The 57,671-nt window shown below is 43.5% G+C and carries 43 protein-coding genes and 1 pseudogene (2 of these 44 running past the window's edge); 38 read left to right on the top strand and 6 right to left on the bottom strand.

Annotated features, from left to right (window positions below; all coding sequences use genetic code 11):
- A protein-coding gene (locus PPO43_RS00700) for a PKD domain-containing protein (RefSeq protein WP_272619867.1) crosses the window boundary here: on the bottom strand, positions 1-2,047 show its 5' portion. Its footprint begins 3,572 nt before the window's first position; only the first 2,047 of its 5,619 coding nucleotides appear in the window; it begins with the start codon at positions 2,045-2,047; the stop codon falls past the left edge of the window.
- A gap of 1,331 nt (positions 2,048-3,378) precedes the next feature.
- Here PPO43_RS00700 and PPO43_RS00695 point away from each other — a divergent pair.
- The 10 genes from PPO43_RS00695 to PPO43_RS00650 all read left to right on the top strand — a co-directional run bounded on the left by PPO43_RS00695 (position 3,379) and on the right by PPO43_RS00650 (position 15,830).
- Complete coding sequence (locus PPO43_RS00695; RefSeq protein ID WP_272619866.1) at positions 3,379-4,662, top strand: ATP-dependent DNA helicase; 1,284 nt, start codon at positions 3,379-3,381, stop codon at positions 4,660-4,662.
- A gap of 315 nt (positions 4,663-4,977) precedes the next feature.
- Entirely contained in the window at positions 4,978-5,478 is a 501-nt protein-coding gene (locus PPO43_RS00690; protein WP_272619865.1) for a hypothetical protein, read from the top strand.
- A 152-nt stretch (positions 5,479-5,630) separates the two neighbouring features.
- Positions 5,631-6,692 (top strand): sensor histidine kinase, encoded by a 1,062-nt coding sequence (locus PPO43_RS00685; RefSeq protein WP_272619864.1) that lies wholly within the window; start codon positions 5,631-5,633, stop codon positions 6,690-6,692.
- A gap of 4 nt (positions 6,693-6,696) precedes the next feature.
- A complete protein-coding gene (locus tag PPO43_RS00680; protein ID WP_272619863.1) occupies positions 6,697-7,404 on the top strand; it encodes a LytR/AlgR family response regulator transcription factor in 708 nt (235 codons plus the stop codon).
- A gap of 114 nt (positions 7,405-7,518) precedes the next feature.
- Positions 7,519-10,380, top strand: coding sequence for a TonB-dependent receptor (locus PPO43_RS00675; RefSeq protein WP_272619862.1), 2,862 nt, complete (start codon positions 7,519-7,521; stop codon positions 10,378-10,380).
- Positions 10,381-10,718: 338 nt separating this feature from the next.
- Complete coding sequence (locus PPO43_RS00670) at positions 10,719-11,519, top strand: hypothetical protein (RefSeq protein ID WP_272619861.1); 801 nt, start codon at positions 10,719-10,721, stop codon at positions 11,517-11,519.
- 12 nt (positions 11,520-11,531) lie between these two features.
- Complete coding sequence (locus PPO43_RS00665; RefSeq protein ID WP_272619860.1) at positions 11,532-12,167, top strand: hypothetical protein; 636 nt, start codon at positions 11,532-11,534, stop codon at positions 12,165-12,167.
- Positions 12,167-12,442 carry a hypothetical protein gene (locus PPO43_RS00660; protein WP_272619859.1) on the top strand — a complete coding sequence of 92 codons (276 nt, stop codon included), beginning with the start codon at positions 12,167-12,169 and terminating at the stop codon, positions 12,440-12,442. The genes PPO43_RS00665 and PPO43_RS00660 overlap by 1 nt, the downstream gene beginning before the upstream one ends.
- A gap of 187 nt (positions 12,443-12,629) precedes the next feature.
- Positions 12,630-15,161, top strand: a complete 2,532-nt coding sequence (locus PPO43_RS00655) for a DUF4268 domain-containing protein (RefSeq protein ID WP_272619858.1) — start codon at positions 12,630-12,632, stop codon at positions 15,159-15,161.
- 120 nt (positions 15,162-15,281) lie between these two features.
- A complete protein-coding gene (locus tag PPO43_RS00650) occupies positions 15,282-15,830 on the top strand; it encodes a DUF1573 domain-containing protein (protein WP_272619857.1) in 549 nt (182 codons plus the stop codon).
- 88 nt (positions 15,831-15,918) lie between these two features.
- Here the strand turns inward: PPO43_RS00650 and PPO43_RS00645 are convergent, their stop codons facing one another.
- Positions 15,919-17,532 carry a CTP synthase gene (locus PPO43_RS00645; protein WP_442985466.1) on the bottom strand — a complete coding sequence of 538 codons (1,614 nt, stop codon included), beginning with the start codon at positions 17,530-17,532 and terminating at the stop codon, positions 15,919-15,921.
- A 193-nt stretch (positions 17,533-17,725) separates the two neighbouring features.
- Between PPO43_RS00645 and PPO43_RS00640 the strand changes: the two genes are divergently transcribed.
- The 4 genes from PPO43_RS00640 to accC all read left to right on the top strand — a co-directional run bounded on the left by PPO43_RS00640 (position 17,726) and on the right by accC (position 22,644).
- On the top strand, positions 17,726-18,394 hold the full coding sequence (locus tag PPO43_RS00640) for a class I SAM-dependent methyltransferase (protein ID WP_272619855.1): 669 nt from the start codon (positions 17,726-17,728) through the stop codon (positions 18,392-18,394).
- A 518-nt stretch (positions 18,395-18,912) separates the two neighbouring features.
- Positions 18,913-19,677, top strand: a complete 765-nt coding sequence (mazG, locus tag PPO43_RS00635) for a nucleoside triphosphate pyrophosphohydrolase (RefSeq protein WP_272619854.1) — start codon at positions 18,913-18,915, stop codon at positions 19,675-19,677.
- Between the two features lie 254 nt (positions 19,678-19,931).
- The gene (locus tag PPO43_RS00630; RefSeq protein ID WP_272619853.1) at positions 19,932-21,131 is read left to right on the top strand and encodes a pyridoxal phosphate-dependent aminotransferase; all 1,200 of its coding nucleotides are present in this window, start codon (positions 19,932-19,934) and stop codon (positions 21,129-21,131) included.
- Positions 21,132-21,150: 19 nt separating this feature from the next.
- The gene (accC, locus tag PPO43_RS00625) at positions 21,151-22,644 is read left to right on the top strand and encodes an acetyl-CoA carboxylase biotin carboxylase subunit (protein WP_272619852.1); all 1,494 of its coding nucleotides are present in this window, start codon (positions 21,151-21,153) and stop codon (positions 22,642-22,644) included.
- 248 nt (positions 22,645-22,892) lie between these two features.
- Here accC and PPO43_RS00620 read toward each other — a convergent pair whose 3' ends face one another.
- The gene (locus PPO43_RS00620) at positions 22,893-24,587 is read right to left on the bottom strand and encodes a tetratricopeptide repeat protein (protein ID WP_272619851.1); all 1,695 of its coding nucleotides are present in this window, start codon (positions 24,585-24,587) and stop codon (positions 22,893-22,895) included.
- Between the two features lie 588 nt (positions 24,588-25,175).
- On the opposite strand from PPO43_RS00620, the gene PPO43_RS00615 reads away from it, so the two are divergent.
- From PPO43_RS00615 to PPO43_RS00580, 8 genes are all read left to right on the top strand, one after another.
- Positions 25,176-25,535: a hypothetical protein gene (locus PPO43_RS00615; protein WP_272619850.1), complete on the top strand. Its 360-nt coding sequence runs from the start codon at positions 25,176-25,178 to the stop codon at positions 25,533-25,535.
- 101 nt (positions 25,536-25,636) lie between these two features.
- Positions 25,637-26,170: a hypothetical protein gene (locus tag PPO43_RS00610; RefSeq protein WP_272619849.1), complete on the top strand. Its 534-nt coding sequence runs from the start codon at positions 25,637-25,639 to the stop codon at positions 26,168-26,170.
- Positions 26,171-26,854: 684 nt separating this feature from the next.
- Positions 26,855-29,155, top strand: coding sequence for a DUF5682 family protein (locus PPO43_RS00605; protein WP_272619848.1), 2,301 nt, complete (start codon positions 26,855-26,857; stop codon positions 29,153-29,155).
- A gap of 232 nt (positions 29,156-29,387) precedes the next feature.
- Entirely contained in the window at positions 29,388-30,716 is a 1,329-nt protein-coding gene (locus PPO43_RS00600) for a tetratricopeptide repeat protein (RefSeq protein WP_272619847.1), read from the top strand.
- Between the two features lie 94 nt (positions 30,717-30,810).
- Positions 30,811-31,674 carry a hypothetical protein gene (locus tag PPO43_RS00595; protein WP_272619846.1) on the top strand — a complete coding sequence of 288 codons (864 nt, stop codon included), beginning with the start codon at positions 30,811-30,813 and terminating at the stop codon, positions 31,672-31,674.
- 42 nt (positions 31,675-31,716) lie between these two features.
- The gene (locus PPO43_RS00590; RefSeq protein WP_272619845.1) at positions 31,717-32,583 is read left to right on the top strand and encodes a hypothetical protein; all 867 of its coding nucleotides are present in this window, start codon (positions 31,717-31,719) and stop codon (positions 32,581-32,583) included.
- 8 nt (positions 32,584-32,591) lie between these two features.
- The gene (gene kdsB, locus PPO43_RS00585) at positions 32,592-33,308 is read left to right on the top strand and encodes a 3-deoxy-manno-octulosonate cytidylyltransferase (RefSeq protein WP_272619844.1); all 717 of its coding nucleotides are present in this window, start codon (positions 32,592-32,594) and stop codon (positions 33,306-33,308) included.
- Positions 33,305-33,991, top strand: coding sequence for a lysoplasmalogenase (locus tag PPO43_RS00580; RefSeq protein ID WP_272619843.1), 687 nt, complete (start codon positions 33,305-33,307; stop codon positions 33,989-33,991). Before kdsB ends, PPO43_RS00580 begins: the two co-directional genes overlap by 4 nt.
- A 207-nt stretch (positions 33,992-34,198) precedes the next feature.
- Here the strand turns inward: PPO43_RS00580 and PPO43_RS00575 are convergent, their stop codons facing one another.
- Both PPO43_RS00575 and PPO43_RS00570 read right to left on the bottom strand, forming a co-directional pair.
- A complete protein-coding gene (locus PPO43_RS00575; protein WP_272619842.1) occupies positions 34,199-34,654 on the bottom strand; it encodes a hypothetical protein in 456 nt (151 codons plus the stop codon).
- Between the two features lie 625 nt (positions 34,655-35,279).
- Complete coding sequence (locus PPO43_RS00570) at positions 35,280-36,998, bottom strand: NlpC/P60 family protein (protein WP_272619841.1); 1,719 nt, start codon at positions 36,996-36,998, stop codon at positions 35,280-35,282.
- A 236-nt stretch (positions 36,999-37,234) separates the two neighbouring features.
- Here PPO43_RS00570 and PPO43_RS00565 point away from each other — a divergent pair, with 236 nt between their 5' ends.
- The 4 genes from PPO43_RS00565 to PPO43_RS00550 all read left to right on the top strand — a co-directional run bounded on the left by PPO43_RS00565 (position 37,235) and on the right by PPO43_RS00550 (position 42,236).
- Positions 37,235-37,759, top strand: coding sequence for a hypothetical protein (locus PPO43_RS00565; RefSeq protein WP_272619840.1), 525 nt, complete (start codon positions 37,235-37,237; stop codon positions 37,757-37,759).
- Between the two features lie 1,288 nt (positions 37,760-39,047).
- On the top strand, positions 39,048-40,166 hold the full coding sequence (locus PPO43_RS00560; RefSeq protein ID WP_272619839.1) for an RHS repeat domain-containing protein: 1,119 nt from the start codon (positions 39,048-39,050) through the stop codon (positions 40,164-40,166).
- Between the two features lie 7 nt (positions 40,167-40,173).
- A complete protein-coding gene (locus tag PPO43_RS00555) occupies positions 40,174-40,581 on the top strand; it encodes a hypothetical protein (RefSeq protein WP_272619838.1) in 408 nt (135 codons plus the stop codon).
- A gap of 620 nt (positions 40,582-41,201) precedes the next feature.
- Complete coding sequence (locus PPO43_RS00550) at positions 41,202-42,236, top strand: RHS repeat domain-containing protein (protein ID WP_272619837.1); 1,035 nt, start codon at positions 41,202-41,204, stop codon at positions 42,234-42,236.
- A gap of 8 nt (positions 42,237-42,244) precedes the next feature.
- On the opposite strand, the gene PPO43_RS00545 is transcribed toward PPO43_RS00550, so the two are convergent.
- Positions 42,245-43,159 carry an IS5 family transposase gene (locus tag PPO43_RS00545; RefSeq protein ID WP_272621337.1) on the bottom strand — a complete coding sequence of 305 codons (915 nt, stop codon included), beginning with the start codon at positions 43,157-43,159 and terminating at the stop codon, positions 42,245-42,247.
- Positions 43,160-43,837: 678 nt separating this feature from the next.
- Here PPO43_RS00545 and PPO43_RS00540 point away from each other — a divergent pair.
- The 12 genes and pseudogenes from PPO43_RS00540 to PPO43_RS00485 form a co-directional block, all read left to right on the top strand.
- The gene (locus tag PPO43_RS00540; protein ID WP_272619835.1) at positions 43,838-45,505 is read left to right on the top strand and encodes an RHS repeat domain-containing protein; all 1,668 of its coding nucleotides are present in this window, start codon (positions 43,838-43,840) and stop codon (positions 45,503-45,505) included.
- 1 nt (position 45,506) lies between these two features.
- A complete protein-coding gene (locus PPO43_RS00535) occupies positions 45,507-45,761 on the top strand; it encodes a hypothetical protein (RefSeq protein WP_272619833.1) in 255 nt (84 codons plus the stop codon).
- 717 nt (positions 45,762-46,478) lie between these two features.
- Positions 46,479-48,341, top strand: a pseudogene (locus PPO43_RS00530) (polymorphic toxin-type HINT domain-containing protein).
- A gap of 21 nt (positions 48,342-48,362) precedes the next feature.
- Positions 48,363-48,761: a hypothetical protein gene (locus PPO43_RS00525; RefSeq protein WP_272619831.1), complete on the top strand. Its 399-nt coding sequence runs from the start codon at positions 48,363-48,365 to the stop codon at positions 48,759-48,761.
- 245 nt (positions 48,762-49,006) lie between these two features.
- On the top strand, positions 49,007-50,560 hold the full coding sequence (locus tag PPO43_RS00520; protein ID WP_272619829.1) for an RHS repeat domain-containing protein: 1,554 nt from the start codon (positions 49,007-49,009) through the stop codon (positions 50,558-50,560).
- A gap of 9 nt (positions 50,561-50,569) precedes the next feature.
- Positions 50,570-51,136 (top strand): hypothetical protein, encoded by a 567-nt coding sequence (locus PPO43_RS00515; RefSeq protein ID WP_272619827.1) that lies wholly within the window; start codon positions 50,570-50,572, stop codon positions 51,134-51,136.
- Between the two features lie 476 nt (positions 51,137-51,612).
- Positions 51,613-52,683, top strand: a complete 1,071-nt coding sequence (locus PPO43_RS00510; protein WP_272619825.1) for an RHS repeat-associated core domain-containing protein — start codon at positions 51,613-51,615, stop codon at positions 52,681-52,683.
- Positions 52,667-53,050, top strand: a complete 384-nt coding sequence (locus PPO43_RS00505) for a hypothetical protein (protein ID WP_272619045.1) — start codon at positions 52,667-52,669, stop codon at positions 53,048-53,050. The genes PPO43_RS00510 and PPO43_RS00505 overlap by 17 nt, the downstream gene beginning before the upstream one ends.
- A gap of 688 nt (positions 53,051-53,738) precedes the next feature.
- Entirely contained in the window at positions 53,739-54,863 is a 1,125-nt protein-coding gene (locus tag PPO43_RS00500; RefSeq protein WP_272619823.1) for an RHS repeat-associated core domain-containing protein, read from the top strand.
- Positions 54,864-54,873: 10 nt separating this feature from the next.
- The gene (locus PPO43_RS00495) at positions 54,874-55,974 is read left to right on the top strand and encodes a hypothetical protein (RefSeq protein WP_272619821.1); all 1,101 of its coding nucleotides are present in this window, start codon (positions 54,874-54,876) and stop codon (positions 55,972-55,974) included.
- 473 nt (positions 55,975-56,447) lie between these two features.
- Positions 56,448-57,602, top strand: a complete 1,155-nt coding sequence (locus tag PPO43_RS00490) for an RHS repeat domain-containing protein (protein WP_272619819.1) — start codon at positions 56,448-56,450, stop codon at positions 57,600-57,602.
- Between the two features lie 10 nt (positions 57,603-57,612).
- On the top strand, positions 57,613-57,671 hold the start of the coding sequence (locus PPO43_RS00485; protein ID WP_272619817.1) for a hypothetical protein. The gene runs 415 nt beyond the window's last position; only the first 59 of its 474 coding nucleotides appear in the window; it begins with the start codon at positions 57,613-57,615; the stop codon falls past the right edge of the window.

Below are 57,671 nucleotides of genomic sequence, written 5' to 3'. Positions count from 1 at the left end.
AATAACTGCCCGATTGCCCATAATTGACCAGAGGATGCTGCTGACTAGACTGCTGCCCATTGCCAAAGTCCCAATCCCAAGCCACTATGGCCCCCTGACTGCTATCTACGGTCTCATCGCTAAACTGTATTTGCATAGGCGGCCCACAATTCGTCATATTATAACTAAAGGCAGCCTGTAAAGGGATATCTTGGCCCTGCAAGATGATGCTGTCCACTACAACACAGCCCCAAGCGTCCTTGGCCTGAATGTAAACGGGAAAAGCAGGCCCAGGGGGCGGCATAATGATCTGAGCAGGATTACTGCTGGACTGTAAAGGTGAAAATGTAGGGGAGTAGGACCAACTAATGTCCGCAGGCACCGAAGTTTGTACCCCCAAGCTGAGCGTATCGGCACAACTGGCCGTATCGCTGACCGCCAGCAACTGTATGGGGGGCGGAATAATCACCCAAACCGTCTTAATTAACTGACAACTATCGCCAGTGCTGTTATTGGCCGTTACCGTTACCTGATAACTGCTGCTGACCGTTGGCCGTACCCAGGGACTAGCCGCCTGAGGATCGGAAAATGCTGCGGCTGGTCCCCACTCATACTGCAAATTGGGGTCTCCACCCTGATTTAATTGTATGCTGTCTTGCCCAGGACAAAGCGGAATGCTATCCGCCATATTGAGCTGGGCCAATCGGATGTCTATGGTATCATATAAGCTGCGCTCGCAACCATTGAGCGCCCTTAAGCTCAACTGAATGGGGTAGCGGCCCGATTGCGTATAAACCGTAGCGGCCAAAGGCGTTTGGGCCGTGTCCCCATTGCCAAAATCCCAAAGCCATTGCCCAATCGTCGAAATACTATCTATACTAAGGTCCGTCACTTGCAACTCAATGCTATCACTACAAGGCCCTAAGGCAAAATCCGCATCTAAAGCAATAGATTCATACTGCAAATAAATCTCCTGCTGGGCCGTGTCCGCACAACTACTAGTCGGATCGGCAATCAAGGTTACCGTATAACGGCCCGTATCAGGGTAAATGAAGACAGGATCATCCAAACTGGAGCTAGACTGCAAACTATCGCCAAAATACCACTGGAATCCACTGCCCAAACTCTGGCTATTGTTCTGAAATTGGACCATTAAATCATTGTCGCACTGAATCTCTGGCGCAAAAAAGGCCGAACTGACCAACTCCCCACAAACACCCACTGCATACTGAAAGTCCCGACGCATGGTCGATATTAACTGCCCATTCCGATACTCCTCCACAGAAACCCCCACTACAAAAACACCCAAAATGGTAGGCGTCCCATCCAACAAACCCGTCTGCGGATCAATCCGAAGAGAGTCTTGGCCCCCCAACATGTTGGTCTCAGAAAAAGCCCCCAACCAACGAACTGGCGTATAAGGAGGATTGTAAGGCGGTTGAGGCATCGGATTGAGCGGCGCAGCCCCATCCAAAGGCGTAGACAAACGATAAACTAAAGAGTCCCCATCCGCATCCGTCGCAGAATGGTCAAAATGTAAGGGCTTATTCGCACAGACGTAAACTGGGGGCCAAGCTCTAAACTCTGGACTGCTGTTGCAGCCCTGCAAGGCCGCCTCCGTAATCAAACAATAATAAGTAGCCCCCGTATTCAAGGGCGCTATGATGTTGACGATGTCCTGATTCCGACAACAGCGCTGATAAACCAATTGATAGCCCCCTGCCCGAAAAGGAAGCTGCACCGTATCCCGATAATAGGTCGTATGAATACAAACATTGGGCGGCACCACCAAACAGGGGTCTTCTAGCTCTGGACTGAGGGTATCATTACTAACGGGCCGAGTCCGTAAATCAAAAAGTAGCTGGTCATTGCTGTCAAACACCCCAATCGAAGCAGGATCATCAAACCAAGGGACCCCCGTATCACAATCCCGAAACACCCTCAGATTGATCTCATAAAGGTCGTTGCCCAAACAACGATATCCCAACTCCCCCCCAACAATATGGGTGGCCTGCAAACTGCTAAAGGCCAAGAACAAAAGAACGACTATGCTGTAAAGTTTTTTCATCTGCTGCTGTTTTTGGGGGCTGCCCCTCGCCTGCGGCTCGGGTCGGGCTGTGTCAGGGCTCGCTATTCGCTCGGCCCTTCGCCAGCAAGCTGGCTCGGTCTGGCCTACGGCCACCCTTTTCCATCCCTCAGCCTGCGGCGCTTCGCGCCTGCAAAACCGGATAAAATAAGAGGCCCAATTTTCTCCAACTAGGGGCAAAGCTTAGCGAGCGCGCTAAGCCAATAAGAGCACAAGCCTTACTGGCCCGCCTTTTCCCTAAAATATACTTTCTTCTGGACTTTCCCTAAACTCTTCGCCTTGCCACCTGCCATCCTCTGTCCTTAATTAACTGCTCTAGGCTAGCTCCTATACGAGCTTTAAAGGCGATTCAGTTCTATCCCCTTAGGGCCAAAGAAAAATATATATTGATCTCTGCTCTTTTACTGGTCTCCATTTCTCTAGCTAGCTATTTGCGCCCTTCCATAGGACCAACAAAAGAATGCCCCTCTTTAATGACTAAAGATTTAGGATCAAATTTAATTAGCCTGCTTGCTGTGGCCGCCACAGGCCTGAGTCGTTTTGCGGATTTAGTTTTGTGGCGGCCACAGGCCCGAGTTGTCTTGTGGATTTAGCGTTGTGGCGGCCACAGGCCTGAGTTGTTTTGTGGATTTAGCTTTGTGGCGGCCACAGGCCTGAGTTGTTTTGTGGATTTAGCTTTGTGGCGGCCACAGGCCCGAGTTGTTTTGTGGATTTAGCCCTGTGGCCGCCATAGCCCCAAAACCGTTCGTGGATTTAGCTCTGTGGCGCCGCCAAGAGGTACGACAGCGCTGTCGGATGTCCTAGCAGCTCGACAGCGGGGCTTTTATTGCTGTTTGTACCCCAACTGTCAGCCATTGGCCAATAAGGAAAAGAAGAGACCCTAAAAAGCTGCTTATGTAAGATATAGCGGAGGAAAAAGAGGCTTATAAATAAGTGATAGGGCAAAAACAAGGAAAAGCAGTTTATGTCTAGGCCTCAGTTAAAGCTTGTCTTAAAAAATGGGAAAGGTAGCGCAGGGGATTGGGCTTAAGGCGGCTCTTAGTTAAAGGCAAAAAGGAAAGTTTATTCGTTGGACCAAAGCAGTTTTTGTTTAAAAGGCCAGCAAATAAAGAGGGGGCTGAAGACCAAGCAACTAAATAAGGGAAAAGATCAAATGAGCTGTTCAAGGGCTAGCTTGTAGGGGCAAATTGAATAGGCTGTTCCCTTTTAGGGCTAGGCTTAGGGAGATCAATAATCGGCAGCGGCTATCTGGGCCCAAACTTGAATAGCTCCTTAAAGATACCTATCTTAAGCGCCTAAGATAACTAAAGATTATGGAGACAGAAGAGATTGATTTGAATGCCGACTTTCAGGCTTGTTTAGAGGATATGGAGGCCGGTACCCCAGCTATGTTTATTACTGGAAAGGCGGGTACGGGAAAATCTACCTTATTGCGGGAGTTTGTCCGTAGAACCAAGAAAAAGGTGGTCGTATTGGCGCCTACTGGAATAGCGGCTTTGAATATTGGGGGGCAAACGATTCACTCTTTCTTTGGCTTTCCGCCTCGGCCCCTGCAAAGGAGTGAAATGAAGCCTAGGAAGAATCATCGTTTATACAAGGCCATTGATACGATCATTATAGATGAGATTTCGATGGTCCGTGCGGACATGATGGACCAGATAGATTTCTTTATGCGGGTCAATGGGCGGGACCGTTACCTACCCTTTGGGGGGGCGCAGCTCATTATGTTTGGCGATCTCTTTCAGTTGCCTCCTGTGATTAGCAGTCCAGAGGTTAGGCAGCAACTACAAGAGCGTTATGAGAGTCCCTATTTCTTCTCTGCAGAGGTCTTTTTTCAGATGGAGATCATTATGGCTGAATTAAGGGAGGTCTATCGGCAGTCGGATCGTCGATTTATCGGTTTATTGGATGCGGTTCGGCAGAGTGCTATGGATTATGATGAATTTATGGAGTTGAATGAGCGGCATATTCCCGATTTTCCAGAACAATCGGACTTCTACATCACTTTGGCGGCTAGAAACGCCCGAGTAGATGAAGTCAATCGAGCGAGGTTATTGGCTTTGGAGGGAGAGGAGTATAGTTATATAGCGGAGGTCTCTGGGCAGATGAATGTACAGCCAGCTCCCTCTCCACTGCGTTTAAAATTAGGGGCACAGGTGGTCTTCCTTAAAAATGATCCTAAGCGTCGCTATGCGAATGGGACCATTGGGAAAGTGGTCTACTTAGATTTTGATGAGATACAGGTGCAGGTTTATGGTCCTTTTGGAGATTTACAAACCATCAAGGTTGAAAAGTTTGAGTGGGAGATGATGACTCATCAGTTGAATGAGTCGGGAGAAATAGAGACCAAAGTTAGTGGAAGTTTCACGCAATATCCTTTGCGTTTGGCTTGGGCGATGACCATACACAAGAGTCAGGGAAAAACCTTTGATCGGGTATTGTTAGATATGCCCAAGGGGGCCTTTGAGTTTGGGCAAACTTATGTGGCCTTGAGCCGCTGCCGAACCTTTGAGGGCTTAGTACTCAAACATCCCTTAAAACCGCAAGACATTAGGGTAGATCCACGAGTATTAGAGTTCTATCAGCAGCACTTTTAGGGCAAAATGCTTTTGGCGGGAGCAGGCGCGAAGCGCCGCAGGCTGAGGGATGGAAAAGGGTGGCCGCAGGCCAGACCGAGCCAGCTTGCTGGCGAAGGGCCGAGCGAATAGCGAGCCCTGACACAGCCCGACCCGAGCCGCAGGCGAGGGGCAGCCCAATAGCCCAATAAAGATTCAAATAAAGGCTGTTGTGACAATATAATTTATTATAAAATTACTGTTGCTTGGAATTTTTTTTGCTGTATGTGGGATTGTATAAAAAATAATTCCATCAAATGCTCTTTAGCTCCCCATAAAGGGCCAAAACAATAGCCTATGCGACCGCTTCCCCTGTTTTTACTATTTATGCTCCTACAATTTCCGCTTTGGAGCCAGATGATGATTTCTACATCCCTAAGAGAAGATTTACGTTATAATGAAGAGAGCGAAGAATGGGTCTTGATGTCTTCTGATGAGGAGGAATTGACTTTTTTTGAGTTTAATGAGGAGATGAGTATGTTCAAGCATACGACACCTTCTATTAGTTCGGCTTACTTGATAAAGGAAGCGCGGCAAGATGAGGAGAATGAGATCTTTGAGTTTAGTATCGTCTCTGATGTAGGCAATCATTATGAGATGGTTTTAGACCCCAATGCAGAAGAGGTACGTTTTTACAAAGATTATGAGGGGGTAAAGATCATGGTACGGCATAAGGTAAAGCGGATTTGGTTTGAGGAGGAGGAGTCGGCTAGGGCTCCAGCCGTAGAAGAGAATGTATCGCCTCGACAGAATAAGGCGCCTCAATATGCTGAGCCGAAAGGCACGAAAAGAAGTTAATTAGACTGTTCAGCTTTATCATCCGGTAGTTTCCAAAGGGAGGCTGCCGGTTTTTTTATGGGCTAGAGTCATCTATAAGAAAGGGGGCTTAGTCTAGTTTAGGTGGCTAAAGCATAGAGATTATCGATATTTGTGTATAAACATGAATTATTATGTGCAGAGAAGATCAGCAGTTCAACTTTTCACCGAGTTGGCGCAAATTTATTTTTCACTTTTTGCCTTGGCTTATCTTATTGATCTCCCCTTTGTTATGGATAGATTGGCGGCATACGCATATTCCTTGGCAGAAGTTTTTGTTCAAGCATACATTAAACCTTGGCTTCAATCTACTAGTCTTCTATCTGAACTATTACGTTTGGGTAGGGCAATTACTTATTAAGCGAAAGTACTTGGCTTTTATCGGGCGTAATTTGGCCTTCTTTGTTCCGATGTTGGGGGTATTATATCTTTGTTATAGCCATATTTTGTCAGGACATTTTCTGGTAGATCAAGGACATAGTTATCGGCCTCCTATTTTCCTCATCTTGTTTGGCGACAGCCTAGCCTTTTCATTAAGTGTAGGCATAGCGAGTGTCATTCGGGTAACGCAGCGATTACAAACCGAGAAAGAGCGTTATCAGGAGATGGAGACGGAGCATTTGAAGTCGGAACTGATGTACTTGAAGTATCAGTTGCAGCCTCATTTCTTCTTTAACACCTTAAATAATATTTATGCGTTGATTGATTTGGCGCCCAAGATGGCTCAGGAGAATGTGCTTCGGCTTAGTCGGTTGATGCGGTACATTTTATATCATTCTGATGAGATGGCTGTGCCTTTGGCGGATGAAATACAGTTTCTACAAAACTATGTTGAGTTGATGCGCTTGCGTTATGCGCAGCATGTACAGATCGATATGGAGTTTCCGAAAGAACAGGGTTTGCAAGTACCTCCACTCTTGTTTATACCGCTTTTGGAGAATGCCTTTAAGCATGGAGTAGATGCTCGGCAGCCTTCTTTTATACAGTTGTCTTTACGCTTAGAAGAAGGTTGGCTTTGCTTTGAGGTGAAAAACTCCCTTTTTCCTAAAACGGAAAGTGATAAAAGCGGTTCGGGAATAGGTTTAGAGAATCTTTGCAAGCGTTTAGAGCTCTTTTATCCTGAACAGGACTATCAATTTGAACAAGGGGCCCAATCGGATTATTTCTTGGCCCGTCTTTGCCTTCCAAAATATTAAACTTATGCAAACATATTCTGTCATTGTGGCTGATGATGAGCCTTTGGCCTTATCCTTAGTTGAAAAATACGTCAAGCAAATCCCTTTTTTGCAGTTGATTGGCAGCCACAGTAATGCCCTCTCTGTTTTAGAGCAGTTGGAGGATGAATGGGTGGACTTGCTCATTCTTGATATTCAGATGCCCAATTTGAGTGGGATGCAACTGGCCCAGCAGTTGGCGGGGCAGGGGCATAAGATCATTTTTACCACAGCTTTTGAGCAGTATGCCATTCAGGGCTATAAAGTCAATGCTATAGACTATTTGCTCAAGCCTTTTGCCTTTGAAGAATTGTTATCGGCGGCCCAGAAGGCCAAGCAGCAGTTGCAAGAAAGCAGTGTTTTAGGCACAGAGGATTACCTTATTCTCAAATCAGACTATAAGCTGCAGCAGATTGCCTTAGATGACATTCTTTATATAGAAGGCTTAAAGGATTATGTGCGTATTCATCGCAAATCTACCGATAAAAGCTTGTTGAGTTTGCTCAGTATGAAGAGCTTACAAGCGCGTTTGCCTCGACATCGCTTTATGCGGGTTCATCGATCCTATATTGTCAATTTAGATAAGATATCGACTATAGAGCGGGGGCAGTTGTTATTTGGCAAGCAGCATATTCCCGTTTCGGACAAATACAAAGAGGCTTTTCAAGACTTTATTGATCGTCGATCTGTCTAGTGGTTTTGGGTAGCCACTCCTTGCTTTAGGCTGCCCTTAGCTAGAAAGCGAACGGTCAATCATGCTTGGTTTTTCTCTTCAGTTAGAATTTATCTAGTTCATCAATCCTGTACAATGAAATATTACATATCATTAGCATTCTTTCTGCTCCTTCATTGGAGCGCCTCGGCACAAGAGGGGCAGCTTAATGGGCGCCTTTTTGATGCAGAGAGTCAAGAGCCACTCATTGGGGCCAATGTTATCTTGCAGTCAACCAAAGACAGCACAAAACAATTTGGGAGTAGTTCCAACTTGGATGGCTTCTTCCAGTTACAGGCCCCTCAGGGGCCATACCTGCTCAAAATTTCCTTTTTGGGCTATGAAAAATATGAGCAGCCTTTTCTTTTAGATAAGGAAGAGGTAGACCTCGGACCTATTTTGCTCAAAGTTTCTGCCTTAGAAGAGGGCGTTGTAGATGTAGTAGGGAAAACGCCTCCTGCTGTACTCAAGGGCGATACCGTAGAATTTAATTCTAAGGCCTATAAAACCAACCCCAATGCTACGGCGGCGGATTTGGTAGAGAAAATGCCAGGTATTGAGATTGAGGATGGAACCGTAAAGGCCCAAGGGGAGACCGTTGAGCAGGTGGTGATTGATGGAAAGCCCTTTTTTGGTCAAGATGCTCGAAATACCTTAAAAAATCTACCAGCAGATATGGTCGATAAGGTACAGGTATATGATCAAAAGAGTCGACAGGCCCAGTTTTCGGGCTTTGAAGATGGAGAGGAGAGTAAAACGATCAATATTGTCTCTAAACCAGAGTATCGTTCAGGAACTTTTGGGCGAGTTTATGCCGGTTTGGGACATGATGATGGTCAAGAGCCCGAAGATGATTGGCGCTATCGCTTGGGGGGGGTATACAACCGCTTTAATGGCAATGAACGCATCTCAATTTTGGGCCAATGGAACAATATCAATGAGCAAAACTTTAGTTCAGAAGATTTGGCTGGCGTTGCGGCCTCGGGCGGCAGCGGTCGCCGTCGTTGGCGCGGTGGTAGCCTAGGCAACTTCCTTGTAGATGACAATGGCGGAATCAATGAAACTTATGCAGGAGGAATTAACTACAGCAATGAGTGGAATGAAAAGTGGAAGTTCAACGGAAGTTACTTCTTTAACCAAGTGAATAATACGGGCTTTGATTCTACCTTCCGTAGTTATATTTCTGAAGAGGAAGCAGGACAATACTATCTAGAGTCGCAAAGCCAGAATAGTACAAATATAAATCACCGAGCTACTTTCCGCTTAGAGTACAATATCAACGATCGCAATCAACTAGAGTTTGAGCCCAACTTTAGCATGCAAATCAATGAGGGGCAGCAGTTTGGTCAATCGCAGACTTACAATATTGAGCAGCCCTTGAATGCGAGTGAAAATCTGTTTAATAGTGAGTTGACGGCCTATAATTTGCGCAATCGCTTGCTCTATCGCCATCGCCTCAAGAAGAAGGGGCGGACCTTTTCTATCCGTCTACAACAGGAGATGAGTGGGCAGAGCGGAAACAACAAGCAAGAGTCTGTGAATAGCTATTATAGCCAAAATCAAATTGACTCTATTGATCAGTCCTCGGATTTGGACCAATACAGCCGTAGTTATTCGGCTCGTTTGGAGTATAGTGAGCCCATTAACCAGCAGATGCAGTTGCAATTCCGCTATGATCCTTCTATTAGCTATGGAGAAGCTGATCAGTTTACCTATAATTACGATGGGGGAGTCTATAGCCTCTTGGATACCTTGCTTTCTAATGAAGCAGATAGCCGCTACGACCGTCATCAGGCCTCAGTAGGCTTGCGTTATAACAAAAAAGGCTTGCGTATGTATGCCCGTGCTACGGCACAATGGGCTACCTTATCGGCAACACAGGTTTATCCGCAAGATTTTCAGAATAGCTACAACTTCTTTAATGTGCTCCCCTTCGCTATGATGCGGTACGAGATTTCTAAGACTAAGAATTTTGGACTATTCTACCGCTCGGGTACTGATGAACCCAGCATTGGGCAGTTGCAAGAGGTAGTAGACAATAGCAACCCCCTTCAATTGTCAATGGGTAACTCAAAATTGGTCCAGGCAACTAGCCACCGTATTCGCTTTCATTACGCCAACCCCAATCCTAGCAAAAACAGTATGTTCTTTGTAGGTTTTGGCGCTCAGTACAATAAAGATTACCTAGGACAAAGCACCTTCATTGCTTATCAGGATACTTCTTTCTTGGGGATTGATTTAGCTCAGGGAACGCAGCTAACACAGGATGTCAACTTGGACCGTCAGTATCAGTTGGATCTCTTTGCAGACTACAGTTTCCCTCTCAATTTTATCAAGTCTAACTTTGGGATTAAGCTGGGTGGCTCCTTCTCAGAAACGCCTAGCTTGATTAACAACGAATTGAACTACTCTCGCCAGCCGTCTGGCCGTTTGGGCTTCAAATTGAGCTCAAACATCAGCGAGAAGCTTGATTTTACCTTGAGTACCGATGGTAGCGTCAACTATTCAATCAACAGTTTGAATACAAGTTCTAACAACCGCTATTACAACCAAAACACTCGCTTGCGGGCTTATTGGAACCCTTGGAAAACCCTAGTGCTTCAAACGGATTTGAGCCACCAACACTATGCAGGTTTATCAGATGGCTTCAATACAGACTTCTTGCTTTGGAATGCGAGCATTTCTACGCTCTTATTCAAGAGCCAAAGAGGGGAGTTAGGCATTTATGTCTATGACATTTTGGGCCAAAACACTAGCCTTAGCCGAAGCTTTACGGCCAACTACATCGAGGACCAAATTGGGCAGGTGTTGGAGCGCTATTTCATGTTGCGCTTTAGCTATCGCTTTGTACCTAAAAAGGGTAGCCTAGTCGATGAGAAAAAATCTAAGGAAATGATCGAGCATCATCAGCGTCATCGCAGCGGTCGTGGTCCTGGTGGTCCTCCTCCTCCCCGTTAGGCTAAATTTGATTAGTTGATCAAGGCAATAGATCTTAAATTGCTTTTGAGAAGCTGATTATTTTGGGGCTGCCCCGCCCTTTGGGCGGGTCGCTCCCCTTCGCAGCTCGCTATTCGCTCGGCCCTGCGGCGGCTTTGCCGCCTGGGTCGGCCGCCAAGGGCGGCCCTGCTACGGGCAGCTCAGCCTGCGGGCCTATCGGCCCTGTCCGCCGCAAAAAAGGACCAAAACAAAAGGCCCTAGCTCGTCTCCAAGCTAGGGCCTTTTGCTTTTCTAAGAAAAAAGCTGTTATTTAATAGATATAATAGTATATTCGGACTTGAAACATCCCCATTCTACCTATGGAACCTATACTCAATTTAAATTTCATGCACCCTCAGTACGGCACCTTAATGAATGCCGAGGTGGACCTTAGTTTCTCTGCGGCGGAAATGCTAGAGCAGTTAGAATTAAGTGGCTTCATTCAGCGAGGGGGGCAATATCAACTGGCTTTTGGTGAGCAACTTTTGCAAGCCGAGCAGCAATTGCAGCAATTAAGTGATTTGTATGAGGGCAGTATCTTGCGGATAGAGCAAGAGGGACCAGCACAAAAGCATTTTATCTATATCCAGGACCCTTTGGGCCAAACCTATGCGCCTTTGCCCTTTGCAGAAGAGCAATTGCCCCAAGACGCCTTGTTGCAGCTAGTAGAGCAGGGCTTTTTGAACAGCCTAGCCGAGGATTTAAGCCTTTATTTTAAGGGAGAGGCCTTGGCTTTGGACCAAAGCTTTGGGGAACAGGGTTTAGCGGCTGGGGCCTATTTGCAGTTGCGCTCTGCACAGCAAGCCTCTATAGAGCAAGAGCTAGAAAGTCTGCAAAATCGACTGCAAGAATTGGAGCAGCAACAACAAGAGAAGCTTGATTTAATTATTGAACAATTGCCACCGCCTTCGGCCATCCCCATTGATCCAAACTATGCGGTTAGGCCAACGGCAGATCCCTATCAGAGTATAGATAGCTTATTGTATGCTTTGCGGGCAGAGGAAAACTTGCCCGTTTTGGAAAAAGTGCGCATTTGGAGCCCTATTCCCTTGATTATCTATATCTCTTTGGCTGTTTTGGCCTTAGCCGGGCTCGTTATCCTTATTGTACAACCCTTTTAATCCCCTATAGATATGAACTGGGACGAATTTGTCGAGCAGTTGCCCTTTTATGCCTTGAGCTTTACGGGCTTATTAGCTTTGGTGACGATTAGCTGGTTTTGGGCGCGTAGTCGCTTTATGGGCGAGTTGGCCAAATATCAAACAGAAATAGCCAAATTGCAATTGGGGCGCAACGATCAGTTATTTGCTTTGGAAGACGAGTGCAAGGCTAAGAATGAGCGCATTCGATTGATCTTGAAGGACCTCAAGCAGCAGCTTAGAGAAAAAAATGGAGAGATGGTTCGAGCGCGTCGGAATGAATTGAGTAATGTCTTTGTCTTAGATTATTGTCCAGCTATGCAAGCCTATTGTCGATTGGCCCAAGAAATCTTTGAGTTGGACCGAGATAAGCGCCAACAATTTATAGAAAACCATTTGAATCCCTTTTTGCAGCTGGCAGGAGACCTACTTCAGGTGTTGAATCAAAAGCAATTGATGGATATGGCAGGACCAGGTAGTTTGCCCATCCGTTATCAGTATATGGACTTTGACTTCGCCTTTGACTTTTTGCGGGCGCAGATTCGCTTTCAGGACTTTGATCTTAAACAAGCGCGTAAGGAGCATTTAGAGCGTTTGGGATTTGAGCGGGCCGTGAAAATCCATAACTAATGAAGAACAGTGCATTTTGGTTAGGCTTATTGTTAGGGATGTTATTGAGCTTGTTGGGGGCGGGAGCCTTCTTTTACTTCTACATCTATAGCGAGATAGAAAGTTTAAAGACAGAGACGAGAACAGAGTTCAACAGCTTTAAATCCTTTTGGGAAAGCGAGCTGAAGGAAGATGTATTGGATGCTAAATCAGCCGCTTGGAAGCTAGCAGAGGAGAAGTGGAAGGCCTATAGGGCCGAGCAGTTGGCCAAGGATAGTTTGGCTGCAGAAAACTAGTTTTGGAGGGGACAGGGCGCGGAGCGCCCGCAGGCTGAGGGATGGACAGCAGTGGCCCGCAGGGGCAGCCCGAAGCGCGCAGCGCTGAAGGGCCGAGCGAATAGCGAGCTGCGCAACAGCCCGACCCGCCCGCAGGGCGGGGCAGCCCCAAAAAAAGGAGAATATAAACTAAAAACAAAGACCAAATATGAACGCCAAAGAATTGGAGGTAGTCAGTTTTTTGAAAACTCCAGATACCCAGTTTATTATACCTATTTATCAGCGCAATTATGATTGGGGGCGGAAAGAGTGTTCGGATTTATTTAAGGACATTATAGATGTGGTGGAGCAGGATCGTTCGTCTCATTTTATAGGGAGCATTGTGTTTATTTATGAGGGTTTGGGGAGTAGTAGAGAGGTTCGAGAATTGGTGATTATTGATGGGCAGCAGCGCTTGACCAGTTTAAGTATTTTGTTGGTGGCCTTGTATCGCTTTGCTTTGGAGTCGGGGCAGGGGCGTTTAGCGGATAGAATTTACAAAAGTTATTTGTGCAATGAGTATGTGGAGGAAGAGCGGTATAAATTGAAGTTGAAGCAAACGGATAAGAATGCGCTTGCTTTTGAGGCGATACTTTGGGGAGAGGAGGATAAGCTAGAGGGGTATACTAAGGTCTTAGAGAACTATCGGTATTTTAGGAGTTTGGTCCATGCGGAGAACCTTCAGTTGATTGAGCAGGGGATAAAGCGGTTGATCTTTGTAGAGATTGCTTTGGAGCGAGGGAAAGATGATCCGCAGCGGATCTTTGAGAGTTTGAACTCGACGGGTTTGGATCTTTCGCAGTCTGACTTGATTCGGAATTATATTTTGATGGATTTGGAGCCTAAGGAGCAGGGGCGGGTATATAAGCGAGTTTGGTATCCGATAGAAGAGAATGCGAGGGATTGGGGGACGGAAAAGTCGATGGTATCGGCATTTATACGGGATTATTTAACCTTAAAGAACAAGGCGATACCGAATAAGTCGAAGGTCTACCAGACCTTTAAAGAGAAGTATCAGGATAAGAAGGGAGAGGAATATTGGAATGATTTGGAGCAGATCAAGAGTTTGTCTTATCATTATCATTCGTTTATTAACCCAAGAGCGGAGCGAGACAAGGATATTCGGCAGGAGTTGGAGTACATCAATCAATTGGAGGTCCATGTAGTTTATCCTTTTTTGTTGCAGCTTTTTGAGGACAAGGATAATGGGGTGATTTCTAAGTCGGATTTGATTGCGATTCTTCAGTTTTTGCAGGCTTATGTGTGGCGGCGGTTTATTGTGGGCTTGCCGACTAGTGTATTGAACAAGATCTTCATGGTTTTGTATGCAGAGGTAGATAGTGAGGACTATGTAAACTCTATTTACCTTTCAATTTTGCGTAAGAAAGGGGCGGGGCGTTTTCCCTTGGATGCGGAGTTGCAGCAGGCCTTGAGAGATAGGGATTTGTATAATATAACTGCTAGGAAGAGAGACTATTTGTTTGAGAAGTTAGAAAACTATAACAACAGAGAGTTTGTAGACACTAGTGATGAGCGGATTAGTGTAGAGCATATTTTTCCGCAGAAGCCTAGTGAGGCTTGGAGGGAGGAGTTGTCAGAGGAGGAGATAGATGCCTTTGAGCGTCGTTATTTGCATACGATAGGGAATTTGACCTTATCGGGCAATAATGGGGCTTTGGGGAATAAAACCTTTAGGGCCAAAAAGGAGATGAATATTCAGGGGAAAGAGCAAGGCTATCAGTATAGTCGACTTTGGTTGAATAAATACCTGAGTAGTTTAGCAGCTTGGGATTTGCGGGCTTATCATGAGCGGACGGCTTTGATTACAGCTCGTTTTTTGAAGATTTGGCCTTATCCGGAAGTTGAGCTCAATGAGGAGCTGTTGGAGCCAGAGATGAATATATTCGAGGCGAGTATGCCTAAGAATAAGAAGTTAGCCTATTTTATTTTTGAGGGAGAAAAGCTTGTAGAGCATAAGTTTACGCAGATGTATTTATATGTTTTGCGGCAGCTTTATCAGAAAGATGCGGCTTTGTTGCTGAGTCAGCCTGCTCGGCTTAAAGTCAGTGAGCGGGCTGAGGATTTTCGGGCGCCACAGTTGCTTGTCGGTTCCTATTTTGTAGAGACAAATTTAGATAGCAATAAGAAGTTTGTCATTTTGAAGCGTTTGCTGCCATCATTTGGTTTGGAGGATGCTTTAGCTATAAAATATGGGGAAGAAGAGGCCTTGGAAGAAAAGACAGCGGCTAGAAAGAAGGATCGTTTTTTCATGCGCAAGAAATATTGGACGCAACTATTGCCTCAAATAAAGGATACGACACTTTTTCAGCGGGTATCTCCTTCTAAGGATCATTGGCTAAGTTGTGGAGCAGGAACGACTAGTGTGTATTATAGTTTAATCATGACGAAGGATCATGCGAGGATTGAGCTTTCTATTATAGGGGCAGAGAAGGCGAAGAACAAGAAATTGTTTAAAAAGCTATTTGGGCAGAAGGAGGAGATAGAAGAGGTCTTTGGAGAAGCTTTAGTTTGGCAAGAGTTGCCGGATAATAAAATGAGTCGTATTCGCTTTGATTTGGAGGGGGTAAGTTTGGGCCGAGAAGAAGATTGGCCGAAGGCGAATCGTTTCTTTGTAGAGTATATTCCAAGGATGGAAAAGGCATTTTATCCCTATTTGAAGGGGAGGGGCGGAAAAGGCTAAACTTCTATCCTTTAAGTTTGTTTTAAAGGTCGGCCTTTCTCATTTTGAGAGGAAAGCCTTACTTTTGTTATCCGCAATGAATGCGGATAGATTATAATAACCAAAATTTCTCTTTACAAGATGAAAAGATTTGCAGCCCAATTTCTCAGCTTTGCATTCATTGGTCTTATGGCGTTTACATTTATGCAATGTGGCGGTGGTGTTTCTGCAGCTGAAGCAGAGGCCACAAAAGGCAATGTAGCTGTTCAGAATAACAATGTAGTAGGACCTACTGGAACGCAACCCCCTCAATCAATCCAGTCTCAACAGTCTGGCAACCCACAGGATGCCGTAGATCCAGCTATTGCTACTACAATGACGTTTAGTGAGGATGTTTTTGACTTTGGAACGATTAAAGAAGGCGAAAAAGTAAAACATACTTTTAAGTTTACGAATGAAGGAGAAAAGCCTTTGACAATTACTAATGCTAAAGGTTCTTGTGGTTGTACAGTTCCTAGCTACCCTAAAGAGCCTATCGCTCCAGGTGAATCTGGTGAAATTGAAGTAGAATTTAACTCTGCAAACAAAAAGGGCGCACAAACTAAGTTTGTAACCCTTAGTGCGAACACCATTCCTGCCGAAACTCGCTTGACGATTAAAGCAGATGTTGTTGCTACAGAAACAAAGTAATTGTTCCCCACATTCTTAGGGAATACACAAAAAGGAGTTGCAGCCCTAAGGCTACAACTCCTTTTTCTATTTTAGAAATACTAATGGCTTATTCTTCAGCTTCTTTATAGGCTAGAGCAGCACGGATAAAGTCGACAAAGAGGGGATGGGGGTTTTCTACTCGGCTTTTGTATTCGGGATGGAATTGCACGGCGACGAACCAGGGGTGATCTTGGAGTTCTACGGCTTCGACTAGTCCAGTTTCGGGATTACGGCCAGAGGCGATTAGTCCCGCTTCTTCGAATTCCGTTAGGTAGTTGTTATTAAATTCGTAGCGGTGTCGGTGGCGTTCAGAGATATCTTGGTGGCCATAGATTTTGGCCATTTTGCTGCCTGCTTTTAATTGGCAGGGGTAGGCGCCTAGGCGCATGCTACCGCCTAGGTTTTCGATAGCTTCTTGTTCTTCCATTAAGGAAATAACAGGATCTGGGGTTTGGGCTTGCATTTCGGTAGAGTTAGCTTGTTTGAGGCCGAGTACATTGCGGGCAAACTCGATCACGGCGCATTGCATACCGAGACAGATACCGAGGAAGGGAATTTTTTGTTCGCGTAGGTAGCGGATAGCGGTAATTTTACCTTCTACGCCTCTTTCGCCAAAGCCAGGAGCGACAAGAACGGCTGAAAGTCCTTTCAGTTCTTGAGCAACTGTACTATCATTGATATGGGCAGAATGGATATGGCGGATATTTACCTTGCATTCGTTGCTTACGCCAGCATGAATAAAAGCTTCATGGATAGATTTATAGGCATCTTGTAGCTCAATATACTTTCCGACCAGTCCGATTTCGATTTCATGCATAGGGTTTTTGAGTTGGCCCAAAAAGCCTTTCCAGCGGTCTAGTTTAGGTTCGTGTCGATCGAGTAGGCGAAGTTTGGTAAGGATATTACTATCGAGTTTTTCCTTGAGCATCAGCATAGGCACATCATAAATGCTTTTGGCGTCTCGGGCTTCGATTACAGAGGGGGCGTCTAGGTTGCAGAAGAGGGCCAATTTGCGTTTGATTTCCATGCTGAGGGGATGTTCGGTGCGGCAGACCAGAATGTCGGGTTGGATACCAGAGCCCAATAACTCTTTGACGGAGTGTTGAGTAGGTTTTGTTTTGAGTTCGCCAGCTGCACGCAGGTAAGGGACCAAAGTAAGGTGTACGGTTAGGCAGTTTTCTCGGCCGAGTTCCCAGCGCATTTGGCGCATGGCTTCGACATAGGGGAGAGATTCAATATCGCCGACTGTACCACCGATTTCGACCAAAACAATATCGTAATTCCCTTGATTGGCGAGGGACATAATATTGCGTTTGATTTCATTGGTAATATGAGGGACCACTTGCACGGTTTTACCGAGGTAATCCCCTGCGCGTTCTCTATTGATGACGCTTTGATAGATCCGGCCAGTCGTCACATTATTAGCCTGTGAGCTATTTTGGTTGAGGAAGCGTTCGTAATGGCCTAAGTCTAGATCTGTTTCGGCTCCATCTTCGGTTACATAGCATTCTCCATGTTCGTAGGGATTGAGGGTTCCTGGGTCTACATTGATGTAGGGGTCTAGTTTGAGGATGGTTACAGAGAATCCTCTAGCTTGCAGGAGTTTACCTACAGAAGCGGCGATAATACCTTTACCCAAAGAAGAGCTTACGCCTCCGGTCACAAAGATATATTTGGTCATAATGTTTTTCATAGCGTTCCAGATTTAGACAAGCGATAATGGGCGCAAAAATACGCTTTTTTTGTTCGGCTTAGGGCTTGTTAAATCAAATTACTGTTAAGAGCGAACTAGACTTTAAGTTGTTGTTTGGATTTATTCTAAATAAAAAACTATATCTTGGGGACTCAAATCTGGGAGCAATAAAAAAGGAGTTATGAAATCATCAGATCAGAAAGAGGATTGGAAAGCATTAGAAGAGCAGTTGTATTGTCCTTCTGGGGATATGGGGCTAAAGGTGGGGGAGCAGTTACATCAGAGTAATATAGGGATGACTTTAGCGAGTATAGAGGCTATGAATTTAAATTCGGGAGAGCTTGTTTTAGAGCTAGGACATGCGAATTGCAGTCATTTGGCTGAGCTTTTGGCTCAGGCTGAAGAGTTGCAGTTTTGGGGCTTGGAGATTTCGGCTTTAATGAAAGCGGAGGCGGAGCGGATTAACCAGTTTTATGTAGAGAAGGGAATTGCAAATTTTGCTTTATACGATGGGGTGAAATTGCCTTATGAGGGAAGTCGGTTTCATAAAATATTTACGGTGAATAGTATATATTTTTGGCCGAATCCAGTTGATTTTTTAGATCAGCTTTATGATTTATTGTTGCCTGGGGGCTGCTGTGTAATTTCTTTTGTATGGAAGGAAGTTATGTTGGATCTTCCTTTTGTTGGGGAGCATTTTAGGCTTTATGATAAAGAGGGTGTTTTAGCTTTAATAGAGGCTTCTAAGTTTGAAGAGTTTGAGGTCCTTCATCGTGAAGAACGAGTTTTGAGTAAGGCAAAAAAAGAGATTGATCGTCAATATGGAATTGTTAAGTTGTATAAGCCTTAGTTGTAGGGATGGAAATTAGGTTGTTTCTATAGGAAGCATTACATTGGGGAAGAGGTTAAACCCATTGCAGGCGAAGCAGCATTGAAACCCACAAAAAAGGGCCAGCAACAACTAGTTGCTGGCCCTTTCTGTTTTAAGCCAGCCCAATCGCCAAAAGCGCCGGCTTAGGGATGGAAAGTGGTGCGGCCTAGCCGCAGACCCAAGTTTTTGAGCATAGCGAAAAAACTGCAGGGCCGAGCAGACCTGCGAGCCACGACACAGCCCGACCCGCCCGATGATTCATGAGGGGGAACCCTCATTTTGTATCGCTCGCAAAGCGATATCGCTTTGCACTCGGTTTTAACTCAGCGGAAGGGGAAGCCCCAAAAAATACTTCCCCAAACCAAAAGAAAAGCAAGCAAAATCAAGGATAATTTTCCCGCCCCAGCTTATCAAAGCAAAAATTTAGCTTCTACAAACTTTGTTTTGTACATTTGTTACTCAAAGTAAACTCTCTTTTTGGACCAAAAATATTTGCCTTGCATACTGTATCCGAAAAATTAGCCGCCTTCGAGCGCGTACTCAAAATTATGGACGAGCTCCGAGAACAATGCCCCTGGGACCGCAAACAAACTCTCGAAAGCCTCCGCCACCTGACTATTGAAGAAACTTATGAATTGGCCGACGCCATTCTGGAAAATGACCTGGACGAACTCAAAGGCGAAATCGGCGATATTATGCTGCATATGGTCTTTTATTCCAAAATCGCTAGCGAACAAGGCGCCTTTGATGTGGCCGATGTCCTGAATAATCTCTGCGAAAAACTCATCCGTAGACACCCCCATATTTATGGCGATACCAAGGCCGAAGATGAGGCCACCGTCAAAGCCAATTGGGAGAAAATTAAACTGCAAGAAGGCAAAAAATCAGTCTTGCAAGGGGTGCCAAAATCATTGCCCGCCCTGGTCAAAGCCTACCGTATCCAAGAAAAAGCCAAGCAAGTGGGCTTCGAATGGGAGGAACGCCAAGCCGTTTTTGCTAAGGTCAAAGAAGAATTGGCCGAACTAGAAGCAGAGGTCGAAAATAACGAACAAGATAAAATTGAAGAGGAATTTGGCGACCTGCTTTTTTCTATGATCAATTATGCCCGCTTCCTCAAAGTGGATCCCGAACTGGCCCTAGAACGTTGCAATCGCAAGTTTATCAAACGCTTTCAATACATTGAAGAGCAGGCCGATAAACCACTAGACGAAATGAGTCTGAGCGAAATGGATGCGCTCTGGAATGAAGCAAAAACTAAGTAGGATGTCCTGCTTTTGGGGCCTCCCGCAGCAAGCTGCGGGCGCTACGTTTCGGGGCTCGCTGCTCGCTCGGCCCTTCAGCGCTGCGCGCTTCGGTCTGGCCTTTGGCCACCCCTGCACATCGCTAGGCCATTTTGGCCTTTCAGGCCAAAGGCGGCCAAGCCGCCTCCTATTGCCCAAACCAACAACATAAAGCAAAACAGCTAACAAGACAAAGGAGAACTTCTTCTTAAACAACGTAAAAAACAAGAAACAAGATGATAAAACGCGTCGCTCAACGCTTAGCACAAATGGAAGAATCGGCTACTTTGCGAATGGCCCAATTGGCTAGAGATGTAGCCGCTCAGGGACATCCCGTGATTAGCCTCAGCTTGGGAGAACCCGATTTTGATACGCCTCAACATATTAAGGATGCGGCAATTCGGGCATTACAAACAGGCTGTACCAAATATACCCCCGTAGCTGGTTTGCCCCAATTGCGCCAAGCCGTTTGCCATAAATTTAAGCGCGATAATAACCTAGATTATTCGCCAGATCAAATTGTGGTATCCAATGGCGCCAAGCAAGCTATTGCCAATCTTTCTATGGCCTTGCTAGAAGAAGGAGATGAGGCCATTATTTTGAGCCCTTATTGGGTTTCTTATAAGGAGATTTTAAATTTAAGTGGGGCCAGCGTGAAATTCGTTTCCGCAGGTATCGAACAAGACTTTAAAGTGTCTGCCGAGCAACTTAAAGCCGCTATCTCCGATAAAACACGTCTACTGATCTATTCTTCTCCCTGTAATCCAACAGGCAGTTTGCTGACAAAAGAAGAATTGGCCAGTTGGGTGGAGGTACTCAAAGAATTTCCCAATCTAATCATTGTTTCAGACGAAATTTATGAGTACATTAACTTCAGCGGAGAGGCCCACGCAAGTATGGCCCAATTTGACGAAATCAAAGAACAGGTCGTTATTGTCAACGGCTTTTCTAAAGGTTTTGCCATGACGGGCTGGCGTTTAGGCTATATGGCTGCTCCAAAATGGATTGCCGATGCCTGCATCAAAATTCAAGGACAGTTTACTTCTGGAGCCAACTCTTTTGGCCAAATGGCCGCTGCTTATGCCCTAGAAGCCGAACAAGAGGCAACTTTGGCAATGCGGGCCGCTTTTGAACGTCGCCGCAATTTATTGATTGAGTTACTGCGCCAAATTCCTGGTTTTAAGGTAAATAAACCCCAGGGAGCTTTTTACCTCTTTCCCGATGTTTCGGCCCTTTTTGGCAAAAGCTATGGAAAACATCAGATCCAAACAGATGAAGATTTGGTCCTTTATCTTTTGGAGACGGCTCATGTGGCTTTGGTAGGCGGTTCTGCCTTTGGCAATGCCAACTGCCTGCGCCTGAGCTACGCCCTGGGCGAAGATGATCTCAAAGAAGCTTGTCGCCGCATTGCGGAGGCTTGCGAAAAATTAAAATAATTTAAACGACAGATACGCAATGAAAAAAATATTGGTGGCCAACCGTGGCGAGATTGCCCTGCGCATTATGCGCAGCTGTAAAGAAATGGGAATTGCAACTGTGGCCGTTTATTCGGAGGCTGATCGCCTCGCTCCACATGTACGTTATGCCGATGAGGCGATTTGTTTGGGCCCAGCCCCTTCTAATCAATCTTACCTCTTAGCCGATAAAATTATTGAGGAAGCCAAAAAGTTAGGGGTAGATGGTATTCACCCCGGTTATGGTTTCTTGAGTGAAAATGCAGGCTTTTCAGCTGCTGTAGCTGCTGCAGGCCTCACCTTTATTGGGCCAAAACCTAAGGCAATTGAAATGATGGGGAGCAAATTGGCAGCTAAAGAAGCCACCAAAGCTTATGATATCCCCTTGGTGCCAGGTACGGATTATGCTTTAACCGATATTGAAGAAGCCAAAACCGTAGCCGCTGAGATTGGCTTTCCCATTCTCATTAAGGCCTCTGCTGGTGGAGGGGGAAAAGGAATGCGTATTGTCGAAAAGGCGGAAGAGCTAGAAGAGCAAATGAAAAGAGCCGTTTCTGAGGCCCAAAATGCCTTTGGCGATGGTTCTGTTTTTATTGAGAAGTACATTAGCTCTCCCCGCCATATTGAAATTCAGGTCCTTGCCGATGGGCATGGCAACGTGATCCACCTTTTTGAAAGAGAATGCTCGATCCAACGCCGCCACCAAAAGGTCATCGAAGAGGCGCCCTCTGTTATTTTGACCGAGGAACTGCGGGAAGCTATGGGCAAATCAGCCTGTGATGTGGCCCGTGCTTGTGATTATATAGGCGCTGGAACGGTAGAATTTATCTTTGACGAAAATAATAATTACTATTTCCTAGAGATGAATACTCGTTTGCAGGTAGAACATCCTGTAACAGAGCTTATCTCTGGAGTAGATTTGGTCCGCCAACAGATTCTAATTGCTAGGGGAGAAGTCTTGCAAATTAAGCAAGAGGATTTGAGGATTCAGGGACATGCGCTAGAGCTTCGGGTTTATGCAGAAGATCCCGCCAACAACTTCTTGCCTTCTATTGGTCGTTTGGAGCGCTACCGTGCTCCCAAAGGAGTGGGCGTTCGTTTGGATGATGGTTATGAGGAAGGAATGGAAATTCCAATTTACTATGATCCGATGATTGCCAAGTTGATTACTTATGGTAAGGATAGAGAAGAGGCCATCACTCGGATGTTGCGGGCTATTGAGGAATATGAAATTGATGGTCCAGCTACTACTTTGCCCTTTGGTCGCTTTGCTTTAGAGCATGAGGCTTTTGTGAGCGGGAAATTTGATACACATTTTGTCAAAAACTATTTCCGTCCCGAATTGCTTCAAAAAGAAGAGCCCGAAGAGGAGCTTTTGGCTGCTATGTTGGTAGCGCATTTGCTCGATCAAAAAGGGAATAAAGCTAGTGCTACAACGGCTAGCAACAATCAGGGCGCAAAGCGTTCTGCTTGGAAAGATAGAGCGAAGCACTAAGCTTTAGCGGAATAGCACAAAGGCCCAAAACTATTGTTTTGGGCCTTTGTTTTGGCTGAGGGGCTGGAGCAGGGCCGCCGCAGGCGGCAGACCAAGGAGCAAAGCGACGCAGGGCCGAGCAGAGCTGCGGAACGGCCCGACCCGACCGTAGGGAGGGGCAGCCCCAAAAGAAAATAGATCTGCTCCTGAACAGAAAAAGGGCATTAGCCAATTCGCTAATGCCCTTCTGTTTATGCTTAAGCAAAGCACTAGTTCAAGAAAGCGAGTTCTTCGGCCTGTTTTGCTTTTTGGTAAGCTGTTTTGATGGCTGGAGGGAGTGCCTCGGCGGTTTGTTCTTGGAAATAAATATCGAGTTTTGCGTCATCTTCGCCAATGCCACAGAGCACAAAGAAGGCTTTGCGGAGGCGGAACTGCATATTTTGGCTCATTTTGCCACTGTCTAGCGGTTGCAGCTCGATCGCTACGCCAGAGCTCGCTTCTTTGAGGATGCGATAAATGGCGCGGGTGGGTTTTTGGCCCAAATTAAGGAGGAAAAGTCCCTTGGGCGTAAGTTGTAAAAGCATGCCCTCAAAGGCTTTGAGCAAGAGGCTTTGCATCTCTTTGGGCAAGTCTTTGAGCAAGGGATTTTGAGCAATTGTGGCTTTGCGGTGAACTGTCCAAAGCTTGGCATCAACCTGTTGGATAAAGGGCGAATTGGCATTTTCGGCCATAGCGGCAGCAAATTCGTCCAGCATTTCGCCTTCTTCTTCCTTGGCCTTTTTAGCGAGGAAGTCGGCACAATGCAGCTTGAGCATATCCATGGCCTTTTCGTGAAATTCCTCATCGGCTTCTAGGAGCATTTCATAGGCATTGGCCAAATCGCCTTGGCGGATATAGAGCAGGCCAAGTTGATAAAAGCCTTCTGCTTTGCCGGCGGCTTCTCGGGTCATGCCCTCAAAAGCTTTTTCGGCTTCTGTCCAAGCTTCTAGAGCCAGGGCAATATGTCCTAATTTCTGATAGAGGGGCCAGCGGTTGTAGGCGGCCATATCCAAACCGAGTTCCAAGTACATTTTGGCCATAGGCAACTGCCCAAGTCGTTCTGCAGTTTGGGCCAAGAGCAGATAGCTTTCGCTATCATCGCCTTCGGCTTTCATGGCGGCTTTAAAATCGGCTTGAGCTTCTTTTAGTTTGTTGCGATAGAGAAGGGCACGGCCTTTTTTCTTGAGGGTATAAGCGGTTTGGCCACCCTGTTTCTTTTCGATATCCAAAACATCGGCAAAGCAATATTGGGCTTCTTCATAATTGGCCAGTTGCATATAATAGTCGCCCAAAGCGAGGCGATATTCAATGTTTTTGGGATCGCTAGCAATCAGTTGTCGGTAGGCTTTAATGGCGTCCTCGCTGCGTTCTAGCTTTTTGAGTAGAGAAATTTCTTGTTGGGCCAATAAGATAGCGCCTGCTTCTTCCCCCTTCAAAAACTGTAGGCTTTGTAGGGCCTCTTCATATTGCTCTAGTTGCTCTAGGCTATCCACTTTTAGGCGGAGGGCCAAGACATCATCAGGGGCTTGAGCCAATAATTTATTGAGTTGCAAGAGGCTTTTCTCCTCTTCTCCCTGGCTGCTATAATAAAGCGCTAGGGCATATTGCAAGTCTTTTTCTTCTGGAATTTCTTTTTGCAAAGCTTGCAAAAGGGCCAGGGCTTCTTCAGCTTCTCCTTTTTGCAGCAAACTCAGCGCTAGGGCCAAACGGTAATTGGCTTGGGGCGAGATCGCAATTGCTTTTTGGTAAAAATCAATCGCCTGCTCTTGGTCCTTGAGCAAACGATAGTATTCGGCCTGATAATAAAAACAGAAGGCCTCTTCGCCATATTCTGTTTTGGCCTCTTCAATTAAACTATCCAATTGGTAGAAATCAGCTTTCGACTGCGCCTCTTCCAAGGCAGCGATCAGTTCTACTTTTGTCATTTTTAAGGTTTTAATAGCTGTAGCTGGGCAATGGCCTGTTTCGGCCTGCACGGGTATCTATAAGTAGGTTAAATGTTGGCAGCATTAAGTTACAAAAAAAGCGATTGATATTGCTTATTTACCTAAATAAGTTCCACTTTCCCCAATTTTTTATTGAGGAGGATTATTTTTTGGGGCCTCCGCTGCGGCTTCGCCTTGCGGCGCTACGCTTCAGGGCTCGCAGGTCTGCTCGGCCCTGCGTCGCTTCGCTCCTTGGTCTGCGGCTTCGCCGCCCCCTTTCGCATCGCTAGGCCGTTTGGCCTTCGGCCATGTTCCTATGAAATTTATGGGGGAGAAAAAACAAACTACCGAAGAAAAAATAACCCTTGTTCAAAGCGGTAGAGGATTTTAATCCTCTCCGCACTATAGATGTAGAATGGGGTTGTTGTATGGCTGCTGGTTTCAACCTGCAGCCACAGCTAGCAGGCAGGTAAGCCCAAAAAATAACTAGCCTTAAGGAATTTAAATCTAGCAAAAAGGCTTAGGCAGGGGATCATAAACCTTAAAAAAATAACTATGGTAAATATTACTGTTGAAGATTTAAAAGAAGTGGAATTTCACGACTCTACTTTACTGAGCTTAAAGATTGATTTTGATAATAAATGGATCGAGGCAGAGGTAGAGCTCATCTATGATGAACCCAAATTAACCATTCAGTTTTCTGATTTTAAAAATATTAGTTTAGGTGAAATTGAGGAATGGGATGACTGTGAAATTAACGGTGTTGATTTTAAGCCTGTTATTTCTACTAAAAGGACAGAGGTTACCTTCGTTCTCTTGTTGGGGTTTAGTCATCGTTGTTCTGTGTTAAAGTTTACTTTTTCGGATTTAAAAGCGCGATTTTCTGATGGGGTAGAAACTTTTGATGAGCTGCAAGAAATCTGGAGTAAGCATTACTACAAGGAATAGCCTGGAAGCAGGCTCCGCTTACTAAAAGTGAGCATGAAATGGAGTATGGATAACAGTCCATCTCATCAATCAGAGTTAGAATTTAGGTTAAATTACTTAGGATGGCATTAATAATAAGCGGCAAAACGACTTGTAAAATATGTAATAAAAGGCTTTGTGAGCAAGAAAGTATAATTGCGTATCCTGATGTGTGTTATAATGAAAATGATCCTATTTATTTTTTTTCAGGAGGGATCTTTCATGAAAGTTGCTTCATGAAAGCGGATCATAGTCCTATTGCAATGAATATACTTCGCATGGTAGATCGGGAAGCTGAAAAGAAAATCTGTTACATCAGCAAGACTCCAATTACCATTGAAAATGTTAAACATCCTGATAATCATATTTATATTGGATATTTGATATCTGATAGGGATGCCCCTTTGTATAAATATAATTACATTCATGTAAATAAAAGGTATTTAGATTCTTGGAAAGGAAAAAATGATTTTCTTCATCTATTAAAGGCTCAAAGTAATCTGGAGGGATGGTCTCCATTAAAATTATTGATTAAGAGGCTAGAGTCTCCATTGGCTCCTCCCTTAGATCCAAAGATTATAGAACGAGTTAACCAATATTTGGAAAGGAAAAAATGATTTTCTTCATCTACTAAAGACTTAAAGTAATCTTGATTTATAGCAGGGGCCTCCTGCCTGCGGCAGGCGCTACGTTCGGCAGCTCGCTGCTCGCTCGGCCCTGCGCAAAAAACAAGTTTTTGCTTGGTCTGCGGCTTTGCCGCACTGCCTACCATCGCTAGGCCGTTTGGCCTTCGGCCATGGCGGCTTTGCCGCTATCTGCAGCCTAAAGGCCGCAGCCATTTTTGTTGGGCCTTGGCCTTTCTTGCCGCAGCGGCTTTAAAGCCCCTGCTTTGTTTGTGGGAAGGATATATTTGGTTTTCAGGTCCTGTGGCTTTTAAGCTGCAGGCCAATTGTTGGTCCGGAGTGGGCTGTGCTGTACCTAAATTGGCTGCTGGTTTCAACCTGCAGCCACAGCTAGCAGGCGGCGAAGCCGCCGCAAAGGAGCGAAGCGACTTGGCCTAGGGGCCTGCAAGGGTGCCGCGCAGCGGCAGACCCAGCCAGCTTGCTGGCGCAGGGCCGAGCAGACCTGCGAGCCCTGAAAGGGCCCGGCCGCCGCAGGCGGCAGGCCCCAAAAAAGAAAAATAAATCTTGGCCAGCCTTTAAAATTAGGGCTCAAAAACGACAAGAAAGTCATTTTGAAATGAGTTCTATCCAAAGTTCCTTATCTTTCAGCGGCTCAATATCTGCTCAAAAAAAGAATTTATGGATTTACAATTGCTAGGCATTCGACATCATGGACCAGGTTCGGCTAGGGCCTTAGCCGCCTTTTTAGAAAGCTATCAGCCAGAGCTTATTTTGCTGGAGGGGGTAGAAGATGCTGATGCTTTGTTGCCTTATTTGGACCGAGAGGATATGCAACCTCCATTGGCCCAACTCATTTATAATCCAAAGAATTTACAACAAGCTGTTTATTATCCCTTTGCGGCTTTTTCTCCAGAATGGCAGGCTATGCGTTATGCCCAAGCGCAAAATATTCCGCTTTGGCATTTTGATTTGCCGCAATCTATTCGCTTTGGTCTACAGACAACAGATGCTTCGGCTTTGGAGCAGGCGGCGGAGCAGTTGGAAGCGCCAGCCCTAGAAAATCAGTCCATCGATCAGGATGAAATCAGAAAAGATCCTTTGGGCTATATGGCCAAATTGGCGGGTTATGAAGATAGTGAGCGCTGGTGGGAGGTTCATTTTGAACAATATGATGGGGAACCAGCGGCTCTTTTTGCCCAAATTTTGAGTTTGATGCAGGAATTGCGTAAGGATATGCCGCATCAACCCACGGCAAACGGAATCATAGAAGCTTTGCGGGAGGCTTATATGCGCAAAACTTTGCGTCAGGCTAAGCGCCGACAGTTTAAAAAGGTGGTTGTGGTTTGTGGGGCTTGGCATACGCCGGCACTTGATTTATCAGCTTTTTCAGAAAAGGCAGATAATGCTTTGCTTCGGGGCTTGCCCAAGGTAAAAACGGCTGCAAGTTGGATACCTTGGTCCTATGAGCGCTTGTCTAGAGAGGCGGGTTATGGGGCCGGTATTGTTTCGCCAGCTTGGTATAGTCTATTATTTGAGAATAGAGAAGAAGCTGTATTGCGTTGGATGAGTCGAGCGGCGCAATTATTTAGAGCGGAGGGCTTGTCGGCTAGTCCGGCCCAGGTCATTGATGCGATTCGTTTGGCCCAAACCACGGCCCATTTGCGCGGGCAAATGTTGCCGGGCATTCAAGAATTATTTGAGGCGGCCCAAACCTTATTTACGCAAGGAGAAGCTGAAGCTTTGGCCCTTTTGCGCAAGCGATTGATTGTGGGGGAAGCCTTTGGGGAAGTCTCTGCGGATATTCCGAGTTTGCCATTGCAGGAAGATATAGAGGGGCAAATTAAAAGTTTGAAGCTTAAAAAATACCGTCAATCATCGGAGGCGCTTTGGTTAAAAGCGACAAAATCTAGGCCCAGAGGGGGCTTAGACTTGCGGAATGAATTTGATCGGGAGCAGAGTCGTTTTTTGCATCGACTTTGTCTAATTGGTATTCCTTGGGGGCAAGAAGAGGCCCAAACGGGACGTGAAAAGAGTAGCCGCAATGAATATTGGCAATTGAAATGGCAGGCAGATTTTGCCCTACATATTATAGAGGCCAACACCTACGGAAATACCTTGCTATTGGCTGCGGAGCAAATGAGTTTGGCTAAGGCTAAGGAAATGCAGCGCTTAGAGGATTTGAGTAGTTTGTTGGAATTGGTGCTTAAGGCGCATTTGCCTGAGTTGATGCAGCAACTTTTGGCTGAATTTCAGCATCGGGCGGCTTTGACCAAAGATGTATTGATGTTGATGGATGCTTTGCCGCCCTTAGTGCAGGTTTTGCGTTATGGAGATGTTCGTCAAACGGACCTTTCTACTTTGGGGCAATTGGTGGAGCAGTTATTGGCGAGGGTGGTGGTCGCTTTGCCTAGGGCGGCAGCGGCTTTAGATGAAGAAGCCTCGGCAGCCTTTTTTAAGGCAATCATTAAATTGCATCAGGCGGTGGTTTTGCTCAATGAGGAGGAGCAATTGGCCCTTTGGCAGTCTGCTTTATTGCAGTTGAGTGAGCAAAAAAGTTTGAGAGCGAATTTGCAGGGTTTGGCTTTGCGTTTACTTTTTGACCAAAAGGTTTTGCCTTTAGAGCAGGTGGCAGCCAAGATGAGTTTGGCCCTTTCTTTGGGTCAGGAGCGGGCGGCAGCGGCCGCTTGGGTAGAGGGTTTTTTGTATGGGAGTGGATTATTGTTGATTCACAATCAGTCGCTTTGGCAGATTTTGGATGAGTGGTTGGGTAGTTTGCCTGCGGCTCAGTTTCAGGAGTTATTGCCATTATTGCGGCGTAGTTTTAGTCAGTTTAGTCGCTCGGAGCGGCAAAAAATGTTGCAATTGGCCAAACATCCACCAAAAGTTGGGGCGCAAGCATCCAAAGAAAGTAGGTTAGAAGCATGGCCCGAAGAATTGGAAAAGGCGCTTTTACCTTTTTTACAAAATATTTTAGCGTAAATTTGCCCCGCCTCAGCAAAATTGGCAAGAGGGCCGAAGGCCCGACGGCCTAGCGATGGTAGGCAGTGCGGCGCAGCCGCAGACCGAGGCGCTGTAAGCGCCGAAGGGCCGAGCGAATAGCGAGCTGCCGGACGTAGCGCCGCAAGGCGCAGCCGCAGCGGAGGCCCCAAAAAAGGAGAAACTTAACCAACAACAGCACAGAAAATGTGCATCAAAACAATGAACTGTTATTATGAAAATGAAGCAATATTTGGCCGTAGCGGCTTTTGTGGGAATGGGAATGGCTGTACAGGCGCAAAATAACTTGCGAACTTCGGCCTTTATGGACCTTATGGAGTATAGCGGAACGCCAAACAAAAAAGGCCTTTTGGAACGGGCTAAGACGAATATTGATCAGGTTGTTTTGCATGAAAAAACAAAGGATGAGGTAAAAAGCTGGAAGTATAAGGGGCAGATTTACCATCGAATTGCGGCGGATGCAGAGTTGGCGCCAAAATATCCCAATGCGGCGATTGAATGTTATGATGCCTTTGCGAAAGCTTTGAGTATGGCCGAGGCCGAAGTAGAAGCTAAAGGCAAGCCTAAAAGTAAAATTAAGGGAAAAGGTGATTTTAAAACGGGCTTTAAAAATGCGGGTGTAGTCCTTTATAATACGGCTACGGCGGCATTTAATGGTCAGGATTGGACGGCTGCTTATGAGAATTTCCGTAGAGTGGCGGCTATTCCAGAAAGAACAGCGGCTTTTGATCCTAAAGGGAGCATCAAATTGACTTTTGAGGCAGCTGGAAGCACTGTTGATATGGTGAGCAATGCTCGTTTTTTGGGTGGATTGGCTGCAATCAATAATAAGAAAAGCAAAGATGCGGAAGCTTTACTTCTGCCTGCTTTAGAAAAAGGAAGCTTATCAGAAGCGAATGAGCAAGTGGCTTATTCTAAATTGGCTTTGGGTTATTTTGCTGAGGGCAATACTGCGGCGGCCAAAACCATTTTGAAAAAGGGCCGTGATAAATATGCGATGAACTTTGATTTATTGATTGCCGAGATCAATATTGCTTTGGCTGAAGGTCGTTTAGCGGAGTTGGAATCGGAGCTCAAGCAAGCGGTAGAAGCCGATAAAGAAAATGTAGAATTGCATTTTGTTTTGGGGAATATGTATGATGAGCTTTTCCGTAAAGCTTTAGAAAAGGCAGAAAAAGATGAAACGGCTTATGCGGAGGCAAAAACTTATTTTGAAAAGGCTGTAAATTGGTATGAAAAAACCAAAGCGCTTAAGTCAGATCATTTTAATTCTTTGTATAGTTTGGGCGCAATTTATGTCAACCACTCTAACTACTTTGTGCTTCAAATGCAGAGTTTGAGCCTTAAGGAAAAGGAAAAAGGCGAAGCTCTTCAGAAAGAGTACATGAGCTATTTGGATGAAGGTTTGGCTCGTTTGCTTGAAGCCGAAAAAGTAAATCCAGATGATTTGGGGCTTATCCGTGCACTTAAAGAAGTGTATACACGCAAAAATGATGATGCGAATTGGAAGAAATACAACGATAAAGAGAAATCATTGCGTTAATTGATTGCTCGTGTTGAATTGAAAAAAAACAGCTCTGTATAGAGCTGTTTTTTTTTGCGCAATTTTTGCGCTGGGCAGAATCAAAATAAAAAATATGAAAACAGGAATTAGTCTTTTTATTCTTCTCGCTTTGGTAAGCCAAACTTTGTGGGCGCAGGGAGAAAGTGCGTTGAAATATTTAGAAACCGAGTACATGGGTAAAGATAATTGGCGCTCTTGGTGGTTGCGCAATGAAGGCGATGAAAAAGTGAAAATTTACATGCCTTATTCAGGCAAAAATGCTTGGGAAGATTGGCGCATAGAGGGCGAATATGTAGATGCTCAGGCTAATCCAATCGGAATTGGCAGCAAAAAATGGCAAGAGTGGGAATGGCAGGGTGAAGAGCGAATTGTAATGCGCAGTTTATTTCAGCATGGAGATAAGGCTTGGCAAGAATGGGAAATTTATAGCGCAGCGGCTCCCGATGAAGTTTATTTGCTTCGGACCAAATACAGCAGCAGTGAAAAATCTTGGGAAGAATGGGAATTGATTCCAGATTTTGGAGAAAGTACGGGCCGAGTAGAATTTAAGACCCGATATATTGGTGGAGACAACAACTGGGATAGTTGGGATATTCAGGATGAATTGCCTGAAGCATCCAGAGAACTAAAAATGGCCAGTAGTTTTTTGATGTTGTTTTCGACGATTATGCCTTATTGCCACCCCAAGGCGCGTTGTGCTTTTAATGGACTCCCCTTAAAGGGCAAAGTGAAATTTGTAGAGCATGGCGAAGACCTTAAAATTAAGTATGTCGATTATGATGCAGATATTAAGGTCCAATTTGTAGAATGGGGGGCCGATGATTGTGGAAAATGGCAAAAGGTAGATTATGGCGAAGATTTTAAAGTTCGCATTGTAGATTGGAATGAAGACCTGAAGGTTGAAAAAGTAGATTATTCTCCAGGGATGCAAGATTAGGGGAATCGCAGAACTTTCTTATCTTTCCCCAAAGAAAAAAGCATGAAAAAACAACTACTTCTTTGGGGAAGTCTTCCCTTTTTTTTGCTGGCTTGCGAATCGGCTCCAAAAACGGAGACGCCAGTAAAAAAAGAAACTTTGCCCCAAGCCGAAATGCCTAAGGGACCAAGCCTTGGCCAACATTTGAGTGAACAGGCAGAACAATTGCCGCAAATGCATCGCACTAAAAAATTGGCCGATCCGCAGGGATTCAGTGATTTGGCCAGCCATCTTTTTAATACTTTGCCCAAAACTATATTTATGGGGCGGCCAAAAGAAGATGTAGATTATGGCATTAAAGGAGGTTATCGCACAGCAATTATTCATCTTAGCTCTTTGATTGGGCAAAATGATTGGCAAAAAATAAAACCCGCTAACTTTTTTGTGGGCGGCTGCCAAAGCGATGAACTAATCGACTTTGAAAATAAAACGAGCTTTGGCCATCATAATCCAGAATTACTTGAGCAATTGTATCAGGCACTAGATCAAAATCTAAAAACAGCAGATTGGGCCAAACATCCAAGCATGCCAGAACCTTATGACCGTTTGCTCTTGCAAACTTGGGCCTATGGACAACTATTGCCTTGGAAAAATGAGGCAGAAATGACTAGCCTCAAAAGCAACTATCAAGCGCTAATGCAAAAGGGAATTTCTTATGAGAAAATTACTTCCAGTAAAGCCTATGAGCATTTTGCAAAGCAGACCTTTGCGGAGCGCCAAAAAATTAGCAAGGAATATCCCCATGCTTTTGATTATCGACTCAATGATTATGAGGCCGAAATTTTGGCTTTTTGGTTGCGCCGAAGCATAGACGGTACAGCCCCCCAATGGCAAAAAATTATTAACCGTTTGCAAGAACATTTTAATTGATGCATCAGATGAAAATTTTAGCGGTAATTCCAGCGCGCTATGCCTCTTCTCGTTTTCCCGGAAAACCTTTGGCCGATATCAATGGCGAACCTATGGTTTGGCGGGTTTATCAGCAGGCCCAAAAAGTAAATTGGACAAAATTGGTAGTGGCTACAGATGATGAACGCATTTTGCAAGCTGTTGAAGCCCGAGGCGGTTTAGCCATGATGACGCGAGCGGATCATCCTTCGGGTAGCGATAGAGTAGGAGAGGTCTTGTCTAAATTGCAAGCTCAGGGAGAAGATTTTGATTTTGTGGTGAATATTCAGGGGGATGAACCATTTATTCAGCCCGAACAATTGGAAGAACTCAAAGGAGCCTTGCGCCCAGGCGGTATTAGTAGCTTGATGAAAAAAATTGAGCAAAAAACAATGCTCGAAGCTTCTCAAGTGGTAAAAGTAGTGGTGAATGCCAAACAGCAAGCACTTTATTTTAGTCGTTTTCCCATTCCTTTTTTTAGAGGAGAGGGAAATCCCTTGGCCGCACATACTTACTACAAACATATTGGTCTTTATGGTTATGATGCTCAATTATTGCCAAATTTATTGGCCTTAACGCCTTCTGCCTTAGAGCAGGCCGAGTCATTGGAACAATTGCGTTGGCTAGAAGCCGGTTATCCAATTTATATGGCCGAAACGCAATACGAAAGTCATGGCATTGATTATCCCGAAGACCTAAAACGATGAAAAAACCCATTTGGCTTTTAGATATTTTATATGTTTTGGCAAGCTTGGGCTGTTTGTTGGGCCGCTTGTCCGAAACACCTTTAGATCAGCAACTGGATTATAGTTGCAAGCCTTTGCTCATGCCCATTTTGGCCCTTCGCTTTTATTGGAGCTTGCCTCAACAGGCCCGCAAAAATGATCTTCTTTTTGTTCTGGCTTTATTTTTTGCTTGGGGCGGAGATGTAGCACTAATGTTGGGCGATGCTTATTTTATTTTGGGTTTGGGCAGTTTTTTATTGATGCAGTTGCTTTATAGCTACTTATTTTTTCAGCGGCGCTCTTGGTCCTCCTTTTTGGGCCGCCGCCCTATTTTTGCGCCCCTAATTTTGTCTTTGGCTTTTGGTTTTTACTTTTTAGCCTTACCCAAATTATTAGAAGATCCAATTTTGCCTTTTGCCGTAGCTCTTTATGCCTTAGCCCTAGGAAGTATGAGCATTTTGGCGCTAACAGTATATAAAAAACAGGCCGCAAAAATTTTAGGCGCTTTAGGCTTGGGAGCTTTCCTCTTCCTGATCTCCGATCTGATGATTGGCCTCAATGCTTTTGTTTATCCCGATTTTTTCTTGGCGGGTTTTGGCATCATGAGTACTTATACCCTCGGTCAATGGCTAATCGTTTGGGCCTATCCAAAATTAAATAGCTAGTTTTATTATTAGTTTTTTTTGGGGCTGCCCCTACGCTTCGCTTGGGTCGGGCTATATCGTGGCTCGCAGGTCTGCTCGGCCCTGCAGTTTTTTCGCTGCGCTCAAAAACTTGGGTCTGCGGCTGCGCCGCACCACTTTCTATCCCTCAGCTGCTCATCCATTTTTTTTCTTTGGGCTTTTTTCTTCGGCAGTTTTGCTGTTGTTTTACTAGGCTGCTTGTTTAGCCGCATATTTTTCTATTGGGCCATATAATAAGTCCAAGCCTTTCAGCAAAACTTGATAATAAAGAGCAATAAAGTGGTTGAGCAAAGTCAAAGGGGCTTGCAAAAGCCATAATTTTGGCGAAGAAGAAAGGAGGCCCTCCTTTTTTTGCCCTTTTTGCGGCAAATCTTTTTGCGATTGCCCCTGCAATAAGCCCAAGCTAAGGAGTTGCTCATAAATTTGCGCTAGTTCTTGCAACTCAGTAAAAATTTGTTCGGGTTGGCCCAATGCCCGAAAAATGAGGAGAAACTCCCCAAACAAAAATTTTCTGCGGCCAATAAATTCATCCAAACCCACATCTCTTAGGCGTTTGCGCAAGGTAGGATAAGAAATGCCATAAAAATCTTTGAGCATTTTTTTGCTCAGTTTATAATTCTGAAATTTTTGTTGGAGACTCATCATGGGGCTGTATTTTTTTGTTGTTTTTAAAGTTAAGTCTAATATTTTGTAAACGCAAGTTGTTGGGTTGTTTTTTGGACCAGTGGGTTAAAACCCACAGCAAAAAAGGAGGGCCATTCTACATCAAAAAAAATGAGCCGAAGGTTAAAACCATCGGCCCATAAAAATAGAATGGAAATTATTCATCACATTTAGGCCAGCTTTTTCCCAAAGAGAAATTTTTGTCCTTGTTTTTTTATGGAGGCTTTCAAGCCTCTATTTAAAATGCAATGCCTTTTTGTACTCTTGCTGTAGGTTTTAACCTACAGAACACTGCAGTTTTTTCTCAGCAGAAAAAATTTGTTGTTTTTTATCCCAATTGCTATTTGAAAGCTGCTAATTGAAAGGGGGATTTAAGGGCCGAAGCGAAAAGCCCAAAGCAACCACAAATGTTGTGCGGCCTAGCGATGTGCAGGGGTGGCCGAAGGCCAGACCCAGCGGGCGCAGCCCGCGCAGGGCCGAGCGAACAGCGAGCCCCGAAACGTAGCGCCGCAAGGCGAAGCCGCAGCGGAGGCCCCTAAAAAAGTCAAGAGAAAAAAAAAGGCAGAAAAATCAGGTTGATTTTTCCGCCTTTTGCTAAAAGAAAGGTTTAATCCAAATAGTTTTCTTCGGGAACGGTCCAGCTAGAAGGAACGACATAACCCTGTACTTTACTTTTGGAGTAAGCTTTTACACAAACTTTATTGCCTTGGTTTCCGCCCAGCGTTAAAATTGCGCTCTCGGTTTGGCCAACAACAAAACCGACATGTCCACCGCCAGAGCGGCTAAAAACAACGATGGCGCCATAGGCTGGCTTGTCAATTTTTGTCCCATATTTGAGGTAACTTTTTGCTCGGCCACCATCATAATAGGTCAAAGAAGCTTGTCCTGATTTTTTGAGGCAGTGAGAGACAAAGGCTGCGCACCAGTTGGCTGTTTTTACCGTTTGATTTTTTGCCCATTCGTTATAAGTGCCTAATTCTTCGAAAAGCATTTTGACAAAGGGGTCATCTTTAACCATTGTGGCTGTTTCTGCTTTTCCGGTATAGCCTTCTGCTTTGGCAATCCAACTAGGTTTTACATAATTTCCTTCTTTGCCAGAGGTTTGGCCATCATCAGTGGGTTGATCTTCTGTTGCATTATTATCGGCAGTATTGCTATTATTATCGTTTGCACTGCTTGTCCCGAAGAGTGCGCCGGCTGTTTTTCCACCTACTTCAATCAGGCCATCTTTCCAACCGAAAGTTTTTTGTTGGTAGTTTTCAATTGCTTTGATGGTTAGGGGGCCTACATCGCCATCAACGGCTAGGCCAGCATTATTTTTAGCATTTAGTGTTTTTTGCACTAAAACGGCATCTGCAGATTTATTTTTCCCGCCTTTACCGACCGAGGCAGAAATTGTGTTGTTGGCTGCGGGTGTTTCTTCATTTTCGCTGGGCGTCTGTGCATTATTTCCATCTTCCTCATCTAAGCCTTCTTCGTCAGGCATATCGAGTCCTTGTTTTTTGGCAAAGCTTTCAATATGATCTGATTGTTGTTGGACCTTTGTTTCATAGCTTTTATCAGAGGCATAGCGTTGGTCATTTTCGTTGGTGAAATTTTTCTCTAATTCGTCGGCATCTTTGGTAGATAGATAATCTTCGGCCATCAAATCAAAGTACATTTCGATACCAGCATTCATATCGGGTAATTGGTCCAAAAAGTTGGCATCTCCCGAATCGTAAACGCCCACATTGAAAGGCGATTTTTCGCTGCCTTCTCGGTTGCCGCGGCTTCCAAAAAAGGTTTCAAATTGCAATTGCGAGAGCATCATTTCTACGGGCACCACTTTTTTGATGTCGCCATATTTCAAGTAGGTTTTGAGGGCGGCATCGGCTAGGGCTTGTCCGCTAATTGGACTTTTTTGGCCCTTGCCATATTTGGCCATTTTTTCATCAATATATTTTTGGGCTAAGGCGGCATAATCTTCAAAATAATCTTTTTCGGCAGCCGTCAAGCTCGCTTTATCTACTACAACTTGCGAGCGTTCTTTCATAAAGTCATCAAAACTCCAACGTTTGTTGGGATCCACTTCAAATTGTGGTTCGCGGCCCAATTCTGTAGGGGGATCTGTTGGAGTGTTATCTTCTTCTGTTGTTGTTGCCGAAGAAGAAGCGGCAATAGCTTTATCCAAGCGTTGGTTAATGCGGCCCATTAAGGCTTCAATTTCCGAAATTACTTCTTGTTCTTGAGCATCAATTTTTCCATCGCTCATAAACAATGTTTGCAAGCTATTGAGCTTGCTTTCATAATCTTTTAATACAGCTTGTAGCTTTTCAATTTGGCTCATAAGGAGATTATATTTTGGCAAAAAAATATTGGGCTCAAAAAGTACACAAACTATAAAGCCAAGCCAAGCTAAGTGCTTCTTTTTTAGGATAAAGAAGTTTTCTATTGTTTTTTTTATCAAGTTCTTTTATTTTGATGAATTTTGAACTTTGAGTTGAGCAGGTGCTATTTGGGGGAAGGAAAAAAGCTTCAGGAAGGAAGTCTGTCTTTTCAAACAATTAATGATGGCTATAGGAAATGATAACTAAGGTTTACCCCATAAGCAGCTTACTTTTTTGTTTTATTTTTATGGGCTGTATTGGCCGTAATGCCTCGAAAACAACGGATTATTTGGAGGAAGATAAAAAACTAGATTCAATACAGCAGGCTATAAAAGTTGAAAAACTAAACCCTTTTATCAAAGACTTTAGATGGAATCCCAAGGATAATAAAGGAGTACAAATTTGGTTTAGGGAGGATAAATTATGTTATCTGCATTCGGTTCATTGCCTTTATACATTTCCAGTCAACTACTTTGGCGATGAAGTAATTATGTATTGGGACGCCAAAATGGATTGTCGATACGACGCAAAATTTAAAGATAGTTTTGGGGGGCTAACTGCCCCTGAAGTTGGAGATGCTTTTGCAAAATATACCCTAGTTAAGACTAATGTTATTAGTGTTGAATATTATTTTTCAGAATGGGTAAGCGCTTATATTGAGTCTGAAAGTAGTGAGGAGTATATCCATTTTCCAGATACTTTCTATTATCAAATGGATTAAAGGAAACTGCTGTTTCCAAAACTAATAAGAGGAAATAGAGATAATGAAATTTTGTATAGGATTGGGCCTTGTTGTATTGTTTTTTGCTTGTTCTTCCACTAAAGAACTGACTGTGGAGAATGAGGATAAATTAAGCAAAAACCTAGCTGATAGCTGTATCTTTAAAGTTGATTTTCAGGCTGGATTTCTTAATGAAAGGGTTGTGTTGAGCTTTTTGGATACCCTAGGCGAAAAAGTGAAAATCTTTGAACTAGATAGTGTCAAAACATGGAATAGCGACCTTACTTCTCTTCAGCTAAGTTGTTTTCCAAGGATGGAGAAAAATACTTTTATATTACAGGTAAGGAGTCGCCTACCATCATTTCTGCAGAAAAATTTAAGTGGAGCCAATTTTTTTTCCACATAAATGATAAGCCTTTCCGACTTTCAATCGAAGGGGAGAATAAATACTATGGCATAAATTACTACAAGGATAAGGAGTCTGTTTATGTGATATCTCATGATTCTCCATTTACCTATTGGTAAAGGTTTTAGCTCTATTCTGAAATAAAGAACTTTCTAAACAAAATATGCTCTATATGGATATCAACTATCAGCTACTCTCTAAAAATTTTTTTAGAATTTGAAAATGAAAGTGATGCTCATCTAGAATAAGCGAGCCAGCCCAAATGGCACCCATTGTTAGAAGTCCAGAATCTAAAGGTATTCTTCAAATAGCTCAATTTGGAAAAGACCCTTCTGGGGCAAAAATTAAAATATAGAATGCTAAGTTTTATAGGCCTCCCGCCTTCGGCGGGCGCTACGTTTCGGGGCTCGCTGCTCGCTCGGCCCTGCGCGGGCTGCGCCCGCTGGGTCTGGCCTTTGGCCACCCCTGCACATCGCTAGGCCAGTCGCTTCGCTCCTTCTAGACGCAGGAAATTAGCCTTTCTAGTTATGGGCCGATGGTTTTAACCTTCGGCTCATTTTATTGTGCTTAGTATGGCCGCTTTTGTTGCTGTGGGTTTCAACCCACTGGGATATACATCCATCCTACAGGCGGCGAAGCCGCCGCAGGCCTAGGGATGGACAGCAGTGGCCGTTAGGCCAGACCAAGGCGCTGAAAGCGCCGAAGGGCCGAGCGAACAGCGAGCTGCGAAACAGCCCGGCCGCCTTAGGCGGCAGGCCCCAAAAAAAGATAAAAAATACTACCTTTAGACCTCGTTCTTTGAAATAAAATGAGCTGGGCCGCCGCCGCTACGAGCTGTCCAACCAGCTCAGCAACGTCCTGGCTACGGTCAGCGATAAATCTTTGGGCCAAGACAGCAGTCAAACGGGACAGGCAGATTATTATCTGGCGCAGGTTTCTTCGGCTAGTCTATATTATCCTTTTGGTTGGGAAATGCCTGGGCGTAAGTTTGTGAGTGGGGAGGGGTATCGTTTTGGGTTTAATGGGCAAGAGGAGGATCCTGATATGGGAGTGGTGTTTAAGTATCGTATCCATAATGCGAGGGTTGGCCGCTTTTTGTCTGTGGACCCACTTGCGCCGGAGTATCCCTGGAATAGCTGCTATGCTTTTGCGGAGAATCGAGTGATTGAGGGGATTGATTTGGAGGGGCTAGAAAGTAGCCGAACTACAGATAAACAGTTTACAGCTCCTGCAGATCCTAAGTTAGGAGTTCCAGCTGTGGATGGAATTTCTTATAACGTACCTAACTTACAAGTTGACTTTGAACTAAAAGAGGCGCAGAGGGAGAGTGCGCAAAAAAGCTTATACAATTCTAATAAAGCGTATGTTGGGCCATTTACCGCTGAAATGAAGCGTAGAATGGCTCTTCAACGGGAGGCTAAACAACAGTTGGAGGCTAGCCAGAATCCTATTATTTTGTTGGGGCAATTTAGTGCCGATGGGTTTTGGACTGTTTATGATGCGGGAAGTGCTGGGTACCATTATTATGAAGGAAACTATAGCAAAGGAACAACACACTTATTAGGAGCGATTATTCCTTTTGTACCAGGGCGAGCACTTAATAGGCCAATTAACGTCTCTTTAGGAATCAGAGTAGAAGGTGATTTACGAGCTTTTTCTGAAATTGTTGATGCTCCTCATTGGGAACGTTGGAAACAAGGAACAGAATATTTTAGAACTTCAAACTCATATGAAAGTTTTGAAAATATGGTTACAGAAGTTATGAGTAATGTTGTAGCTACGAAAGGAACAATTAAATTTCAATTAGATGGCTTTGATTTCAGTAAATATTGGACAGATGGTGGTCATAAAACAGGAGTTTGGGATAATATGACAAACTTTGAATTAAGTACAATATTAAGTACTCCAGAATTTTTAAAGCATACCGAATTTTATAAAAATTTGGATGTCAAAAATACTTCCGATATTGTTCGAGAAATTAACAACGCAAAACCAAAATAAATTACATATGGAGTTTTTGAATGTGCAATATAAATCTCTAATTAGAGCGAATAATGGCCGTGCTCACCGAGCTGGTATTATTTTTTCATTTGGCGCAGACTATAATGTTACTAATATTGATAAAGAGGAAAATATAGTGTTTTTTGATTCTTCTATTGAGTTTAACTATGGAGGAAAATGGTCTGGGGCAATATCTTCAGGTGTAGAATATTTCTCAAAAAAATTTTTCTTGGAAAGAAATGAATATAATGAATTTTGGTTTGAAGTAGTTGATATTAGTTGGTATCAAATAGATACTAATTTTAATATTATGATGTATACTACGATAATGGCATTATGTAAAGAAACAGGTATTTTAATCTCTGATTTAGAATTTAATGAGGAGACAGGAACACTTATACTCCCTCATATCTAAGGCTATAAATAATGGGGGTTTTGCTTATAGAGATGGCCTTGTCGTATAAGTCATAGTTTGCTTACTAGTAGCAATTTATAACTTAATGGCATTGAACTCATTTAAAATTTGAATACGCATCAGCACTTCTTGCTTCTGCATTTTAAAGCTGAGAGAAGAGAGCCGTTCAGAGAAAAAGTGAGTGAGTCGCATCATTGTGATAACTATCCATCAACTTGCGATTTTTATGCTTTTTTAAGCGAGTATTTTTAGGTGGAAAATGGGGGGACCACTCTAGCCTTATAAATCGCTTCGCTCCTTCTAGACACAAGAAATTAGTCTTGCTAGTTATGGGCCGATGGTTTCAACCTACAGGTATACATCCATCCTACAGGCCCGAAGGGCCGCAGGCCTAGCGATGTGCAGGGGTGGCCGAAGGCCAGACCAAGCGGGCGCAGCCCGCGCAGGGCCGAGCGAACAGCGAGCCCCGAAACGTAGCGCCCGCCGAAGGCGGGAGGCCCCAAAAAGGATAAAAAAATAGTATCTTTAGACCTCGTTCTTTGAAATAAAATAAGCTGGGCCGCCGCTACGAGCTCTCCAACCACTTAGGCAACGTCCTGGCTACGGTCAGCGATAAATCTTTGGGCCAAGACAGCAGCCAAACGGGACAGGCAGATTATTATCTGGCGCAGGTATCTTCGGCAAGTTTGTATTATCCCTTTGGTTGGGAAATGCCTGGGCGTAAGTTTGTGAGTGGGGAGGAGTATCGTTTTGGGTTTAATGGGAAGGAAGATGACCGAGATTGGGGGACGCAAAACATACAGGATTATGGCTTTAGGTTGTATAATCCGAGTATAGGGAAGTTTTTGAGCGTGGATCCGTTGGCAAAGGATTATCCTGAGTTGACTTGTTATCAGTTTGCGTCTAATACGCCTTTATGGGCGATTGATTTGGATGGTTTGGAGGCGTATTTTGTTCATGGGACAAACTCAGGAAATAAAAGTGCTTGGATTAAGCCTTCAAAAGAACCAAATGGACATGGAATCAATGCAATGGGGCAGTTAATGAGATTGACAAACAATGAGACTGCCGATGTGGGGTTCTCTTGGACTGGATCCAATAACAGATTGTGGAATAATAAAAAAGATAGAGCTAAGGCAGCTGAACGCTTAGTAGATCATGTAATGGCTACAATGAATGGCAAAGAAGATATTACTTTGGTAGGACATAGTCATGGCGGGAATGTAGCATTACAAGCAGTACCTATATTACGAAAACGATTGGATGAAAATGGGTATGAAAATGAAATAAGTATACATTTAATTACTGTAGCAACCCCAGCAGATAATTCAGAGGGTAGTCCAGAGAACCCTAAAACAATACTCGATAATTGGGCTTTTAATGAGCGAGATGAAGGCTTGTCTACTCAATTACCATTTGAAAGTCATTCTCATTTGTACAATAACGAAGATGTTGTTCAAACAAAAGGTGCTTCAGCTATGGGTAAGCTTAGGTCTTTAGGTAAAGAGAAGTCTTTTGATAGACAATATACACTTTATCAAGGTCATAACGGAGGTGACTTTAGAAATTTTAGTATAGATACTAGATCTGTGACTCGGAGTGGAATAAAAGCACATTATATGCATAATATGGCTGAATTGGGCCTTGTTGTATAAATCGTAACTTACTGATTAGTAACAACTTCCAACTTGACAGCATTAAGCTCATTTAAAATTTGAATACGCATCAGGACTTCTTGCTTCTGCATTTTAAAGCTGAGCGAAGAGAGCCGTTCAGAGAAAAAGTGCTTGAGTCGCATCATTGCAGTTTCGCTTAAATTTCGACGATGATAGCCTAAATCTTGTTTCCAAGCAGTAGCTCCCAACTCCCAGATATATAAAATATCATCATTGCGATAACTGTCAACCAGCTCTCCATCTTTTCCTTTTTTTAGGCGAGCATTTTTACGTGGGGGAATAAACGGTACCGCTCCAGCCTTACAAATTGCTTCCCGACATTTTATTTGGTCATAGGCGCCATCTGCATAAACTTGGCGGATATTCAAGGATTTCATTTTTTTCATCATTTTGGGGAGTTGAGAAGCATCGGTTTTTCGCTCTGTGGTAATCTCTACAGATAATATTTCTCCTGTTTTATCATCCACTGCTAAATGTACTTTAATCCAGCTAGAGCGCTGCTTTTCCAAGTATTTTTTTCTTAACCATTCTCCCTGTCCTTTTGTTTTTAGTCCTGTACTATCTATTGCTACCGATCTTTCTTTAGTCCTCTTTTTAGACTTAATATTCAGTTTTAGTTTCTTGACTCTACGATATATTTGAGTAAAAGATATGGGCTTAGCATCCAAATTATATTTGGAAATAACGCATTTTAGAATACCTTCTAATTGTCGATATCCAAAAGAAAAAAGCACTTTTAAACGGAATAAATAGCGAATAAATTCATCAGAAATTGTTTTAGGTCTGCCGCGTTTTGAAGGCTTAGCTATGAGGTTTTTGCTTGCCAAAGGCGGGAACCAAACATTAAAAAGAAACTTACCTTGGGCCGTATAAAATCTGTTGGTTAGTGCGTAATTCTGTATGTTTTTTTTAGATTTGTCATGGGACAGCTCGAGGTTTTATTGTTCGTCGAAAAAACTTAAATCTACGGGGCTTGTCCCTTTTTTTATGCCTAATTCGCAAGGTTTTTTGTAATTAGCTGGTTTTTAATTTATTAGATTTATGCAACAAGGCCGCTGAATTGCTAAAAGAAAAAATAGATAAAGGTGACTTGCCAGATAATGGGGGAAGCACTGATTCATTTCCAACAAATACAAATAAATAGAGGTATGGTTTTATTGATAGTATATTTAGTGTATTGGGTTATATGCATGTTGTTTTACTATTGGGTGTATAATTTGCCTGAGGCAATGATTCAAACTTTTTTTTATACAATATACTATGTATTGGGTAACTTGGTTTTCTTATTGATTTTTGATGACTTCAATATAAGATTAGGAATGATTTTTTTAAACATTTTAATGATCTATGTATTAGATTCTTTATTTCTTTTTTATAGTCCATTTTTAGAGATAGTCAAAGACTGGAAGATATTGGCAATAGTAGTTACTTTAGTACTTATTTTTTTTACGAGATACTATATAAAATATAAGTTGTGAACCTATCTAAGTTTTGACAGTTATCAATATATCTTATCATAAGTTTATAACAAAAGCCTAGCTACATCCTCACAGAACTATGGTTATGACGAAATCGGCAATTTGGTTCGAGATAGCTCGGAGCAGATTGAGGAGATAGTTTGGAATGTACAAGGCAAGGTGCAAGAGGTTCGTTTTGAGGCGGGCAAGGCAGGTCCTGATGCCTTGAAGTATGAGTATGACCCCATGGGTAATCGCTTGGCCAAGAAGAAGATGTATTATGGTGTGGACCAATATGGTTTGCCCGTATATTGGTCAACGGGACAGTATTATGTCCGTGACCCTCAGGGGAATGTGCTGGCAGTTTATGAGCATCGGGATCGCTTGGCTAATGTGGTGAATGAGGCAGGGGATAGCCTGTATTTGGAGGAGCTGCATTTATATGGCTCGGCTCGTTTGGGGATCTTGAAAAAAAGAGCGACCTTAAAGGAGTTTCAAAAAAGTTTGGAGCTTCCTGGTGATGATTTGGGTGATTTGCTTCTGTTTAAAAGTTCGGCTGCACTAGTGGCGAGCAGCTACCATCAACTAGAGCTGGGCCGCCGCCGCTACGAGCTTTCCAACCACTTAGGCAATGTACTGGCTACGGTCAGTGATAAATCTTTGGGCCAAGACAGCAGCCAAACTGGGCAGGCAGATTATTATCTGGCGCAGGTATCTTCGGCTAGTTTGTATTATCCCTTTGGATGGGAAATGCCTGGGCGCAAGTTTGTGAGTGGGGAGGGGTATCGTTTTGGGTTTAATGGGAAGGAGGATGACCGAGATTGGGGGACGCAAAACATACAGGATTATGGCTTTCGGTTGTATAATCCGAGTGTAGGGAAGTTTTTGAGTGTGGATCCGTTGGCGTCAAAGTACCCGTTTTATACACCCTATCAATTTGCTTCTAATACGCCTATTACAGCAATTGATATAGATGGTTTAGAATCCAATGTTAGATTTAATGTTAATGAAAATGTTAAAGGTAGGGTTGACTATCAATTAGGCTCTAAAAATGAGCATAAACTTACCTTCTATGCAACATCCTATAGAAAAGATGATATTCGTATGAAGTCATCAGAAGGAACAAGAGCTCAAATTGTGGATTACAGTGTGATAATGAGTGTGAATATAAAAGTAGAAAAAGGAAAACCTGCTGTATCACAAGTTAATATTGAAAGTGTCAAACAATCTGTAACTATAACAACAATAGGATATGGCGGATATGTAGATCAAAAACAAAGTAGTAGTGAATTATTGACAGATCAGGAAAGGGCATTTCAGGGGGCAGATGTTGCGATTAACTTTGGGGAAGCGTTGTTAGGTGAAATGGCTGAAGGATTAAAAGATATTTTAGAGATAAAACCTGATTTTAACCCATATAATCAACCCATATCACCAGAAATATTAAACAAGATTAGCGGTGCTCAGGCAACTAAGGAGCTAATACTGGCTCCAAAGAGTAAGTGGAAGCTAGTAGATCCTGTAAACTTAGCCGATAAAGGCATTACGAAAATACAAAATGAACTTAAAGGGATACAAAATGCTGCTGCGGGACCAGGGAAGCTCCAAAAAATGTCGAAAGGAGGTAGGTTTTCTCGGATGTATTATGCTGCAGTAATGGGTATTTTCTTAGGGAATGAATATCGAAAATGGGCTGATCATTCTGGGAGTGGCCATACTGTGATGGAGTTTGATACAACCGATGCAGATGATGGAAATAAGAAAGAAATGAAGAAAAGAAGGAAGAACTAATATGATTTTATTTATAGAAATAATTACCTTGCTTATTCTCCTTTCAGGGAATATTCTTTACCTCAAGAGAGGTCGAATTAGAAGAACACCTAAGGTGGTGTTTTTGAGAGTAGAAATAGAAAGAATAGATGCAGTAGGTTATTTAATATTTTCATTATTGCAATTAGATTTTTTAAAACAATGTTTAGATTTATTGATTCTGATTTCCGTTTTGTTTTTTGTGGTTGCAAATGTGCGGATAAGGATTTTAAAATAGATATTTATTCCTGTTACATATACGTCTATCGTTGTTGTTTTGGCTACTCTTTTGTTGTGAGTACTGTATGACCTACAGTCAAAAAGGGCTATTGGGCTACAAGTCTGATTCAGTCAGTTTTTGGCGCAGGGCCGAGCAGACTTGCGAGCCCTGCAAGGGCCCGGCCGCCTTTGGCGGCAGGCCCCCAAAACCTATGCTGCTGCGTATCAGTATGATCAGTTGCATCGGATTGCTTCGGCCTCGAATTACTATGTTTATCCTGGAGGGAATTGGAAAGATGGGTCTGTAGCGTCTAATACAACGGCTTATGGGAGTAGTTATAGCTATGATGCGAATGGAAATATCTTGAGTTTATCGCGTTATGCCGCAGGTCAGCAGATAGATGATTTAAGCTATCATTATACATATGAGTTAGCCGCAGGTCAGCAGCCTCAGGTTTCTGTTCAGGCAGGAGGGCAGTTGTATAACAACCAATTGCAGTATGTGACGGATGGCGCAGGGGCGTCAACGGTAGGCGATTTGACTAGTCAGCCAGGACAGGATGGGGCATTAGCTACATCCTCACAGAACTATGTGTATGACGAAATCGGCAATTTGGTTCGAGATTATTCGGAGCAGATTGAGGAGATAGTCTGGAATGTACAGGGCAAGGTGCAAGAGGTTCATTTTGAGGCAGGCAAGCCGGGCCCCTCGGCCTTGCAATATGAGTATGACCCTATGGGCAACCGCTTGGCTAAGAAGAAGATGTATGTAGGTAGTCCTGGGGATATTCGGTCAGAGGGGCAGTATTATGTCCGTGACCCTCAGGGGAATGTATTGGCGGTTTATCAGTATAATGAAGAAAATATTGCACTGGTCGATGACAAAGATAGCTTGTATCTGGAGGAGTTGCATTTATATGGCTCTTCCCGTTTGGGGATCTTGAAAAAACCTTTATTTTTAAGATTTCGAAATGAATCTGGACATACAGGAGGAGATGAGGCCTTAGCTTTTAGAACTTTGATGGGAGTAGCGCAAAGCAGCTACCAGCAACTAGAGCTGGGCCGCCGCCGCTATGAGCTCTCCAACCACCTAGGCAATGTACTGGCTACGGTCAGTGATAAATCTTTGGGCCAAGACAGCAGCCAAACTGGACAGGCAGATTATTATCTGGCGCAGGTATCTTCGGCAAGCCTATACTACCCATTTGGTTGGGAAATGCCTGGCCGCAAGTTTGTCAGTGGGGAGGAGTATCGTTTTGGGTTTAATGGGCAAGAGGAGGATCCTGATATGGGAGTGGTGTTTAAGTATCGTGTCCATGATGCGAGAGTTGGCCGCTTTTTGTCTGTGGACCCACTTGCGCCGGATTACCCTTGGAATAGCTGTTATGCTTTTGCAGAGAATCGGGTGATTGATGGGATAGATTTAGAGGGGAGAGAGTGGTCAGAGATAAAACGAGATTTTGCAAGTATAGGTAACGCAGCGACTAAATTCGCGAAGGAAACGGCTGAAGGTCTTAAAGAGGCTGTAAAAGATCCTTTGGGAACAGTATCTAGGGTCTGGGATGGCAATATGCAAACAATTAAGGATGCAGGCACAATTTATGGAACTGCAGCTGAGATCTTTAGTAATCAGTTTTTTGGAACAAATTATGAAATTGATCGGAAACGGTTTGAGGAATCTGCACAACGAGTAGGAAAAGATTTAGTAATAGAGGGTGTAACTGCAGGGGCTTCAAAATTGGGGGTAAGTGGTTTGTCCAAAGTAGGTCGGGCAGCTAAATCGATTCGGAAAGCGAACTGGATAGATGAGGTTGTAGTTACGGCAAAACAAGTAATACCCTGTGGTTGTTTTACTGGATCAACCTTGATAAAAACAGAAAAAGGGTATAAAAATATCTCAGAAATAGCCGTAGGGGATTATGTATGGGCTTTTAATGATAGCAGTAGGGTAGAAAACTTAAAACAAGTTACGGCTCTAGCAAACTATCAAAGAGATAGCCTGCTTCATATATACATAGCAGGAGAAAAAATAGAAACAACAACAGATCACCCGTTTTATAGTAATTCTGTATGGGTGTGAGCAGGTAACCTAAGTCCAGGGGATAGTTTGTATCTTTATGGGCATAATCAGAAAGCTATCGACTCTATAGTTGTAGAGGAAGGATCTTTTGAGGTCTATAATTTTACAGTTGAAGGCTTCCATACCTACTATGTTAGTGATTTAGAAGTTTTAGTGCATAATAGTGGGCCTTGTCCATTTACATTTACAAAAAGTGGATCAGGAAAAAACTTGATAAGAACCACAAAATTAAATAATGGAAAAAGCGTACAAATTAAGTCTGGGCATGGTTATAATCGCTCTCACCGCTCAGGAGATGTAAGAGATACTGGATTAACAATGGATGAAGTTGAAAGTGGAATTCTTATGGATTTAGAGTCCAAAATTAATAATGGAAGTGTCTCTTTGCCTCGAAAAGGAGAAAAGGGTTTTAATGGAGCTATAAACCTTAGTGTAGAAATAAATGGAAATAAAATTGGATATAGAGCTATTGAAAAAGAGGATGGACAAATTTCTATAGGTACATATTATTTAGAATAGTAATGATGAAAAATGAATAAAGTGTTGAATTTAGATCATCTGGAAAATGATGTGATATGTAGAGAGAATACTGTATTAAGTTCAGTTTTAGGCGTTTGTTTAATATTCAAAGAACGTGTTGTTTTTAGGAATATGGTTATAGGTAAGGTTAATTTTTATGAAAGTTTTTTTAAAAAAGGGCTTTTAGTATCTAACTGTGTTGTGGGAGATGTTATTTTTGAATCTGCAGGACATAATGATGAACCCATTGTTTTTGAAAACACTGTCTTTACTGGAGATTTAAACTTTTTTGATGCGTATTTTACACACGACATAGTTATTAAGAATTGCCTTTTTATCAAACCTAATTCAATATTAGAAGATATTGCTTATCCATATGGGGTTGAAAAGAAAGAATATATGAAATTAGATGTTAAGTAGCCCTCTGTTACCTAGCAATTACTCCTTTTCAACCTGCAGCCACAGCTAGCAGGCGGCGAAGCCGCCTGCAAAGGAGCGAAGCGACTTGGCCTAGGGGCCTGAAAGGGTGCCGCACAGCGGCAGACCCAGCCAGCTTGCTGGCGCAGGGCCGAGCAGCCTTGCGAGCCCTGTAAGGGCCCGGCCGCCTTAGGCGGCAGGCCCCAAAAACATCCTCAGAAAACTATGAATATGACGAAATCGGCAATTTGGTTCGAGATAGCTCGGAGCAGATTGAGGAGATTGTCTGGAACGTACAAGGCAAGGTGCAAGAGGTTCGTTTTGAGGCGGGCAAGCCGGGCCCCTCGATCTTGCAATATGAGTACGACCCCATGGGCAACCGCTTGGCCAAGAAGAAATTGTATGTAGATGGTCCTGTAGATATTCGGTCAGAGGGGCAGTATTATGTCCGTGACCCTCAGGGGAATGTGCTGGCGGTTTATCAGTACAATGAAGAAAATATTGCGCTGGTCGATGACAAAGATAGTTTGTATTTAGAGGAGCTGCATTTATATGGTTCGGCCCGTTTGGGGATCTTGAAAAAAGCCTTAGCTTTAAGGTATCGGGATGAGTCGGGGGCCGTTGGTTTGCCTGCTGGGAGCCTGCTCAAAACCACTTTGGCGCAAAGCAGCTACCAGCAACTAGAGCTGGGCCGCCGCCGCTACGAGCTCTCCAACCACTTAGGCAACGTACTGGCTACGGTCAGTGATAAATCTTTGGGCCAAGACAGCAGCCAAACGGGACAGGCAGATTATTATCTGGCGCAGGTTTCTTCGGCTAGTCTATATTATCCATTCGGTTGGGAAATGCCTGGGCGCAAGTTTGTGAGTGGGGAGGAGTATCGTTTTGGGTTTAATGGGAAGGAAGATGACCGAGATTGGGGGACGCAAAATATTCAGGATTATGGCTTTCGGTTGTATAATCCGAGTATAGGGAAGTTTTTGAGTGTGGATCCGTTGGCGCCGGATTATCCTTGGTATACGCCCTATCAGTTTGCAGGGAATAGACCTATAGAGTGTATTGATTTAGATGGCTTAGAGCCTGTCACTAATCCCACTAGTTGGAGTTTCGTAGAAGCATATGAGCACGGGACTATGATGCAGACACCTAATGGGGATTATGTATTTTCTACTTGGTCAGAAAGTTATGATATGGTTGTTCATTATTATTATTCAGACGAAAAGAAATGGGAGCCCTTCACGCCAGAAGAAAGGCCTGCATATTTAACCTTAAAGTATAAGCCTGCTAGAAATAGGGATGGGGAAGCCGTTGTGAAAGATACTTGGTCTGCTGTAGAACATTATTACTTCGGAGAAGGGGAGCCTGTAAGTATGGATAAAAAGGCGTTAAGAAATGCTCCAGATTTGAAGCATGGCCAAAATAGAATTATGAAAGGGAAAACAGGAGGACCTGAATCTGGGGTTATTGGGGTTAATATGACCCCTCATGTATATCATATAGGGAAAACGACAGTAGGATATAAAACAACTTGTAATTCAGAAGAATGTACAACAGTTTATACTAGTGAAAAAGATGGCTTTTGGGATATTTTTTGGGGTGGTGACCATGCAGGTCCTTCGGGGGAATTTCCATTGGGAACTCCTTATCCATATCTTCCATATACTTGGAGTGAAACATATCCTAATCCCGGTTATGAATTTGATGAAGATGGAGTGCCTAAAGCTATGCCTGAAAAGGTAGTACCTAAAGAAGAAGATCCAGCACCTAATGGAGGTGGTGACGCACTTTTTTATTTTTATTAAAATTTAAATATGAGATATTTTATAAAAGAGGTCTTGAAAAAGAAAATATTAGTTTTCGTCATGTTTTTTCAGTTGGTTTATGTGGTATTATTTTTTGTTCTTGATAATCATGCAGCACGCTATGGAAAGGGGGTGCTGCAGTGGGAATATCGACTTACAGATGATGGAGTATGTATTGCAAGGTTTCCGACTACATCTATCTATAAAGCCGAGAGTACTTTTTGGCTTCCTTCGACTAGAGAGAATGCTAAACCTTTTGTCAAAAGCATAAATCGTTATGCTTTAAAAGAAGGTCAATTATTCTTTGATTTAGATACAGAAAGTGGTAGGTATTGGTACTATAAGGATAATAGTTTGATGCCTTTTTCGACTGCTGAATTAGAGGGACTTGATTTAAGCTGGATAAACATAGCATCACAACCTATTGTATATTACTATTGGAAGTTTATTTTTATAATAATGACATTAACTATTATATGTACATTGTTGTATTTAGCTTTTTTTGTTATTTCATTTCTGATGAAACAGAAAGAGATTTATTTATATAGGTTCATTTTTTTGGGGCCTGCCGCCTAAGGCGGCCGGGCTGTTTCGCAGCTCGCTGTTCGCTCGGCCCTTCGGCGCTTTGCCGCCTTGGTCTGGCCTAACGGCCACTGCTGCCCATCCCTAGGCCAAGTCGCTTCGCTCCTTCTGGACGCAGGAAATTAGTTTTGCTAGTTATGGGCCGATGGTTTTAACCATCGGCCCCATTTTATTGCGCTTAGTATGGCCGCTTTGGTTGCTGTGGGTTTCAACCTACAGGCGGCGAAGCCGCCGCAGGCCTAGCGATGCGAAAGGGGGCGGCGAAGCCGCAGACCAAGGCCGTCAGGCCGCAGGGCCGAGCGAACAGCGAGCCAGCGAATAGCCCGGCCGCCCTAGGCGGCAGGCCCCAAAAAAGGATAAAAAATACTATCTTTAGACCTCGTTCTTTGAAATAAAATAAGCTGGGCCGCCGCCGCTACGAGCTGTCCAACCACTTAGACAACGTACTGGCTACGGTCAGCGATAAATCCTTGGGCCAAGACAGCAGCCAAACTGGACAGGCAGATTATTATCTGGCGCAGGTGTCTTCGGCTAGTTTGTATTATCCATTTGGTTGGGAAATGCCTGGGCGTAAGTTTGTGAGTGGGGAGGGGTATCGTTTTGGGTTTAATGGGAAGGAAGGAAATCCTGAGATTGCAGATGGAAACCTTGACTTTGGCGCAAGAAATTATGATGGGAGAATTGGCCGATGGTGGTCTGTGGATCCTTTACAATCGAAGTATCCTAGTCTAAGTCCATATGCAGCAATGGATAATAGTCCAATGTACAAAAATGACCCTACTGGTGAGAGTGGAGAAGTTACAATAGATAAAGAATCTAAAACTATAACAGTATCTGCACACATCATTTTCTATGGTGATCGTTCTTCAGAAGCATTGGCAGTTCAAACTGCACAGGATATCGAGGAGACTTGGAATGCTGCGAAAGGAACGGTTAACATAGGAGGGGTTACATACAATGTTAAGTTTGAAATTACAGCTGAGAATAATGCCTTAATAAGCGAGGAAGACATAAAAAAGAATAAAAATATAAAGAATAATTATGTTCGTATTGAAGATAATACTTCAGTAGGTATTTCCTATATGGATTGTTTGGGGTGCAATACAGGAGTATGGAAGTTGTCAAATGTTGAGCACAATAATACTAAAACGGAAGGACATGAAATGGGGCATAGTTGGGGATTAGATCATCCAACTGGAAATGTTTTGATTTCGTATGGAAACAATCAGTACGCGTCAGCTGCTGATCTACGTGGTGTGCCTGAAGGGATATCTATTATGGCTCCTAGAGGATCAATAGTAGATCCAGACTATCAATGGAATAGCACGAAAAGTATAACACGTATGGGGACAATTACGAAAGGACATTATGCAGGTTTTGATGTATTACAACTTGAACAGGGTGCAACAGTAGACCCAAATAAAAGGAAAGTAACTCAAAAAGATATAGAAAATCTTGGACTAGATCAACTACAGTTTGATCATGAAGGTAAGGCTGATTTAGGAACCCTAAAAAACGAGTATCATGAGAAAGGAGATTAGGTTAAGCTGTATAATTATAATTGCGACATTATTTTTTTCCTGTGTAAGAAGTAGGGGAGAAGTCGTGATTTTCAATGATGCTTTTTTTAAGCAATGGAGGAGAGATAAAAAGGGTTGCGGGTCTTTTAGAGCAAATAATTTTCAGTTGTTAATTGAAAATAAGACTAAAATAATTGGAGTCGATATTAGAAATATTAGTTCAAAACTTGGGGCTCCAGAAAAAAAATTGAATAATGGAAATTGGTTGTATTATCTTGAAGGTGGGATACAATGTTTAGGCGATTCAAACATTGTTGATATAAAAGTATTGATTGTAGAAATTGAAAATCAAAAGAATATAATAGATTTAAAGGTACTAGTACCTTAATAGAAAGTAGTACTCTTTTCGCTAGTGTCAGAGTTCTTGAGGTAGGCTACGGCACTAGTTGTTAATCATGTACTAAGTTATAGAAATAGAGGGTATCTGCAGTTTCTTAACTTTGTAAAATAGTTTTGATTATCAGATAACTCTAATTCATTATTTGAAATTTTGGGGCCTGCCGCCTAGGGCGGCCGGGCTATTCGCTGGCTCGCTGTTCGCTCGGCCCTGCGCAAAAAAACAAGTTTTTTGCTTGGTCTGCGGCTTCGCCGCCCCCTTTCGCATCGCTAGGCCAGTCGCTTCGCTCCTTCTAGATGCAGGAAATTAGCCTTTCTAGTTATGGGCCGATGGTTTTAACCATCGGCCCATTTTTATTGCGTTTGGTATGGCCGCTTTGGTTGCTGTGGGTTTCAACCTACAGGTATATATATATCCATCCTACAGGCGGCGAAGCCGCCGCAGGCCTAGGGATGGACAGCAGTGGCCGTTAGGCCAGACCAAGGCGCTGAAAGCGCCGAAGGGCCGAGCGAACAGCGAGCTGCGAAACAGCCCGGCCGCCTTAGGCGGCAGGCCCCAAAAAAAGATAAAAAATACTACCTTTAGACCTCGTTCTTTGAAATAAAATGAGCTGGGCCGCCGCCGCTACGAGCTGTCCAACCAGCTCAGCAACGTCCTGGCTACGGTCAGCGATAAATCTTTGGGCCAAGACAGCAGTCAAACGGGACAGGCAGATTATTATCTGGCGCAGGTTTCTTCGGCTAGTCTATATTATCCTTTTGGTTGGGAAATGCCTGGGCGTAAGTTTGTGAGTGGGGAGGGGTATCGTTTTGGGTTTAATGGGCAAGAGGAGGATCCTGATATGGGAGTGGTGTTTAAGTATCGTATCCATAATGCGAGGGTTGGCCGCTTTTTGTCTGTGGACCCACTTGCGCCGGAGTATCCCTGGAATAGCTGCTATGCTTTTGCGGAGAATCGGGTGATTGATGGGATTGATTTGGAGGGGAGAGAGTGGCTTCCTGTAAATAAAAATGGGGATCCTGTAAAACCAGATTCAGATGAAATAGAAAATTATGAGTGGATTGGATACAATATAAAGGGCTATGAGCGTGGAGGTAAAGTTTATGCTGAATCAAACCCTCATTCTTTGGATCAAGAAAATGTTATAAGAGAAAGCCCAGCAGGAACTGTTCAAAATGCATTTATTCGTAAATATGAGAATGAAAAATATATTGAGAAAGTAGTGTATAATTCTGATGGTTGCGTTGAAAAACATAAGACAAAGTTATTTGAAGAGTTTAGCCTATCTGATGCAGGAGCCTCAGCTATAGCATCTGGAGAGCAGTATATATCTCTTCCTAAGAATGTTGGAGGGTATGCTGTTGGCTATGGACTACAGATTGATTATGGTGCAACATGGACTTTTGGTGAGGTTAGTAAAGAACTTGCGATATCCTGGTTATTTGATGCAGCTAGGATTAATAAAGGAATGTTGAACAGTAAATTTGGAAAACTGAGGATGACACAGCATGAGTATGATGCTATAAGTTCTTTATCATACAATTTTGGAGCACCTTCTGTCTTAGGTAAAGTAACGTTTACGAAATTAGTGGAGAATAATGATGCAACTGCCTCAGAAATACATAATGGCTTCGTAAACCTTAGCCTTGGATCGCGATATGAAAAAGGCTTACTTCCTAGACGAAAAGCGGAAGCGGAGATGTATAATTTTGGAATTTATGACTATGGAGATATCCCTCAGATGATAAAAAGAAGTTCTGTGTTAAAGAATTTTCCTAAACCAAAAGAATTAGTTATTTATTAGAGAAAATAGAATGAAAAAAATTAGCTACAGCATCCTTTGTTTTTGGGTACTATTGTCCTGTCAGTTTTCTGAAACGCCGACCCAAGAAGGGCCTAGCGAGGAGGTTCTGGCAGAAAAGCCTGCTGAGGACTTGCCTCCAAAATCTAATTGTGTATGTAATGATCGAATACTAGATGCCGATAGTTGTGATCTGTTATTTCAAAATATTTTGGGACACTACAAAGGGGTTAAAATGGAGAAAATTGGTTCGGTAAAATGGGGGCGAAATCACCTAGGGAATACCTCAATAGAAGTAGCCGAAGCCGAAAAAGATAAAGCGCTTATTATAGAGCGGGATCGATATATTTATGGAGAGGATACCTTTTCACTAAAAAAAGTAGATTTATCCAGATGGCGACTTACCACCTTCTTAGGAACAGGAACCTCGGGGGTGTTTCCGGTAGATACATCTAGGTTTAAATGGAGAGATAGCGTAGATTATTATGTATTGACTTTAGAGGAAGATCCTCCCAATTTTTACAACATCATGGTCATTAATGGCCGGTACTATATTTTTCCAATTGAGGATTATTTTATGGAGTTAGAGAGAGAGGAGCAATTTGAGTATACCCACTTTGTGGAGAAGAAACCTTCTCCGATTAGAGAGGAAGAGGCGAACACGGTTCCAACAGATAGTGCTAAGGGCTTGCTTAATGACCTTATAGGGATTTATAAGCAGGGAGAGGGGCTTCGTTTGGGCTCATTGAGGTGGGGAGCAGATTATTTAGGTCGGTCTACAAAAGAAGACTTAAGAAAGGCGCAATCTAAGCGCTACGAAATAAAGAAAGGGCAGTTAATATATGGAAAAGATACGGTGCTTTATGAAAGAGCCGTTTGTTGGCAGGAACCGCTTTATGCGTTTTTAGAAACAGCAAAAGAAGGTGTTTTTCCCTTAGATAGCAGTAAATTTGATTTCAGTGGATACGATACGGTAACAGTCTATAACTTTAGGAAATTAACAGCTGTATCTAAAGGGGTGGATAAGGAATTATTTCCCAATCGTATGATGAGTATACAAGGAAAGATGTACCTCTGGATACTTGATGATTATTGGACGGAGGTTGAAAAGTAGATTTAAAGGGTTGGTTTTTCTTCTTTAGCGGTTGGGTGGTTTTCTGCCATGGGCTGAAGCCCATGGTTGTAGACTATGCAAACTAGCGGGCTAAAGTCCTTGTTTACTATAAATGATATGGGCCGATGGTTTCAATCATCGGCTCATTTTTATTGCGCTTAGTATGGCCGCTTTTGTTGCTGTGGGTTTCAACCCACTGGGATATACATCCATCCTACAGGCGGCGAAGCCGCCGCAGGCCTAGGGATGGACAGCAGTGGCCGTTAGGCCAGACCAAGGCGCTGAAAGCGCCGAAGGGCCGAGCGAACAGCGAGCTGCGAAACAGCCCGGCCGCCTTAGGCGGCAGGCCCCAAAAAAAGATAAAAAATACTACCTTTAGACCTCGTTCTTTGAAATAAAATGAGCTGGGCCGCCGCCGCTACGAGCTGTCCAACCAGCTCAGCAACGTCCTGGCTACGGTCAGCGATAAATCTTTGGGCCAAGACAGCAGTCAAACGGGACAGGCAGATTATTATCTGGCGCAGGTTTCTTCGGCTAGTCTATATTATCCTTTTGGTTGGGAAATGCCTGGGCGTAAGTTTGTGAGTGGGGAGGAGTATCGTTTTGGGTTTAATGGGAAGGAGGATGACCGAGATTGGGGAACACAAAATATTCAGGATTATGGCTTTCGGTTGTATAATCCGAGTATAGGAAAGTTTTTGAGTGTGGATCCGTTGGCGCCTGATTATCCAATGCTGACCTGTTATCAATTTGCCCATAATTGTCCGATAGCAGGAAGTGATTTAGATGGTTTAGAGTTTAAAGAAGAAGTTCAAGTTAAAACAAAAGAGCAAACAAGAACTAAAATTGAGATAAAAAATAAAAAAAGCTTAGAAAATAGCGTAAGAAGTAAATTAAGAAAGACGCCTAGGGTAAGAACAAGCCCAAAACCTTCGTTAGGCAGAGGTGGTTTTATAGATGCAGGTCTAGCAGTTATAAATTTATTTGGAAGTGGTGGTGGACGGGCAAGTAAAGATCTAGCACATGAATATGATCAGTCAGAGCATGGAGAGTTTTGGAATAAATGGCAACATTATGGTTATCCTCTTCCTCCTGCAAATGCAGAATCTTTTTTGAAATGGAAAGAAAAATGGTGGAATGAGGATGTTCCAATTGAATCCCCACGAAAGGATGATCAAGATGATGAGTACATCACATTATATCGAGGAACTGATAATTATGCTGAACAGTTAGCATATGATGATAGTGGTTTAGTCATGAGTCAAGCCGCAATTACGCAAATGTTTCAATCAAAAATATCTACGTATAAAACTGATATGCATGAAGGTCTTATAACGCATTTTGGAAGTATAGAACGTTATGCATTGGCGCATGGTGGAAGTGTTTCATTTTTAGACGGAGTTTGTGTTAATGGGGTTGATGCAGAACGAACGCTTATTTCTTTTACAGAGAATAAAAAAACTGCTCATTATTTTGGAAGTTCTAGAGGAGGAGCTTATATGTTATTTGAAATTAGAGTAAAACGAAGCGATGTAATCAAACAGCCCAATAGCAAAAATACAGAGGCTGAATATTTAGTTCCTATAGAAGTAGAACCATTAAGTGTGGAAGAGCATGGCCCTAGATAAAAGAAATTTTATGAATAAGTCAAAGTTTGCTAACCAGTTGTATTTTAATACACCAACATATCTTATAAA

Origin of the sequence: Saprospira sp. CCB-QB6 (assembly GCF_028464065.1) — a bacterium.
In the GTDB taxonomy this organism is placed as follows: Bacteria; Bacteroidota; Bacteroidia; order Chitinophagales; family Saprospiraceae; genus Saprospira.
Note: the sequence above shows the minus strand (reverse complement) of the source record. Positions and strands in the feature narration are given on the sequence as shown.

Excerpts from the sequence above, each read along its gene's own strand:
- PPO43_RS00695 (WP_272619866.1), top strand. The coding sequence starts at position 3,379 with ATGGAGACAGAAGAGATTGATTTGAATGCCGACTTTCAGGCTTGTTTA.
- PPO43_RS00690 (WP_272619865.1), top strand. The coding sequence starts at position 4,978 with ATGCGACCGCTTCCCCTGTTTTTACTATTTATGCTCCTACAATTTCCG.
- PPO43_RS00685 (WP_272619864.1), top strand. The coding sequence starts at position 5,631 with ATGTGCAGAGAAGATCAGCAGTTCAACTTTTCACCGAGTTGGCGCAAA.
- PPO43_RS00680 (WP_272619863.1), top strand. The coding sequence starts at position 6,697 with ATGCAAACATATTCTGTCATTGTGGCTGATGATGAGCCTTTGGCCTTA.
- PPO43_RS00675 (WP_272619862.1), top strand. The coding sequence starts at position 7,519 with ATGAAATATTACATATCATTAGCATTCTTTCTGCTCCTTCATTGGAGC.
- PPO43_RS00670 (WP_272619861.1), top strand. The coding sequence starts at position 10,719 with ATGGAACCTATACTCAATTTAAATTTCATGCACCCTCAGTACGGCACC.
- PPO43_RS00665 (WP_272619860.1), top strand. The coding sequence starts at position 11,532 with ATGAACTGGGACGAATTTGTCGAGCAGTTGCCCTTTTATGCCTTGAGC.
- PPO43_RS00660 (WP_272619859.1), top strand. The coding sequence starts at position 12,167 with ATGAAGAACAGTGCATTTTGGTTAGGCTTATTGTTAGGGATGTTATTG.
- PPO43_RS00655 (WP_272619858.1), top strand. The coding sequence starts at position 12,630 with ATGAACGCCAAAGAATTGGAGGTAGTCAGTTTTTTGAAAACTCCAGAT.
- PPO43_RS00650 (WP_272619857.1), top strand. The coding sequence starts at position 15,282 with ATGAAAAGATTTGCAGCCCAATTTCTCAGCTTTGCATTCATTGGTCTT.
- PPO43_RS00645 (WP_442985466.1), bottom strand. The coding sequence starts at position 17,532 with ATGACCAAATATATCTTTGTGACCGGAGGCGTAAGCTCTTCTTTGGGT.
- PPO43_RS00640 (WP_272619855.1), top strand. The coding sequence starts at position 17,726 with ATGAAATCATCAGATCAGAAAGAGGATTGGAAAGCATTAGAAGAGCAG.
- PPO43_RS00630 (WP_272619853.1), top strand. The coding sequence starts at position 19,932 with ATGATAAAACGCGTCGCTCAACGCTTAGCACAAATGGAAGAATCGGCT.
- accC (WP_272619852.1), top strand. The coding sequence starts at position 21,151 with ATGAAAAAAATATTGGTGGCCAACCGTGGCGAGATTGCCCTGCGCATT.
- PPO43_RS00620 (WP_272619851.1), bottom strand. The coding sequence starts at position 24,587 with ATGACAAAAGTAGAACTGATCGCTGCCTTGGAAGAGGCGCAGTCGAAA.
- PPO43_RS00610 (WP_272619849.1), top strand. The coding sequence starts at position 25,637 with ATGGCATTAATAATAAGCGGCAAAACGACTTGTAAAATATGTAATAAA.
- PPO43_RS00605 (WP_272619848.1), top strand. The coding sequence starts at position 26,855 with ATGGATTTACAATTGCTAGGCATTCGACATCATGGACCAGGTTCGGCT.
- PPO43_RS00600 (WP_272619847.1), top strand. The coding sequence starts at position 29,388 with ATGAAAATGAAGCAATATTTGGCCGTAGCGGCTTTTGTGGGAATGGGA.
- PPO43_RS00595 (WP_272619846.1), top strand. The coding sequence starts at position 30,811 with ATGAAAACAGGAATTAGTCTTTTTATTCTTCTCGCTTTGGTAAGCCAA.
- PPO43_RS00590 (WP_272619845.1), top strand. The coding sequence starts at position 31,717 with ATGAAAAAACAACTACTTCTTTGGGGAAGTCTTCCCTTTTTTTTGCTG.
- kdsB (WP_272619844.1), top strand. The coding sequence starts at position 32,592 with ATGAAAATTTTAGCGGTAATTCCAGCGCGCTATGCCTCTTCTCGTTTT.
- PPO43_RS00580 (WP_272619843.1), top strand. The coding sequence starts at position 33,305 with ATGAAAAAACCCATTTGGCTTTTAGATATTTTATATGTTTTGGCAAGC.
- PPO43_RS00575 (WP_272619842.1), bottom strand. The coding sequence starts at position 34,654 with ATGATGAGTCTCCAACAAAAATTTCAGAATTATAAACTGAGCAAAAAA.
- PPO43_RS00570 (WP_272619841.1), bottom strand. The coding sequence starts at position 36,998 with ATGAGCCAAATTGAAAAGCTACAAGCTGTATTAAAAGATTATGAAAGC.
- PPO43_RS00565 (WP_272619840.1), top strand. The coding sequence starts at position 37,235 with ATGATAACTAAGGTTTACCCCATAAGCAGCTTACTTTTTTGTTTTATT.
- PPO43_RS00555 (WP_272619838.1), top strand. The coding sequence starts at position 40,174 with ATGGAGTTTTTGAATGTGCAATATAAATCTCTAATTAGAGCGAATAAT.
- PPO43_RS00535 (WP_272619833.1), top strand. The coding sequence starts at position 45,507 with ATGATTTTATTTATAGAAATAATTACCTTGCTTATTCTCCTTTCAGGG.
- PPO43_RS00515 (WP_272619827.1), top strand. The coding sequence starts at position 50,570 with ATGAGATATTTTATAAAAGAGGTCTTGAAAAAGAAAATATTAGTTTTC.
- PPO43_RS00505 (WP_272619045.1), top strand. The coding sequence starts at position 52,667 with ATGAGAAAGGAGATTAGGTTAAGCTGTATAATTATAATTGCGACATTA.
- PPO43_RS00495 (WP_272619821.1), top strand. The coding sequence starts at position 54,874 with ATGAAAAAAATTAGCTACAGCATCCTTTGTTTTTGGGTACTATTGTCC.